This is a genomic window from Demequina phytophila (assembly GCF_000971135.1).
GTDB classification, from domain to species: Bacteria; Actinomycetota; Actinomycetes; order Actinomycetales; family Demequinaceae; genus Demequina; species Demequina phytophila.
Genome location: NZ_BBLW01000003.1, coordinates 225,385 through 282,276, shown reverse-complemented (window position 1 = coordinate 282,276; position 56,892 = coordinate 225,385). Strand labels below are relative to the sequence as shown.

Genomic DNA, 56,892 nt, shown 5'->3' with positions numbered 1-56,892 from the left:
ACGCCCGTCCCCTCGTCCTCGCCGCCTCCGCGGCCGCCGCCCTGCTGCTCGCCGGCTGCGCGCCCGACGCAGCGTCCGAGGACGCACCGCTCACCGTCACCGACCCGTGGGTGAAGACGGCCGTCCCGGAGGACATGATGTCCGCCGCGTTCGGCACGCTCACCAACACCACCGACGAGGACATCACCGTGGTCGCGGCGACGTCCGACGTGTTCCCGACCATCGAGCTTCACGAGGTGGTGGACGGCGCGATGGCGCCCGTCGAGGGCGGCTTCGACATCCCCGCCGGCGAGAGCCTCACCCTCGAGCCCGGCGGCTACCACCTCATGATCATGGAGTTGCCCGAGGCCATCGAGGCGGGCGACCAGGTCGACCTCACGCTCGAGCTCTCGACCGGCGCCACCGTGGACCTCACCGCGACGGCCAAGGACTTCGACGGCGGCAACGAGGAGTACCACGGGTCCGACATGGACATGGGGTCCTCCGAATGACGGGCCTGAGCCGGCGGCGGCTCCTCCTCGGAGGGGCCGCCGCCGGCGCGGGCGCCGCCGCGACGCTCGGCGCCGCGCGCGCCGGACTGATCCCCGTCGCCCTGCCCGATCCGGGCCCCGACGCCGCGGGCGTCAACGGCGAGCGCACCGTCCCGTTCCACGGCCCCCACCAGGCGGGCGTCACGTCCGCACCCGGCGCGCACGCCGTGTACCTGGCCTTCGACCTGCTCCGCGGGACCGATCGCGAGCGCCTCGCGGCCTGGCTGCGGCTCCTCAGCGACGACGCGGCGCGGCTCACGCAGGGCCGGGGCGCGCTGGCCGACCTCGAGCCGGAGCTCGCGGTGCGCCCCGCCGGCCTCACCGCGACGTTCGGGCTGGGGCGGGAGGCCGTGCGCCGCGCGGGCGCGGAGGCGCCGGCGTGGCTCGGGCCGCTGCCCGCGTTCCCGCAGATCGACGCGCTCGAGCAGCGCTGGTCCGGCGGCGACGCCGTGGTGCTTCTCCACGGGGACGATCCGACGTCGATCGCTCACCTCGCACGGATGATCGTGCGGGATTCGCGCTCCTTCGCGACGTTGCGCTGGCGCCAGGCCGGCTTCCGGCGGGCGTACGGCTCCGATCCCTCCGGCACCACCATGCGCAACCTCTTCGGCCAGGTCGACGGATCGACCACGCCCCGGCCGGGCGATGCGGCCTTCGACAGCGCCGTCTGGGCGGGGTCCGAGGCGCCCGCGTGGCTGCGCGGCGGGACCTCGCTGGTGCTGCGGCGCATCGCGATGGATCTCGAGGGCTGGGACGAGGTGGGCGTCGACGGCCGCGAGGCCTCCGTGGGGCGGAGGCTGTCCGACGGCGCCCCGCTCAGCGGGGGCGCGGAGAAGGATCCGATCGACCTCGAAGCGCGCGACGCCTCCGGGTTCACCGTCATCAACCCGGCCGCCCACGCCGCCCGCGCGCACGTCGCGGACCCGGCCCGGGGCATCGTCCGCATGGGCTTCACCTACGACGACCCGGTCGAGTCCGGCGCCACCGACTCCCGCGGACGGCCCGCGGTGTCCCACGTGGGACTCCTGTTCGGGTCGTGGCAGCGGGACGTGGACGCGCAGTTCGTGCCGATGCAGCGGAGGCTCGCCCAGGCGGACCTGCTCAACACGTGGACCACGCCCGTCGGGTCGGGGGTCTGGGCGATCCCGCCCGGCTGCGAGGAGGGCGGGTTCGTCGGGGAGACGCTGTTCGGGTGACCGCGGCGCTGCCAGGATGGTGCGCGTGACCGACACTCGCGTCCTGCTGCTCCACGGCTACGAGCACACCCGGCCCGCGCCGCACTGGCTCCGCTGGCTCGCGGCGTCGTTGCGCAAGTCTCGGGTCCCCGTCCAGTACCCGCAGCTGCCGGCGCCCGGCGCTCCCGAGCCCGAGGCGTGGGCGGACGTCGCGCGGACCGAGCTCGAGATGCTGGCGGAGGGGCGCGGCGAGCGGGTGGTGGTGACGCACTCGCTCGGCGGCATCCTGTGGCGACGCCTCGCGCCCACGCTCGATGCGGCGCTGCTGCCGTCGCGCGTGCTCATGGTCGCGCCTCCCTCGGCGTCCCGGCTGGCGGGGCCGCTGGCCGGCTTCGCCGCGGGGGACGATGCCCCGGCCGGGTCGGACGGCCCGCCCACCCTGGTCGTGGCGCGCGAGCGGGATCCGTACCGCGACGGAGAGGTGGCGACGCTGGCGCACGCGTGGGGGGCCGGCGCGGTCGAGCTGCCCGGCACCGGTCACCTCAACCCCGACGACGGGCACGGCCCGTGGGCGTCGGCGCTCGACTGGGTCCTCGACGGCGACGCCCGGTGGCGGCTCGGGGAGGGCGCCCGTAGCCTCGACGCATGAGCACAACGGGGTGGTCGACTCCTGCCGCCGGCATCGCCGTCGGTCCCGCGCTGATCCGCACTCTTCTCGAGCGCGACCATCCCGACCTCGCGACGCTGCCGCTGGGCGAGGCGTACGAGGGGTGGGACAACGTCACGGTCCGCCTCGGGGACGAGCTCGCGGTCCGCGTGCCACGGCGGGCCCTGGCCGGCGGAGTGGTCGAACGAGAGCACCTGTGGCTGCCGCGCCTCGCGGAGGCGTGGGACTTCCCCGCCCCGGTGCCGGTGCGCCTCGGCGAGCCGTCCGACGAGGTGCCGTGGGCATGGGCGGTGGTGCCGTGGCTCGACGGCGTGCGCGCGTACGACGCCCCGCTCAACGGTCGCGGAGCCGCGGACCTGGGGCGCGCGCTCGCGAGGCTCCACGCGCCGGCGCCCCCCGACGCGCCTCGCAACCCGTTCCGGTCGCCGCCGCTCGCCGAGCGGGCCGAACGCTTCGACGACCGCGTCGAACGCCTCCTCGATCTCGGGGTGGCGATCGACGCCGATCTGGCGCGCGAGCACTTCCATGCCGGCGCGGTGCAGCGCCGCCCGCTGGAGACGTGGACCCACCTCGACCTGCACGGGGCGAACGTGCTGACCGCCGGCGGCCGCCTCGCGGGCATCCTCGACTGGGGCGACATGGGCGTCGCGGACCCGGCGACGGACCTGGGGCAGGCATGGTGCCTCGTGGGAGGCGCGCACCTGCGCGACCTGCTCAAGGGCTACGACGACGCGATCACGCCGCTGGACGAGTCCGCGCTGCAGCGGATGCGCGCGGAGGCAGTCGCGTACGCCGTGACGCTGGCCTCGCTCGACGAGCAGCCGTACCGCGAGGCGGGCAGGCGGGCGCTCACGGACCTGGAGGTCCTGGCGGGGTGAGGCGCCGGGGCAGGCGCGCGGCGAGGCGCGCCGTCAGGCGCCCATGCTCTGGAGGAACGGCTCCAGCTCGACCCAGTTCTCCTCGTCGCTGCGGTCCTCGCGCCACAGCGCCATGTACTGCGCCTTGGTCTCCTCCGACGCCTCCTCCCACACCCGCACGGCGTGGGCGAGGTCGCGGTGCCAGTAGCCGACAATCCGGAAGTGGGTGAGCGGCAGGCCGTACTCGCGGCGCAGCAGCTGACGGATCGCGCGGGAGTCCTTGGACTCGCACGCGACCCAGATGTAGGCACGCGCGGCGGGCTCGAGCAGGGTCTCCGAGAACTCGACGAGCGCCTCCTTGAGGACCGAGCGGCGGGTGCCGTTGCCGCCGAGCCGCCAGTCGACGGTCACGGTCGCCGCGGACGGCAGCTCGCGCGCCTCGGCCATGTCGGCGAGCTCGATGATGACGTGGAAGCGCTCGTCGGGGCTCGCCTGGGCGAGCGCGCGGGCGATCGCGGGCAGCGCCGTGGCGTCGCCGACCATCAGGCGGACCCCGGCACCCTCGGGCACCTCGTAGTACGCCTTGGGCTCGGACACGTCGGTGCGGTCGCCCGGACGGGCGTGCCGTGCCCACGTGGCGCCCGGGCCGTCGCCGTGGACGAAGATCTCCATCTCGAAGCCGTCCTCGGTCAGCGCGCTCACGGTGTAGTGGCGCGCGCTGTGACCGTCGGCGTCCTGCGTCTCCGCGCCCACTTCGACGTGCACGAACTCGTCGGGACGGCCGGTCGACACCCACGAGCCGGGATCGTCGAGCCGCAGGCGCAGCCTCATCATGTGAGGCGTGACCTGCTCGGCAGCGGTGACGGTGGCGCCGTGCGTGGTCTCCAAGGGGACTCCGATCGTGGGGCTGTCGAGTGCCGGAACGTAGGTGAGGCTTGCCTCACCGGTCGAGTGTAGACCACATTCGAAACGTCGACGTTGCCTAATTCAAATGCGCGAAATGCCGGGGTGACGCCGTTATGTCTCGCTATCGTGTGCCCGTGGCATTCGCTCCCCTGCACACCGCGCGGCTCGTGCTCCGCCCCTTCACGGAGGCGGACGCCGAGGATTTCGCCGCGCGTCGCTCCGACCCCGAGACCGCGATGTATCAGGCGTGGCGGGTCCCCTACTCGGTCGAGAAGGCGCTCGAGCTCATCCGCGAGAGCGCGCGCCACGAGGGCCCGATGCCGGGCCACTGGTACCAGCTGGACGTGCAGCGCCTCGCGGACGATCGCACCGTGGGCGACGTCGCCGTCTACCTTCACGACCACGGTCACACCGCGGAGATCGGGTACACCCTCCACACGTGGGCGCGCCGCAAGGGTTACGCGACGGAGGCCGCGGCGGCGCTCATCGACCACCTGGTCGACGTCACCGGGGTGCATCGCATCGAGGCGGCGACCCACCCGGACAACCGGCGGTCCATCCAGGTGCTCGAGCGCCTCGGGTTCGTCGCCGAGGGCGTCAAGCGCGAGGCGTTCTGGGTCGAGGACGAGGTCTCGGACGACGCGATCTTCGGCCTGCTCGCACGGGACTGGACCGCGCACCGGGACACCCTGGGGATCTAGCTTCACGGAATCTTCACGCGGGCGATGCGCGCCCCTTCATGCGGGCCCGGTGGACTGGAGTCATCCGACGGAAGGGGACTCCGATGACCACGCGCACCACCCGATACGCGCTCGCCGCAGCGGCGGGAGCCGCCCTGATCGCCGCACCGGTGGGGGCGGCGTGGGCAGGGGCCGCGGGCGATGACGGCCCGCAGGACGGGTACGCCCGCGACACGGGCGGGATGATGGGCGGGATGATGGGCGGCGCCTGGGACCACGACGAGGACGACGATGCGCGAGGCCACGCGGGGATGATGGGCGACGACCGTTCCGGCGACCGGTCCGACGACGGCGGCTGCCTCGGTCTCGAGTACCTCGAGGACCTTGAGGTCGACGGCGACCCGACCGACGCCGATGCGGCGACGCTCGCGCGCATCGCGGAGGAGGAGCGCATGGCGCACGACCTGTACGTCGAGCTCGCCGACGCCTGGGACCTGCGCGTGTTCGCGATGGTCGCGCGCGCGGAGGACCACCACCTCGACGCGGTCCGCCACCTGCTCGACGCGTACGGCCTCGACGATCCGACCGCCGACGCACGCGACGGGGTGTACGCCGATGACGACCTCCAGGCCATGTACGACGAGCTGCTCGCCCAGGGAACCGCATCCGTGACCGGCGCGCTCGACGCCGGCGCGTTCGTCGAGGAGACCGACATCGCCGATCTTCGCGACCAGTCGGCCGACTCGGATGCGGCCGCCGCGCTCCTCGACCGTCTCGAGGAGGCGAGCGAGCACCACCTCGCGGCGTTCGTCCGCGCGCTCGACCGCGAAGGCGTCGCGTACGAGGCGTCCGTCCTGGATCCGGCCGAGGTGGAGGACCTCACCGGCGTGCCCGCTCCCTAGGATGGCAGGCGTGGGCGCACGCACCGTGCTGGTGGTCGACGACGAGCCTCACATCCGTGAGCTCGTGTGCGGCTACCTGCGCCGCGACGGCTTCGCGGCCGCCGAGGCCGGATCGGGTGAGGAGGCGCTCGCCACGCTCGCGCGCGATGCCGTCGACCTCGTGGTGCTCGACGTGCGGCTGCCCGGGATCGACGGCATGGAGACCCTGCGCCGCCTGAGGCGGACCTCCGACGTGCCCGTGCTCATGCTGACCGCGCGCGCGGAGGAGGCGGATCGCATCGTCGGCCTCGAGATCGGCGCCGACGACTACGTGACCAAGCCGTTCAGCCCGCGCGAGGTGGTGGCACGGGTGCGTGCGATCCTGCGACGCGGGGACACGTCGGAGCGCGGCGCGGACCGTGTCGACGTGGGCGACGTGCGCATCGACCTCACCGGGCGCGAGGTCTCGGTGGCGGGCGTGCCCGCGGTGCTCACCGCGCTCGAGTTCGATCTGCTCGCCGCGCTCGCCTCCGCGCCGGGTCGCGTCTTCACGCGTCGGCAGCTGATCGAACGCGTGTGGGGCTGGGACTTCTTCGGCGACGAGCGCATCGTCGACGTCCACATCCGGAAGGTGCGTCGCGCTCTCGGCGACGATGCGGAGGCACCTCGCCTGGTGCACACCGTCCGCGGCGTCGGCTACAAGCTGGCGGCCGCGACATGACCACCGTCCGCACGAGGCTGCTCGCGTCGCACCTCACGGTCGCGGCAGTCGGGGTGGCGGCGCTCGTAGTGGTGGGCGCGGTGGTGGCCAACGTCTCCGTCAACCGCCACATGGGCGCCGAGCACGGCGCGATGATGGGCGGGTCGAGCGCCCGCGACCTGCTCGCGGCCGCACTGCCCGCCGCGCTCGGCTGGGGCGCGGCGGCGGGCCTTGCCGCGGCCGCGGCGGCGGCGCTGGTGATGTCCCGGCGCATCGCGGTCCCGCTGACCGCGATCCGCGAGGCGACGCGCGCGATCGCGGGCGGGGACTACTCGCGCCGGGTGCCGCATCCCCCCGAGGAGGAGCTCGCCGCGCTCGCCGCGGACGTCGACGCGCTGGCGACGCGCCTCGCGGACGGGGAAGCACGGCGCACGCGGCTGATCGACGAGGTCGCGCACGAGATGCGGACGCCCCTCACCACCATCCGCGGCACCATGGAGGCGCTCATCGACGGCGTCGAGGAGCCCTCCGAGGAGGCCTACGAACGGGTCGCCGGCGAGGCGGCCCGGCTCGCGCGCCTCGCCGAGGACCTGTCGACGCTGTCGCGCGCGGAGGAGAGCACGCTGACGCTGCGGCGCGGCCCCGAGGACCTGGCCGCTCTCGCGCGCGCCGCAGCGGACCGGCTGCGCCCGCAGTTCGAGCACGCCGGCGTGACGCTCGACGTGCGGACCACGGTCGCGGTGCCCGTGCAGGCCGACCGCGACCGCATCATGCAGGTGCTGGTGAACCTGATCGGGAACGCGCTGGCGCACACGCCCGCGGGCGGGCGCGTCGTGGTCACCGCCGAGGCTCGGGGGGACGATGCCGTGGTCGAGGTCGCGGACGACGGCGCCGGCATCGAGGCGGCGGACCTCGAGCGCGTGTTCGACCGCTTCTACCGGCGACCGCGACCGGACGGCACGGCCGGCCGCGGCATCGGCCTCACCATCGCCCGGTCCCTCGCCCGCGCCCACGGCGGCGACGTTGTCGCGCGCTCGCCCGGGGCGGGCAGCGGCGCGACCTTCTCCGTCACATTGCCGAGCGTCATGCCTGCGTGATCGGGCATCGTCCCGGCGCTAGGGTGGCGAGCATGTTCCCGGGTGCGCGCACGATCGACCCCCTGGTGGTGGAGGACGCGACCGTGCGCGCCCTCATCGACGACCAGTTCCCGCACCTCGCGGATCTCGAGCTCGGGCGGCGGTACACGCTCGAGGACCACTTCGCCATCCGGATCGGCGACCACCACGGCGCGCTGTTCCCGCGCTTCGCGGAGGACGACGCTCTGTTCCGGCGCGCCGCCGACGTGATCGCGCCTCACATCGACCGGTGGGGTTTCCCCGTGAGCGCCCCGATCGAGACGGGCCTGCCCGGCCGCGGCTTCCCGTTCCATTGGGCGCTGGTGGACTGGGTCTCGGCCTCCACCGCCGCCTTCGTGCCGCTGCACGCCGCCTCCGCCAGGGATCTCGGCGCGGCGCTGCGCGCGATCCACGCGCCCGCGCCGCCCGACGCCCCCGCGAATCCGCGGACGTCGGCGGGGCTCGGGTCGCTCGTCGAGGAGTGGGAACGGCTGCTGGTGTTCGCGTCGCTGCGCGGCGCCCCCGAGAACCGCGTGCTCGACGTCGAGGCGACGGACGCGCTGTTCCGCACGGGCGTCGAGACGCGGGTCGACGTGCCGGCGGCGTGGACGCACGGCCGGCTCGAGCCGCGCTCGATCCAGTCCGACAGGGGCCGCTTCGCGGGCGTCCTGATCTGGCACAACTTCGGCGCGGGCGATCCCGCGGCGGACCTGGGCGGGGCCGCCACGGTGGTGCCGCTCGAGATGCGCGACGAGCTCTACGCCGGCTACGGCGACGTCACCGCGGCCACGGCGTGGCGCGCGCAGGCCTACCAGCTGTTCGCCTCGATGCGGCACATCGAGCTCGACGACCCGTTCCTCGCACGCATGGCGTGGGAGCGGCTCATCGAGCTGGGCCTGGCGCACGAGGCCTGAGCCCGGTCACGATTCGGCCACACCCCTCGACGGGGCGGCTGCCAGGCGCGATGCTCGGGGAATGAAGCGGGGGACGATGCGCGGGGCCGGGTCGGGCGCGGCGGTGTGCGCGGTCGCGGCGATGCTGGCAGGGTGCGCCGCGCCGGAGCGCGAGCCCGGCGGCGCGGCGGAGCCGTGGGACGAGCCCGCCGAGTACACGTACGAGGCGACCATCACCGTGTTCGGGCCCGCGGCCGGAGAATGGCGCGTCACGGTGCGGAACCGGGACGTCGTCGAGGTCGAGCCGCTCGACGAGGAGGCGGAGTACTCGGAGGGCTCGCACGGGGCGACCGCCGCCGACTTCCTCACCTTCTCCGAGGTCGAGGAGTGGCACGCGAGGCTGGCCGACGCCGCGGTCAACCGGCTCACCAGGGACTCCGACGGCGCCCTCGCGAGCTTCGAGGTCGACGGCTCGGAGGATGTGTTCGACGACGAGTTCACGATCGTGGTGTCCACGGTCACCGTCCCCTGATGCGGGCCGGTCGTAGCCGTCGGCCCACGTACGTGGGACAGTAGGCCGCATGGACATCTTCGAGACCCCGCTCCCCGGAGTCGGCGTCCGCTATGAGTTCACCGCGGAGGGCGGCGACCACATCGGCGTGGTGGTCCGTCGCGACGGCAAGCGCGACCTCGCCCTGTACGACCGCGAGGACCCCGACGCGTGCCGCGGCACGGTGGAGCTGTCCGAGGGAGACTCGGGCAAGCTCGCGGACCTGCTGGGCGGCACCAACATCATCGCCAGGCTCGAGGACCTCCGTCACACCATCGTGGGGCTCGCGATCGAGTGGGTCACCATGCCGCGGTCCGGCGGCCTGGTGGGCCGCTCGCTCGCGGAGGGCCGGATCCGCACCGTCACGTCCGCGTCGGTGGTCGCGGTGATCCGCGGGGACCAGGGCATCCCCGGCATCGAGCCGTCCTTCATCTTCGAGCCGGGGGACGTGGTCCTCGTGATGGGCTCCGACGAGGCCGTGGACCGCGCGGCCGCGATCCTGACGGGCTGACCGATGGACGCCGCGACCGCACCCTTCACGGGCCTGCGCGTCGCAGTCGAGGGCGCCCACGGGGGCGACACCGCGCTGGTGTTCATCGAGCTCGGGGTCGTGTTCCTGGTCCTCGCGCTGCTGGGCCGCCTCGCTGGACGCATCGGGATCCCCTCGATCCCGCTGTACCTGCTCGCGGGCCTGCTCATGGGCGACGGCGGCTTCATCCCCATCAGCGCGGGTGAGGAGTTCCTGTCGATCGGCGCGCAGATCGGGATCGTGCTGCTGCTCCTGCTGCTCGGGCTCGAGTACTCGCCCGACGACCTCCGTGTGGGCATGCGGACCACCTGGCAGGCCGGGCTGCTGGACCTCGCGCTCAACGCGACGCCAGGGCTGCTGGTCGGGCTGATGATGGGCTGGTCCGTCACCGCCTCGGTGCTGCTCGCGGGCGTCACCTACATCTCCAGCTCGGGCATCATCGCGCGGCTGCTCGACGACTTCGACCGGGTCGCCAACCGCGAGACCCCCGTGATCCTCAGCCTGCTGGTGATGGAGGACATCGCGATGGCGCTGTTCCTGCCGATCCTCGCGGTGATGCTGGTGGGCGCGACGCTGCTGCAGGGCGCGATCGCGGCGGCCATCGCGATCGCGATCGTCGCGGCGGCGTTCCTGTTCGCGATGCGCTTCTCCCGGCAGCTGTCGACCGTGGTGCACTCGCACTCGCGGGAGCTGCTGCTGCTGAGCGTGCTGGGCCTCGCGTTCCTGGTCGCGGGGCTCGCGGAGGCGGTCCAGGTGTCCGCCGCGGTGGGCGCGTTCCTCCTGGGTCTCACGCTGTCGGGCAACGTCGCCGACCAGCTGCGCAGCCTCATGCCGCCTCTGCGCGACGTGTTCGGCGGGATCTTCTTCGTGTTCTTCGGCATCAGCATCGACCCGCGCGACCTGTGGCCGGTGCTGCTGCCCGCGCTCGGGCTCGCGCTCGTGACCGCCGTCACCAAGATCGTGACCGGCGTGTGGGCCGCACGACGGGTGGGGATCGGCCCCAAGGGCCAGTGGCGCACCGGGCTGTCGCTGATCCCGCGCGGCGAGTTCTCGATCGTCATCGCCGGACTCGGCGTGGCGGCCGGGGCGCAGCCGCTCCTGGGCCCGTTCGCCGCGGCGTACGTCCTCACGCTCGCGATCGTCGGATCGATCCTCATGCGCTACGCGGACCACATCCCGTCGCCGCTCAAGCCCCCCGCCCCACGGTCACGGTCCCGCACGCCCGTGTGAGACGATGTCCCATCGTTCCGGCGGGCCTCACCCGGGGACGATGCGCCGGCCACGTCGCGCAGTAGGTGTGGCTTCCGCGCGAGGACGCGCGAGATGTCTTCTTCCCTGTGAGGTTCCGTCATGCTCTCCCCCTATCGGGGCATCCTCGCCCTGCCCGGCGCCCGCGCGTTCACCGCGTGGGGTCTGCTGGCACGCATCCAGATGGGGCTCACCGGTCTCGCCACCTTCCTGCTGGTGCAGATCGAGTACGGCCGCTACGAGTACGGCGGCATGGTGGTGGCCGCGATCGCCGTGTCGTACGCGATCGTCTCGCCCCAGGTGGGGCGGCTCGTGGACGCGTACGGCCAGTCGCGCGTGCTGCGCGTCGGGTACGCGATCGCGATCGTCGGGCGCCTGGCGATGATCGCGGCGGCGCTCACCCATCAGCCCATCTGGGTCCTGATCGCACTGACGCCGCTGTTCGCGGCGGGCGGCACGCAGTCCACGCATACCCGCGCCCGCTGGACGCACATCGTGCCCGACAAGGACTCGCTCAACACCGCCTTCTCGCTGGAGTCGTCGCTCGAGGAGGTGCTGTTCATCGCCGGGCCGGCCCTCGCGACGGTGCTCGCGACGCAGGTGTCGCCGTGGCTGCCGTCCGCCATCGCGGTGGTGTCGCTGGCCGTGGGCGGCTACGGCTTCCTCGCGCTCAAGGCCACGGAGCCGCCGGCCCGGAACGCCGATGCCCGCCGTTTCCAGGCGGACCACGACCACAGCACCGCGCTCGTCGTCGACGGCACGCTCGAGCGCGTGGGCCTGCCGCCGCGGCCCCGCGGCCTGCGCCGGTATCGCGGCGCGCTGCGCGGCCACCTGCTGGTGACCACCCCCGCGCTGGTCGTCACCACGGTGATCTTCGCGACGCAGGGCGCGATGTTCGCCTCGGTCGACGCGGCGACGGTCGCGTTCGCGGAGGAGCTGGGGCACAAGGACAAGGCGGGACTGGTGCTCGCGGTGTGGGCGGTCGGGTCGCTCGTCGGCGGTCTCGCGTACGGCTCGCGCGTCTGGGCGCGGACGCTCGCGTCGCGGCTGCTGTGGGGCGTGTCGGTGACCGGGGTGGGCGCGGTGTCGTTCATGTTCGCGCCCGGCCTGCTCGCGCTGGGAGCGCTGATGTTCCTCACGGGACTCGCGATCGCGCCGACCATGGCGGTGGGCGACGGCGTCACGCATGCCCTGGTGCCGCGCTCACGCCTCACCGAGGGGATGACGTGGACCCGCACCGGGATGGACGTCGGCATCGCGGCGGGCGCGTGGCTCGCAGGTGCGATCATCGACCGTCACGGCTCGCAGGGCGGCTTCCTCGTGACGGCGTGCGCCGGCGTCGCGGGCGTCGTGATCGCGGCGCTCTCGTGGCGGTACCTGCGCGCCCGTCGCGCGTACGAGGAGCAGATCACGCGCGACGCCGACCTCGTGGTCGCGGCCTGACCGGATAATGGTCGCGTGATCCGAGACGCCGTCCCCGCCCGCGATGCCGCCCGCATCGCCGAGATCTACGACCACTATGTCGCCACCGCGACGGCGACGTTCGAGACCGAGACAGTATCGGTCGACGAGATGTGGGCGAGGATCGCGCGCATCCAGGAGCGCGGGCTGCCGTGGATCGTCGCCGAGAGGGACGATGCGGTGGTCGGGTACGCGTACGCCGGCCCGTTCCGCGACCGCGCGGCCTACCGCCACACGCTCGAGTCGACGATCTACCTCGACGCGTCAGCGCGCCGGTCGGGCGTGGGCACGTCGCTGTACACGGCGCTCATCGCACGGCTGCGCGCCCTCGACACCCCGACGCACGCGCCCGTGCACTCCGTGATGGGCGTGATCGCGTTGCCGCATGAGGGCTCGGTGGCGCTGCACGAGCGGCTCGGCTTCGCTCACGTGGGCACCATCGCGGACGCGGGCTACAAGTTCGACCGCTGGATCGACGTGGGCTACTGGCAGCTCATGCTCTGACGCCGTACAACCGCGCATAGGCGCTCTTGCGTCGTTGCCCCGAGGCGGTGATCGCGACGTCGCGGACCGGCAGGTCCTGGATGAGCGCCTTGGCGATGTCGCGGGCGCTCTCCCCCACGCCCGAGCGCTCGGGGCTGTGGATGAGGTCGAGCGCGGTCTGGATCCGCGACGTGTACCGGACCGTGCAGAGGTCACCGGTCATCGTGTCGAGGACGGGCCCTGCGCGCGCTGGCCGTGCTGGCTCACGCGTCCAGGCCGGCCAACCGATGTGGGACTCGTCGCGCTGGTGGAAGCGCACCGTCGTGGCGATTCCTGGCAGGTTGCGGTCGCGCGTCTGACGCGGCACCGTGACGTGGACCTCGCTGGCCCACTGCTCGCAGACCCCGTGGAGCGCGGCCGCAGAGATGCCGGACACGTAGGGCCACACCGCTCCGAAGGTGCGGGCACCGAGGAGCCACGCGACCTCGACGGGATCCGGCGCCCAGTCGACCTCCGCGTCGCGCGGCGCGACGAGGTGGAGTCCGGGCGCAACGGTGCGGATCGCGCCGCTCACGCGGTGCCGCTCGAGCCACGCCTGCGGCGCGTCCGTCGCGCGCCACAGCTCCGCCGTCGTGAACAGGGGAAACCCCTTCGGCACCCGGGAACGCCAGCCGGCGAGCGTGGTCCATCGCGCCCGCGGCGAGTCCCGCAACGGCGGCCGGTTCACATGCATGTCTCGCCCCTCTCCCCACGGGCGAGCGCGGACCGCCTCTCGTGTGCCGCACCCCTCGCCGTTTTCATGCAGTCTCGCGGCGGCGCCGCGGCCGAGGCGCGGCTTCACGGCCGTTCTCGGGACAAGCGCGCCAGCCGCGGGGGCCGGGGACATCGGCACCTGCGCACGGTTTCACCTCGACATGCTCACATCAACCCTGGTAGACGAGCGCTGCCGACCATCCGCCCCGTGGGCGCGAGGCGCGGACCGCGATCCGGACCGCCGTGATCCGTCGCCTCCCGAGCCCGGGCCGCGCCCGCGAGAGTGCATGAAAACGGCGAGGAGCGTCGCACGACCCTCGGCATCCCCGGGCGGCGCTCAGGAATCGCGTACGCTGTCGCTGCGCTGACCAGGCCTCATGCTTATTGCGCTGAGCGGGCGCCACGGGTCACACTGAGGTTCGAGCCTTGAGGGGGGTTCATCATGCGGGGGAGATTCACGCGCCGGGACGGCGGGTACTCGATGGTCGAGCTGGTGGTGGTGATCGTCATCATCGGCGTGCTGGCGGCGGTCGCGATACCGCTGTACCTGAACCACCAGAACAAGGCCAACGACGCGGCCGCGCAGTCGGACGCCATGAACCTCGGCACGCTCATCCGCGCCGCCTACGACGAGAACGCCACGGTGGTCGACGTCGACATGGTGGACGGCGAGTACGTCATCGACGGCGACGCGGTGCTCGCCGCATCGCCTGGCGTGGAGTTCGTCACCTGGAAGCCGGGCGGCATCGACGGCTGGTGCGTCCAGCTCAAGCATCCTCACGGCGACGTCTCCGACGACCCCGGGGTCCGGTTCGACGCGAAGAACGGCTACGTCGAGAACGCCGAGTGCGCCTGACATAGCGCCGCGGCCCGACCCCCGTGACGGGGAGCCGGGCCGCGGACCAGGGAGGACGCTACGCGCGGACGGCGCGCGTCGCCTCCATCATGTGCTCGAGCGTGGCGGTGGTCTCCGCATACGCACGGGTCTTGAGACCGCAGTCCGGGTTGACCCACAGCTGCTTGCCGGGGATCGACTCCTTGGCGAGCGCAAGCAGCTCCGTGATCTCCTGGGTCGACGGCACGCGCGGCGAGTGGATGTCCCACACACCAGGGCCGATCTGGCGCTCGTAGCCGTGACCCTTGATCGCCGGCAGCACCTCCATACGGGAGCGAGCCGCCTCGATCGAGGTGACGTCGGCGTTGAGGCCGTCGATCGCGTCGATGATCTCGCCGAACTCCGAGTAGCACAGGTGCGTGTGCACCTGGGTGTCGTCGTGCGCGCCGGACGTGGCCAGGCGGAACGAGTTCACCGACCATTCGAGGTACGCGGCCTGGTCGCGCTTCTTCAGCGGGAGGAGCTCGCGCAGGGCCGGCTCGTCGACCTGGATGATGCCGATGCCGGCGGCCTCGAGGTCACGGATCTCGTCGCGCAGGGCGAGAGCGACCTGGTTCGCCGTGACTCCCAACGGCTGGTCGTCGCGCACGAACGACCACGCGAGGATCGTCACGGGGCCCGTGAGCATGCCCTTCATCGGCTTGTCCGTGAGCGACTGCGCAAAGGCGGTCCACGCGACGGTCATCGGCTCGGGACGGGTGACGTCGCCCCACAGGATCGACGGACGCGTGCAGCGCGAGCCGTACGACTGCACCCAGCCGTTGACGGTCACGTCGAAGCCGTCCAGCAGCTCCGCGAAGTACTGGACCATGTCGTTGCGCTCGGCCTCGCCGTGCACCAGGACGTCGAGACCCAGCTCCTCCTGCAGGGTGACCACGCGGGCGATCTCCGCCTTCATGGCCTCCTCGTAGGCAGCGTCGTCGATCTGCCCCTTGGCCCACGCGGCGCGCGCCTTGCGGATGTCCTGCGTCTGGGGGAACGAGCCGATCGTGGTGGTCGCGAGCTCCGGCAGGGCGAAGCGGGCGTCCTGAGCCGCCGCTCGCACCGCGTACGCGGGACGGTCAAGGTCCGCGGGCGTGACCGCCGCGAGGGCCGCGCGCACGTCCGCCTTGTTGGTGCCGGGGTGAGCCTTGCGCGAGGCGAGGGCGGCGCGGGCCGCTGCCAGCGCATCGTCCACCGCCTCCTCGCCCTGCGCGCGAGCCGTGGCGAGCGTGACGACCTCGGCGACCTTCTGGTCGGCGAAGGCGAGCCAGCTGAGCAGCTCGGCGCCCAAGTGCTCCTCACCCTCGAGGGTGTGAGGCACGTGGAACAGCGACGTGGAGGTCGAGACCGTGACGGTCGCGCCGAGCGCCTCGACCTCCGCCGCCTTGCGCAGCGCGGCGTCGAGGTCGGTGCGCCAGATGTTGTGGCCGTCGACCACACCGGCGACCACGGTCACGCCGGACAGGTCCGTGCCCGAGGGCACAGCGCCGCGCACCAGGTCGAGGCCGATCGCCTCGACGCCGGAGTCCTTGAGGACGGGGAGGGCGTCGTCGAGCGAGTTGTACGGCGCCGCGACGAACAGCGCGGGGCGGTTCGCGAGAGCGGCGAGCGAGCCGTAGACCTTGGCGGCGTTGGCGAGGACCTCGTCACGGTCGGCATCGATGTCGGCGACCAGGATGGGCTCGTCGATCTGGACCCACGGAGCACCCGCGGCCTTGAAGGCCTCGAGCAGGTTGCCGTAGACCTCGAGGACGTCCTCGAGACGCTCGATGGGGCGGAAGCCCTCAGGCGCCTCGTCGCTGGCCTTGGACAGGTAGAGGAACGTGAGCGGGCCGGTGATGACGGGACGCGTGACGTAGCCGGCGTCCTTCGCCTCGACGAACTGGTCGACCCAGCGGGTGCTCGACAGCGCGAACGCGGTCTCGGGGCCGATCTCGGGGACCAGGTAGTGGTAGTTCGAGTCGAACCACTTGGTCATCTCGAGCGGGGCCTTGTCGCCCACGCCGCGCGCGATGGTCGAGTAGCCGGCCAGGTCGACGGAGCCGTCGGCGGCACGGAGGTCCGCGAAGCGCGTGGGCACGGCGCCCAGGGTGACGGCGGCGTCGAGCACGTGGTCGTAGAACGAGAAGTTGGACGGGATCGCCGCGGCGTCCTTGTCGAGGCCCAGCTGCGCGAGGTTCGCGAGGTTCGCGAGGCGAAGCTCCTTCGCGGAGGCCTCGAGCTCGGACGCGGTGGTCGCGCCCTTCCAGAAGGACTCGAGCGCCTTCTTCAGCTCGCGCATGCGGCCGATGCGGGGGTAGCCCAGGATGGTGCCGCCCGGGAAGGTGTGCGCAGGGACAGAGACGTTGTTCTGCTCAGACATGATTCCTCATGGGGGTGGTGCGCGGCGGGCTCGCCATTGCGCTTGGTCGACGCGACACGCGCCGAGTTGCGCGGTCAGACTAACGCGTCGCGCCGCCTTCCGCCAGGGGCAATGTCCGCGACGTGGACGCGGCGTCCCACTTGGTGGACGCCTGTCGATCAGCCCTGAAGCGGCGCGGTGTCGGCCATCTCGACCACCGAGATGACCGCACCGGTGCGGCTGACGCGCTCGCTCCGACCCGTGATCCGCATGCCCCATGCCTGGTAGAGCGCGATGTTGGCGGACTCCGAGGCGCGCACCAGGCAGCTCAGGCCGGTCCGCCCCTGAGCGTGCGCGTGGGCGCGAAGGGCGCGCACGAGCGCGCCGGCGATCCCGCGCCCGCGCGCGCCGGGCACCACGCCGAGCCTTCCGAAGTACAGCGAGCCGTCCGCGGCCGGGTGGTGCTTCGCGGACGCCACCGCGTGTCCCTCGACCCGCACGATCGCGACGGACGTCCCGCCCGCGATCTCCTCGAGCAGGGTGGCGCGGGTCTCCGTCATCGCGCCCGAGGCGAGGCCGGTGGCGGCGTACTCCGCGAAGGCCGCGTGCATCACCGCGATCACCTCCGCGACGCCGTCGGGGCCCGCGTCGACCTCGATCGCGAGCGGCGCGCTCACGCGCCCGGGTCCGCACCCGCCTCGACGAGCGCGACCGGCACGCCCGCCTCGACGGTGCGGGAGACGGTGCAGTGCTTCTCGTGGGAGGCGCGCAGCGCCGCGCCGATGCGCTTGCGCGCGGCGTCGCCCTCGGCCCCGTCCGGGAAGGCCAGGTCGAAGGCCACGCGGATGTTCTCGAGGATGTTCGCGCCGTCGTCGCTGATCTTGTCCGCGGACGCGGTGACCTCGAAGCGGTCCGGCTCCGCGCGGCGCGAGGTCATCGCATCGACGTCGATCGACGAGCAGCCGGCGATGGCGGCGAGCATGAGCTCGACCGGGCTGAGCAGGCCCTCGCCCCGCCCGAAGCGCAGCTGGGAGCCGTCCGCGCCGGTGGCGACATAGACGCCCTCGGACTCGCGGGTGAGGGTGACGGAACGGGGCGTGGAGGTGCGGGTCATGCGTCGATGGTCGCATGCCCCGGGGGGTGCGCGGTTCGGCGTCGGCACGCGGTGCGCCGGGGCGCGAGCCTCAGCCGCGGACGAGCCCCATCGCACCGACCAGCTCCAGCGCCGCCGTGCTCTGGTTGAAGGTGATGATGTGGATGCCGGGGGCGCCCGCGTCGAGCAGGCCGCGCGCGAGGCGCGCCGCGTGCTCCACGCCCGCGGCGCGTGCCGCGGCGTCGTCCTCCGCGGCCTCGAGCGCGGCGCACAGCTCGGCGGGGGTGTCGACGCCCGTGAGCTCGGCGGCACGGACGGCACGGCGGGTGTTGACGATGGGCATGACCTCGGGGATGACGGGGATCCGGATGCCCTCCGCCGCGGCGTCCTCCACGAGCGAGGTGTACTGCCCGACCTCGTAGAACACCTGCGTGATGGCGAAGTCCGCGCCCGCGTCCTGCTTGGCGCGAAGCACGTCGAGGCTCAGCTGACGGAACCGATCGATCGCGTGCTGCGCCGGGAACGCCGCGACGCCGACGCTGAGGTTCGTCACGCCGTGGGCATGCGCGACCTCGCGGACCAGCGCGACCAGCTCGTGCGCGTAGAGCAGCCCGTCGGGGTGCGGCCGCCAGTCCGCCTGGCCGCGCGGCGGGTCGCCGCGCAGCGCGAGGAAGTCCTGGACGCCCTCCTCGAGGTAGGCCTCGACCACGTCGACGAGCTCCGCGCGCGACTGCCCGACGCACGTGAGGTGAGCGAGCGGGGGCACCGTGTGGTCGGCGGCGAGGCGCCGCACCACGTCGCGCGATGCGCCCTGCGTGGTGCCGGCGGCGCCGTAGGTGATCGACATGAAGTCGGGCCTCGTCGCCGCGAGCACGTCCATGGTCTGCTCGAGCGTCGACTGAGCGGCGGGCGTGCGCGGCGGGAACAGCTCGTACGAGAGCGTCGGCCGGCCGGCGGCGAGGAGGTCACGGATCGTCATGGCGCGCTCACGATACCCGGCCCCTCGGCGTGCGGCCAGACCCGATGTCCCCGGGACGTCGCCACGCCGGTCCCGTCCCCAGGTGCCGTCGTGCGCGGGGCGACCGTCGCATCGTCCCGTCACACTGGGGTCATGATCACGGAGACGAACGACCTGATCCGCTGCTTCGGCGCCGGCGACCCGCTGTACGAGAGGTACCACGACGAGGAGTGGGGCGTGCCGGTGCACGGCGACTCGGCGCTGCTCGAGAGGATCGTGCTCGAGGGGGCGCAGTCCGGGCTCGCGTGGATCACCATCCTGCGCAAGCGCGAGGGTTACCGCGAGGCGTTCGCGGGCTTCGATCCCGCCGCGATGGCGGCGTTCGGTGACGCTGATGTCGAGCGGCTGATGGCGGACCCCGGGATCGTGCGGAACCGCCGCAAGATCGAGTCGGCGATCGTGAACGCGCGCGCGACGGTCGCGCTGCGCGAGGAGGGCACGAGCCTCGACGAGCTGTTCTGGAGCTTCGCCCCGGAGGCGCGGACGTCGGCGCCGGCCTCGTGGGAGGACGTGCCGGCCTCGACCCCCGAGTCCGTCGCCCTGGCGAAGGCGCTCAAGCAGGCGGGGTTCGTGTTCGTCGGCCCCACGACCATGTACGCCGCGATGCAGGCGTGCGGGCTGGTGGACGACCACATCGCGGGGTGCGTCGCCGCCGCGCAGGGGTGAGCGGGACGTCGAGCCGTGAGCGTGCGAGCCGGGTCGCGGGCCTCCGGGACCAAGGTCCGTCGCGAGTTGTCCACATTTGTATCCACTTGATGTGGATATGTCCGGATTGACGCGACCGGGCGCGTGAATCGTGCGCGGCAGGGTCAGCAGTAGGCGCTGCGGTGCCGTTCGATCGCGTCGTCGAGGAGCGCCTCGACGATGCGCTTGTCGGCGGGCAGCCACGGCACGTCGCGCCAGCCGCCCGGCTCGAGCCAGCGGAGCTCGTCGTGGTCCTCGAGGGGCCTCGGCTCGACCGCCGCACCGTCGGCACCAGGGAGGATGCGGGCCCACCACACGCGCATGACCAGCCGCTCGAGGTCCGCGTCGCCGGGGCGGAGCATCCACACCGGGGCGTCACCGCACGAGTCCTCGATACCGTGGCCGTCGTCGGGCCCGATCACCTCGTCGCCGATCTCGACCTCGACGCCGAGCTCCTCGCGCAGCTCGCGCCGCAGCGCGTGCTCCGCGCTCTCGCCGCGCTCGACCTTCCCGCCGGCGAACTCCCACAGGCCGGCCAGCTGGGAGGGTGCGCTGCGGCGCGCGGCGAGCAGGCGGCGCGGCGCCTCGAGGGAGTCGGTGATGGCCGCGGCCACCACCAGGCGCGTGTTGACAGGCACGGGGACGGCCCGCCTGCTACTCGACCGTCGCGGCGTACGCCTCGGCATCGAGCAGGTCGGTCGCGGTCTCGGAGACCTCGACCTTGAAGATCCAGCCGTCGCCGTACGCGTCGGAGTTGATGGTCTCGGGCGCGGACTCGAGGCCCTCGTTGATCGCGGTGACCGTCCCGGAGACCGGGGAGTACAGCTCGCTCACGGCCTTGGTCGACTCGAGCTCGCCGCAGACCTCGCCCGCGATCACGGTGTCGCCCACCCGGGGCGCCTCGACGTACACGATGTCGCCGAGCGCCTGCGCGGCGTGCTCGGTGATGCCGACGGTCACCTCGGCGCCCGCGTCGGGCTCGCCGGAGACCCACTCGTGCTCGGCGGAGTACGCGAGCTCCTCGGGAACGTTCGACATGACTACCCCTCTCTGGGGACGGTTCTGCGGTGAAGCGCCGGCGGGCCGGCCCTGGGACGAGCCTACGAGGCCCGCGAGTAGAACGGTAGCGCCGTGACGGTCATGTCCTCGCGTCGCCCGCGCACGTCGATCCCGACCACCGTGCCGGGCTCCGCGAGCGTCGGCGGCACGTACGCCATGGCGATCGGGCGGCCGAGCGTCGGGGAGGGTGCGCCGGACGTCACCACGCCCACGGCGACACCGTCGGCGTCGAGCACCGGGTAGCCGGCGCGCGCGGCTCGACGCCCGTCGCCCACGAGGCCCACGAGCACCCGCGAGGGCCCCTCGACCTTCGCGCGCAGCAGCGCCTCGCGGCCCACGAACTCGCCGCGCGGCTTGGCGGCCGTGCCGAACGCGACGATGCGGCCCAGCCCGGCGTCGAAGGGCGTGGTCTCGCGCGTGAGCTCCTGGCCGTACAGCGGCATGCCCGCCTCGAGGCGGAGGGTGTCGCGCGAGGACAGGCCGCAGGGGACGATGCCGTCCGCGGCGCCGGTCGCGAGCGCGAGCGCCCACACGGCGGCGGCCTCGTCGGAGTCGACGAAGAGCTCGAATCCGTCCTCGCCGGTGTACCCGGTGCGCGCCACGAAGGCGTGGATGTCGCCGCTGAGCAGGACGTTCGCCGCCGAGTAGTAGCGCATCGCGCGGATGTCGTCGTCGCCGCGCGTGCACATGCGCGCCACGATGTCCTCCGCGCGGGGGCCCTGCACGGCGATGAGCGCGACCTCGGCGGAGATGTCCTCGAGGGTCGCCGCATAGCCCTCGAGGCGGGCGCCGAGCTCCGCGACCACGACGTCCTTGTTGGCGGCGTTCGCGACGATGATGAAGTGGTCCCAGTCGCGCCGGTACACGATGAGGTCGTCGATGACGCCGCCGTCGGGCGTGCAGAGCATCGTGTACTTGGCACCCCACAGCGCCACCGCGGACATGCGGCCCGCAAGCGCGTGGTCGAGGAACGCCTCCGCGTCGTCCCCGCGCACGGAGATCTCGCCCATGTGGGACAGGTCGAACAGCCCCGCGGCGGTGCGCACGGCCGTGTGCTCGGCGATGTCGCCCGTGTAGCGGACCGGCATCTCCCAGCCCGCGAACGGGACGAGCGTCGCGCCGAGCGCGACATGCTGGTCGTGGAGCGGGGAGCGCAGGGTGGCGTCGGACATGCGGTCAGCCTAGCGGCGGGCGCGGGTCCTACAGCAGCGCCAGCGCGATGCCGACGGCGGCCGCGAGCGCACCGGCACCACCGGCGACGGCGAGCACGCGCCGGCGGCGCCGGGCGCGCGCGTCCGCGACCCGACGCGCCTCGCGCGCCGGCTGGTCGAGCACCTGCGCGAGCGGCCCCGTGTCCCGCGGCGGCTCGGGCCACACGCCCGCCCCGGTCGCATCCTGGGTGTGCCGGATCCGCGGGTAGTAGTGCTGCGGCGCGCCGCCGAAGTCGCCGGCGCGGGCGGGGGCCGGCGGCGTGGCGTCGTCGTCGCGCGAGCCGAGGGAGGGCGGGGGACGCAGGACGCCGTCGTCGACGGGCGCCGGCGGCGGCGCGGGACGCGTGGTCGCGCCCGGGGGCTCCGCGGGCTCGGTGGCGCCTTCCGCGACGCGTCGGCGCGACAGGCGCGTGACGTCGGCGTCGCGGCGGGACGATGCGGCGGTCGCGTCGTCCGCCGCGGGCGCCTGGCGCGCGGCGCGGCGCCTGCCCGAGACGCGGGTCTCGTCCTCGCCGGTCACGCGTCCCCTCGCCTCCGCAGGCTCGGTGTCGTGTCCTCGCGAGGCGCGTCGCCCCACACCGGCCACGGCGCGGCGGCGGCGCCCGTGGGGGTGACGGAGGTGGCGTCGGCCACCACGACGGTGACGTTGTCGGTCGCACCGCGCTCGACTGCGAGGTCGACCAGCGCGGCGGCGGCGGTCTCCGGGTCGCCGATGAGACCGGCGATCTCGCCGATCTCGCGATCCTCGACCTCCTTGAGCAGGCCGTCGCTGGCCACCACGAGGCGGCGGCCGGGCACCTGCGGCACCAGCCACGCGTCCATCTCGGGGATGTCGTCGCCCACGGCCCGCGTGAGGATGTTCCTGTCCGGGTGCACGGCCGCCTGCGCCGGGGTGATGTGCCCGGCGTCGACCAGCTCCTGCACGTGAGAGTGATCCACGGTGATCTGGCGCAGCTCTCCGCCGTCGAGGGCGTAGGTGCGGGAGTCGCCGACGTTGACGACCATCCACCACGGGTGGCCGGCATGCGTGACGGCGACGGCGCCCGTGAGCGTGGTCCCGGAGGCGGCGCCCACCTCGATCTGCACCTTGGTCACGTTGCGGCGCGCCTCGAGGTGCGCGCGCGCGACGTCCTCGGGCGTCGCGGCGCCGCCGACGAGGCGCTGGAAGGCCTCCATCGCCGCCCACGCCGCCTCGGCTCCGGCGAGGTGGCCACCCATGCCGTCCGCGACCACGTACACCGGCGCCTGGGCGATGAACGCGTCCTCGTTGCGCGCGCGGCCGCCCACGGCGGTGACCCCCGCGCCGGCGACCTCCGGGGCGGCGGCGCTCACGCGAGGCTCCGGCGGCGGATCTCCACCTCGATGTCGCCGAGGATCAGCCGGCCCGCGACGGGCGTCGGCACGCCCTCGGGGACCTGCGCCTCGCGGCCGTCCGGATCCACCAGGTAGGTCCCGTTGGTGGAGCCCAGGTCCTCGACCCACCACGTGCCGCTCTGCAGCACCAGCCTCGCGTGCGCCTTCGACACGGTGCGGGTCGAGTCGGCAAGATCGAGCCTGCGCGTGCCGTCGACGGGCGGCAGCCCGCCCTGGCGGCCCAGCAGCACCGCCGACGCGTCGAACCGGTGCAGCCCGCCCTCGGACGTCAGCAGCTCCCAGGCTTCGCGCTGGCGGGTGGACACCTGCGTGCGGTCGTCGTGGTCGTGGTCGACATCGGGGGACGATGCGGCGGGCACCTCCTCCTGGGCCGTCGGCGCGGGCGGGGGAGGCGGCGGGATGATCGCGGCGTGATAGCCGGGCGGCACCGTGTCGGGCTCGGCCGCGGGCTCGACGGCGGGGGCGGGGGCGGGTGCCTGGGGCATCTCGAACGTCGGGACGGCGGCGGGCGCCTGCGGCGGCGCGGCCGCTCCGCCGCGCATGTAGGGGCTGATGGGGACCGTCGGGGTGGGCTCGACGTAGACGGGTGCGGCGACCACCGGGGTCGCGGGCTCGTCGGCGGGCTCGGGCGCCTGGTCACGCTCGGGCTCAGGCGCCGCCTCGGGCGTCGCGGCGGGGACGGCCTCGACCGCCGCCTCCCATGCGGACTCCTCGGACGGGATGCCCGGGTCTGCGTCGGGGAGGTCGCGCGGCGCGAGCTCGGCGTAGGGGGAGCGGCGCTCGGTCCGCAGGGAGTCCTCGATGCCGTGGCGCGCGAGGGACGCATAGGGCGACTCGCGCGTGACGATCCGCTCGGTGGTGGGCGCGGGCTCGGCGACGGGCTCGACGACCTCGTCGTCGCCGGTGAACGGCTCGATCGGGTGCATCTCCTCCGCCGCGGGGGCGGTGAATCCCCACGACGGGGTGGGAGCCGGCTCCTCGTCGACCGCCGTCTCGGGCGCGACGGCCGGCGCCGCCGGCGCGGTGAGGCTCGACGGCTCGGCGACCGGAGCATCGTCCCCCGGCGCGACCGCGCTCACGGGGACCGTGCCGGAGACGGGGCGCACCAGGCCGCTCCATCCCACCACGGCGGCCCACAGGCCCGGCGCGACGGCGGCGAGCACCGGCAGCCCGGCGGGAAGGGAGTGGTCGAGCCCGAACCGGTGGGTCTGGACGATCCACATGACCCATGCCGCGGTCCCGGCGACGGCGGCGAGGCCGAGGCCCGCGAGGGCGATCGTGCTGGAGGAGGCCAGCAGCGCCCCGAAGGCCCAGGTGGCGAGGCCCAGCCCGGCGACCGCGCGGGCGATCACGGTGCCGGCGACGGTGGACTGGGTGAGGTGTGCCAGGACGGCGTAGCGGACCACGGGGATCCATGCGAGCGCCGCGCGGGCGCCCACCTTGCGGTACACCGCGCCGAGCGCCAGGCCCATCCACACGAGCCCGACGACGAAGCCCCCGACCACGGCCCCGGCCAGGGCGAACCCGCCGGGCGCGCCGAGCGCGAGCTCGTCGGCCACCTCCGTGAGGACACCTGCCGTCATCGTCCTGCTCCTTCCCTCGAGCGCGTCATCGCCGCCCCTTCGACGTGGACGAGGCCGGCGACGGCACGTGACGCCACCGCTCGTCGACGCGCACCGCGTCGCGATCCGATGGCGACTCGTCGCCCCGACCGCCCAGCAGCGACCGGGTCGACAGACGCGAGGCGAGCCTACGCCACCGACCCTGGCGCGATCGGAGCTCCGCGCGGTCCTCCGCCAGCATCGCCCAGGCGCGCGCCGCATCGTCCCTCCCGACGCCCTCCCGGGTGAAGGTCGCCCGGTCGGCGAGCTCCGCGAGCGCGAGCCCGTTCGCGGTCCCGTACGCGGCCGCGAGCTCCCGGCGGGTCGCGAGAGGGAGCGGCGGCAGGCCCGCGTCGATCCCCAGGTCGACGTACTCGTCCCAGCCGCCCTCGGCGGAGGCGCGCGGGTCGCCGCGGCGACGGCGTGCGCGCCTCGCTCCCTTCGCCACCAGGATCGCGATCACGGGGCCCAGGAGCAGCAGCACGATGGCCCCGGCGCCGAGCGCGAGGAGCACGCCGTCGGTCAGCCAGCCGAGCCCCTCGTCGACCGTGGAGGCGGGCTCGCCGCTGCCGCTGCGGCCCTTGAGCGCGGCGACGGCGTCGATCGGCTCGGCCCGGTCGGGGTCGGTCGCGGTCGGCAGCTCCGGCTCGCTCTCGGTCGCGACGGACGGCGTCACCGGGGTCTCGTGCTGCGGGGTGACGTCGACGGCGATCCAGTCGCCCGCGCCCGACCGGACCTCGGTCCATACGCTCATGTTGCGTCCGCGGCACACGTCGACGCAGGCGGGCGGCGACCAGCCGTGCACGTCGGTGTCGGCGAGGCGGACCCCCACGACCACGCGGGCGGGGAAGCCGAGCTCCGCCGCGAGCAGGGCGACGGCGACGGAGAACTGCTCGTCGTCGCCGACCGCGGCGACCAGGGCCGCGTCGCCCGCGCCGTCGCCCGCCTCCGCCTCGCGCTCGAGGAGGGACGCGAACAGGCGGTCGATGCGGTCGAAGGAATGGCCGGCGGCGGACGGCTCGAACGAGTAGGCGCCCAGCTCGGCGACCCAGCGGGGCGAGCCGTCGGCGGCGAGCGCGTGGCTGAGATAGCCCCGCGCGCGCAGACGCTCGATGAGCTGTGCCAGCCCGGCGCCGTCGCGGGTCGCCCCCTGCAGCTCGACCCACTCGCGCAGCGACTCCGGCACCAGATCGGCCGCGATGCCGGAGGCGCCCGGCGAGGCCCCCGCCTCCGCGAGCGTGGTGGGCGCATCCGCCCCCGACGTGACCGTCAGGGAGTCGCCCGACGCCACCCCGCCGTCGATCGCGATCACCGCGGCCGTCGCCTCGGGCGCGTAGTAGAACGAGTCCGCGAGCGCCGCCGCGCGGGGACCGGCGAAGGTCGCGCCGCCCAGCGGACCCGGCACGGGTGCCCACGGGCCCTCGAGCGCGTCGATCGTGACGGTCGCCCGCAGCGTCTGCTCCGCGTCGAGCGCGAGCGAGGACGGCACGCGCTGGAAGCGCAGCGGCGTGTAGCCGTCAGGGGCGACCGCGGTGAAGGAGCTCCCGTCGAAGAACGGCAGCGTCGCCACGCGGATGCGCTCGACCGGCCCGGTCACGTCGGTCACCTCGAACAGCGGGGCGTCGTAGAGGTCGTCGGCGAAGTAGGCGCGGTACGTCGACAGCGGCGACACGGAGCGGTCCACCACCAGCCGCGGCTCGATCGCGGTGCGCGCCACCTCGCGCGGCTGCGACCGCGCGACGGGCACGGCGATGGTCACGCCGATCGCGAGCGCGAGCACCAGCACGCCCGCCCCGAGCGCGAGCCGCCCGACCGCCTGGCCGGGAGCGCGCTCGCCGCGGATGCCGCCGCCGGCGGCGCGGAGCGCGCGGCGCCGCTCGAACGCCATGCGCCACAGCATCCAGGCCAGGGTCGCCGCGAGGACGCCGAGCCCGATGAGGATCTCCCTGCTCAGCCCCCCGAACGCGCCGGGAAGGGCGTCGAGACCGGTGCGCGCCGCGGGCCCGATCGCGATCGCCGCCGCGAAGGCCGCGCCGCCGATCGCGGCGGCCGCCCCCCAGCGCCGCTCGCGCGTCCCGGCCCACACCACGCCTGCCGACGCCGCGACGATGAGCACGAGCGGCACGGCGAGCGTCGAGCCGTACGAGCCGAGGGGCGTCGGCAGCGTCACCACGTCCTTCCACCCGGTGACGGGCGCCTCGAGCGCCGCGACCACGGCGGCCGCGAGCCGCTCGGGGTCGGAGGTCGCGCCGGGGATCGCGACGAGCACGGCCGCCGCGAGATAGCCGGCGGCCGCCAGTGCGATCAGCACCGCGATGCCGCGGCGCAGCGCGATGGTGAGCACGGCGGCGAGCAGCCCGACGGCGAGGCCCGCGACCACGACGAGGCCGTACCGCGACACCACCGCGTCGACTGGAAGATAGACGTGGCGCAGGGTGAGCCAGATCGCCTCGCCGATCGTCAGCGCGTACAGGCATGCGGCGATCAGCACCGCGCCGGGGACGGCGCGTGCGACGTCGCGGTCGCGCCGTCTCATCCTCGGGCCGCCCCGCGGGCGAGGAGCTGGCGCAGGTCCTCGAGCACGCCCAGGCTCACGAGCTGGAGGCCCGCCAACGCGTGCGTGCGGGGCTCCGACGAGGGATCGCACACCACCGCGCCCACCGCGACGTCCGAGGGGAACCGCAGCGCGGCGGTGCGCAGCCGGTCGTGACCGAGCGCGGAGCCGGTCACGAGGACCGCGAGCGACGTGCCCTGGTCGTCCTCCGCCACCATGCGGGTGACGGTGGCGAGATCCATCGCGGCGTCCGTCGAGTCGACCGCGGTGAGGTCGTCCAGGAGCGCGCGCGGCGAGTCGACGCGGAGCGCCCGGAGCATGCGGACGGACGCCCGGGCGAACGCGGGCACCTCGCCGCTCGCGACCGCGCGGACCTCCCGGCCGTCGCGGATCGCGCGCGTGCCCAGCGACGCGAGCGCGCTGACGGCCATCTCGAACTCGTCCTCGTCCCGGTACGAGCCGGCGTCGACGTCGAGCACCAGCGTGAGCAGCGACCGTCGGGTCTCCTCGAACTGGCGGACCATGAGCGTGCCGGTCTTCGCGGTGGACCGCCAGTGGATGTGCCGGCGCGCGTCGCCGCGCTGGTAGTCGCGGATCGCGTGAAAGGAGATGTCCTCGCTGGTGAGGATCCGCACCGCCTGACCCTCGAGGTCTCTCACCCAGCCGAGCGACGTGCTCGGGACCTCGACCGTGCGGGGGTGGATGTACAGGGTGCGGACCTCGTCCCACGCGAGGTGGCGGCGCAGCAGCCGCAGCGGATCGGTGCGGGTCGACGCGGCGGGACCCACGGGCACGATCCCGCGCCGTCGAGGCGGGATGACGATGCGCTCGGACCAGCGCGCGCCGCCGCGCAGCAGCGGCACGTGGAGCTCGACCAGCGCGTCACCCACGGGCAGCTCGACGAGCCCGGGCAGCGCCGCGTGGCGGCCCTCGTTCTCGACGACGATGTCTCCCGCGGCCTCGTCGCCGGCGACCACGGCGTCGCGCTCGAGCGCGAAGTCGACCCGGTAGCGCACCTCCCCGAGCAGGAAGGGCACGGCCGCGACGAGGAGCACCACCGCGACGATGCCGCCGACGAGGGCCTCCTCCCAGCCCCACCCGAGACCGAGCGCGAGACCGCCCGCCGCCCAGGCGGCGACCGCCCAGCCGGCCGGGGTGACGACGGCGCGCGCGGCGGTCCACCCGGCGCCGAGCACGTCGGCCGCGGCGCGCGCCGCCCGCTGGGCCTGCAGGCGCGCCCCGACCGCCCTCGCGCGCGGCACGTCGGCGACCTCGGTGCGCGTCGAGTACGTCCCGGTCGCGCCGCTGCGCGTCCGGGTCGCGGTGCGGTCGGGGCGCTCGCTCACGCGAGGTCCCGCTGGCTGGGCGGCGCGGTGTCGAGCAGGATCTGCCCGATGACGGCGCCCTGGCTGACGCCGTCGAACTCGGCCTCGGGGTCGAGGATGAGCCGGTGCGCGAGCACCACCTCGGCGAGGGCCTTCACGTCGTCGGGGACCACGTAGTGGCGTCCGTGCGCGAGGGCCCACGTGCGGCTCGCGCGCGCGAGCGCGATCCCCCCGCGCATCGACGCCCCCAGCCTCACCTGCGTCGCGGTGCGGGTCGCCGCGACCAGCCGGGCGATGTAGTCGGAGATGAGGGGGTGCTGCTGGACGTCGTGCGTGAGCGCCGCCATCGCCGTGATCGCGTCGAGCTCCGCGATCGCCGGGACGGTGACGCGCTGCGGGCGCCCGGGCTCGAGGATCCGCAGGGTCGCGGCGTGGTCGGGGTAGCCGAGCGACGTGCGCATGAGGAAGCGGTCGAGCTGCGCCTCCGGGAGCGCGTACGTGCCGGCCTGCTCGACCGGGTTCTGGGTCGCGATCACCATGAACGGCGCACCCACCTCGCGCGTGACGCCGTCGACGGTGACCTGGCGCTCCTCCATGACCTCGAGCAGCGCGGACTGGGTCTTGGGCGAGGCCCGGTTGACCTCGTCCGCGAGCACCACGTTCGCGAACACGGGACCGTGGTGGAACTCGAAGCGGCCCTGGTCGTACACGGTGACTCCCGTGACGTCGCCCGGCAGCAGGTCGGGGGTGAACTGGATGCGGGTGCTGGTGCCTCGCACTGTCTCCGCCATCGCCCGCGCCAGGGACGTCTTGCCGGTGCCGGGCACGTCCTGGAGGAGCAGGTGCCCCTCCGCGATCATCGCGGTGAACGCGAGCTCGACCACATGCCGCTTGCCCACGATCGCGCGCTCGACGTTGTCGGCGAGCTTGCCGAAGGTGGTCTCGAACCACTGGGTGTGCTCGGAGGTCAGGGCCACAGCGGCCTCCTTTCGTGAGGGCTGGCGGGGGGACGATGCGGGACGCGGCCGGTCATGGCGCCTCCGTCGGGTCGGGATCGGGTGGGGCGCCGCCGCACGTGACGGTGGCGGAGGTCCAGTCGGAGATGCCCGCGAGGGCGCCCTGGAAGCCGACCGTCACGCTCGCGGCGCGCATCGCCGAGGGATCGGTGGTGGGCGCGCCGTCGCCGTCGAGCATGGTGACCTGCGGGGCGAAGTGGGACGCAGTGCCGCCGAGCGTCGCCGTGGGCGCGGTGCCCACCTCGCACGACGGGAAGGCGACAGTGGGCCGGTAGAGGGCGCCGCCGTCCGCGGTGACGTCGGTGGTCTGGTTCGAGCACGTGCTCTGGCCGCCCCCGAAGTCGACGCAGTAGTAGGCGACCACGGAGACCGCACGCCCGGGGACCATGACGTCGGAGAAGGTGCGCGACGTGGTGCCGTCGGAGCCGCGGTACCAGAGCGTGAGGCCCTGGCGCGGCTGCCACTGCGGGTCGCGCTCGAGCGCCGTGGTGCAGGAGGTCCCGCCTCCGGCGCACGTCGACGCGACCCGGTATCCGCGCTGCAGGACGGGTGCTCCGGGGTCCGCGAACGCGGCGAAGGTGACATCGACCGTCGCGGCCTGCCCGAACGTGCGGGAGTCGACGCGGCTCTCCGCGCACACCGTGACGGTGTTGGTCGCGTTGGCGTCGACTGGCACGGTGAGCTGTGCGGTGCCTCCCGATGCCTGGACGGCCGCGTCGCAGCGGCCGCCGACGATGCGCCCCACCCAGGTGGTCGAGCCGGCGCCGCCGGAGGTCACCGTGGCGGTGATGGTGGCCTCGCCCGCGCCCGTGCTGTACGTGTGGGTGGCGGCGGTGATGGTGGGACGTCCGACGCCGTTCGCCGTCAGGGTGACCGAGGTTCCCGCCGCCGCGGCGCCGTCGACGGGTGGCAGATCGAACGCCGTCAGCGGCGTGAGCACCACCTCGACGGGCGTGTTGGAGCCGATCGCGATCCCGTCGAGCCGCTGCGTGCCGGGTCCGATCGCGACGGTCTGCTCGGTGCCGCCCGCCGCGACAAGGATCCCGCTGGTCGACGCGTCGGACACGTCGAGCACCAGGTCGATCCGCTTGCCCTCGCCGGACGTCACGGTCGGCTGCCACGAGACCACCCGCGGCGTGGCCGGGGGCGCGTACGCCCACGCCGTGGTCGAGGCCGCCGCGCGCGACCGGCCCACGGCGTTGACCGCGTACGCGGTGTAGGTGACCTTGGTGCCGTTGCTCAGGCCCTCGATGGGCGTGCACACGCCGCGCGCGGTGCACGTCGCGACGGTGCTGCCGCCCGCGGTGATGTCGAAGCCCGTGAGGGCGGGGTAGGCGCCCGCCGCCGCTCCCGGCGTGACCGCGAGGGTCACGGAGCCGTCGCCGTAGTCCACCTGGGAGACGCCGCCGGGGGCGCGGGGGTAGCCCAGCAGGTCGAGGCTGATGCTCCCCGCGCGATCCGCGGCGCTCACGCGCCCCTGGGCGTCGCGCACCCGGAACACGGCGTCGCACACGCCGCCGGTCGCGTCATCCGACCAGGTGGCCCGCACCTGGCTGGCGCCGACCACGGAGAACCGGACGTCGGGGCAGTCGCCCCCACTGACGCCGACCACCTCGAGCGGGGTGCCCGGCAGCGGGTTGACCTCGCCCGCGGCGCCGACCACCGTGAGGGTGCAGCCGTCGCCGTCGGCCTGCGAGCACTGCGCGACGACGGCGCCGCCCTTGGGCAGCTCGGACGGCGCGGGCCCGACCACGAGCGACAGCACGCGCGGCTGCACCTCCGGATGGTCCGCGAGGGAGACGGTGACGGACTCCGCCCGCCCTGGTGCCGCATCGTCCCGCGCGGCGATGCGGAGCCGCGACCCGTCGCGGGTCACGTCGAAGAGCTGGCCCGAGTAGGTCGCGACCACGTCGACGTCGTGCGCGGCCGCGCCGTCGGGCCAGCGCACCATGCGGCCCAGATCGAACGTCGCGGCGGATCCGGGCGAGAGCTCGAGCGAGGCGCTCACCAGCGTGGGCACGGGGTCGGCGGGCACCACCGTGACCGGGATCGGGAGGGTGGTCCACGCGTCCTGACCGTCGAGCCGCACCGCGACCATGCAGGTGTCGGCGTAGGGGGCGCCGTCCCCGGCCGTGTACCGGACCGTGGACGGGCCCCGCGCCTCGCAGCGCGCCTCCTCGCGCGCCCCGCCGGCACGCACCTGGGACGCGTCGAGATCGATCGGGGTGCCGGCGGGCATCGCGAGCAGCGCGGCCACGTTGACGGACGCGGCGTCGCCCTCGTCGACGGCGATGCGGGCGTCCTCGCGCAGCGCGAGCCGCAGGTCCTGGCCTCCGAGGACGCGCAGGAAGCCGTAGCCGACCGTGGTGTCGCCCGTGAAGTCGGCGCCCTCGACGCGGAACGGGACGATGCGGGTCTCGTCGGGGAGGGGGCCGGAGATCCGGGAGCCGTCGAGGGTGAGGTCCTCGGGCTCGCCCCACAGCGACAGCGTCAACCCGGACGTGTCGCCGCTCGCCCATGCGACGGAGTCCGCGAGGACGTCGACGCCGGTGGTGAACGTGTCACGGTTCTCGAGGGTGAGCACCGTGTCCGCGACGATCGGCACGTCGGCAACCGGCTCGCGGACCGCCTTGAGGACGATGCGTCCCTGGGCGATCGACCCGGTGGCGTTGCGCGCGGTGTAGAGGAACGCGGAGGTGCCGACCTCGTCGCCGACCGTGAAGGTGACGAGGCCGTCGGCGAGGGCGGCCTCCCGGTTGTCGGCGGCGGGCATGAGCGCGGCCAGCGCCGCGTACTCGTCGGTGCCCTCGGCGGCGTCGGGGCGCACCTCGACGAGCTCGAGCGTGCCGCCGGTGAGGTCGACGTCGTTGGCCAGCGGCTGGACCACCACCTTGCGTCCCGACGCGGCCTGCGCCTGCACGAAGTCCGTGTAGGTGACGGGGGCCGGGTCCGCCTCCACCGCGACCACGCCCACGCGGGCGATCGCCGTCGCTGCGCGGCCGCGCGCGTCGACCACGCGGAACTCGAACTCGTCCTGACCGGCGAAGCCCGGGGTCGACGAGTAGACCAGGGCGGCGCCGTCCACGCTCACCCGCGCCGCTCCGGAGGCGGGCTGCGAGGTGACCGCGTCGAGGCGGACCTCGTCGCCGTCGGGGTCGAGCCCCGTGCCGTCGAACTCGAGCCGCACCTCCTCGCCGGAGGACGCCCGGCCGGCGAGATCGTGGGGGGTGGGCGCGGCGTTGTCGGTCCCGTCGGTGACGGTGAGCACCACCGCGGCGGCGGCTCGCTGGGCGGGGAATCCGAGCACGTACGACGAGTAGGGGATCCGGTACGTGCCGGGCCTGTCGGGTGCGAGGATCCGCACCAGCGGGCCCGCGGCGAACGCGAGCCCGCCCTCGTCGGGAGCCTCGACCGAACCCGCGTCGAGCGCGACCACGGCTCCGGCGGCGGCGACGTCGTTGTCGAGGACACGCACGTCGACCTGCCCGCCGGCCCGCACGGTGATCGGATCGTCGGCTGCGAGCGGCGCGGTCGGCACCGCCGCGTCCAGCAGGATGACCGTGATCTCCCCGCGGACCGTCATGGCCGCTCGCCCCGAGCCGTCGGACACCGTGTAGGACACCACGCCGAGCTCGCCCGGTTGCCCGTCGCCGGTGGTGCCCGATAGCCGCAGCGCGCCGTGGCCCACCACCGATGCGGCCACCCGGGCGCCGTCGCTCGCCTCGACGGACGCGTCAGAGAGGAGGAGGACGCGTCCGCCCGGGTTCGTGACGGCGTCGAGGACGTCGACCGTCACGTCCTCGTGTGGACGGACGAACGCGGTGAGCGGGACGGTCCCCAGCGCCTCGTCCTGCGGTGCGAGGACGGTGACGCGGGCGGTGCCCCGCGCCTGCAGCGACCCGTCCACCACGGTGACGTCGACCGCGTAGGTGCCCGGCGCATCGGCGCGGAAGAGGACGCCCGCGGCGTCGGGCGAGACCTCGACGGCCGCCCCGTCCGCGGGGTCCACGCTCGCCTCGGTGACGCGCGCGGCGCCGGCGCCTCCGACGACACGGTCCGCGAAGTCGATCGCCGTGCGCACGCCCTCGAGCGCGGTGACGGCCAGCGGCTCGACGCTGAGGCGCGCCGCGCTTGCGACGGAGATCCGCAGGCGCTTGGTCGCGGTGGCGCCCGCGGCGTCCGCGACGGTCACGGCGACGTCGATCTCGCCCGCGTCGCCGCCGTGGCGCACCACCACCTCGCCCTCGGGCGACGCCGCCACGGCGACCTCGGGATCCTGAGCGACGGCGTCCCGCACGTACACGGGGTCACCCTCGGGGTCGACCCACCCGTCGAGCACGTCGACCGTGACCGAGCCCCCCGACGCGATCTGCGGCGCGGGCCACTCCGTCACGCAGCCGTCGACGCCGCACCACTCCGGCGCGGAGTTGCCGCGCGCGACCGTGAGGGTCACCGTCGCGGGCTCCGACAGACCCTGGTCGCCGGTGCCGTCCGTGACCGCGTACCGGAAGGTCGCGACGCCGGTCGCCCCGGGCGCCACCGTGGCGACCAGGGACTGGCCGTCGTCGCCGATCGTGATGGCCGCGAAGTCGCGGGGCGGCTGGGTGAGGCTCGCCGCGTCGATGGTGAGCAGGTCGCCGTTGGCGTCGTGGTCGTTGAGCAGCACGGGCAGGCGGACCTGCCGTCCGGCGCGCACGCCGAGGTCGTCGTCCTCGGCGACCGGCGGCCGCGGGTCGCGGATCTCGGTGGTGACGTCCTCCTGCGGCGTGTCCGTGGTGGTCTGCTCGTCGGGCACCCAGTCCTGGGACGACCGGACGAGCGTCCCGGTCGGCACCTCCCACACCCATCCCGAGCGTGACTCGTTGAGCACCATGCGCGAGCCGTTGGAACGCAGCACGGGCTCGCGGCGCTCGCCGAGCGTGGCGCCCGCGTAGTCGAGCGGCACGGTGGGTCCGGCCGAGCTCCACAGCGTCCCGCCGGACTCGCCCTCGGGCAACCACGCGGCGTACACGACGCCCGCGAGCTCGGTGGGCGCGGCCGGGACGCCGGCGCTCGCGTCCGAGCCGAACACGCGCATCGCGGCGGAGCCGTCGCCCGGCATGATGACGAGCCCGCGTCCGTCCGCGATCCGTACCGCCGCGTCGGTCGTCGCGCTCTGCAGACGCGCGTCCGGGTCGGTCTCGGTCGCCACCGCGCCCTCGACGCCCTCGCGCCACAGCGCCCCGGTCTCCGCCTCGAACAGCACCCACTCACCTGCGGCGAAGGACACCTGGTAGGTGCCGTCGTCGGGGACGTCGGACACCGGGTCGACACCGAGGACGCCCGCCGTCGCGTCGGCCCGCACCACCCCGCCGAGACCGGGCGAGTAGGCGGCGACGTCGCCGTCCTGCGTCACGGCGACCGCGACGGCGCGCATCCCGTCGCCGCCGTCGAGGGCGAGCTCGTGCGGGTCCAGCGCGGTGCCCTCGGAGAACGATCCGACCAGCACGTCGCCGTCCTCCGCGAGGTACGCGACCACGTCGCCAGCGGCCGCGATCGCGGTGGTGCCGGGGGGAGTCTCGACGGTCCCGGAGGCGCCGAGGGCGAGGTCGACGGGCTGGCCCGCGTCCAGCTCCGTGGCGGTGGTGTAGCCGGCCGAGAGCACCAGCAGGCGGTCGTCGTGCTGCAGGATCTCCGACGGCGACTCCACGTCCTTCACCGTGTCGACCTCGGCGAGCTCGGTGTTGACCCGCGCGTACCGCTCCCCCGCGCCCGTCTGCAGCGCCCACACGGTCGGGTCGACGGCGACGGCCTCACGCTCGTCGAAGCCGGGTGCGAGCACCGCGGCCACCGCGGCGCCCGCGAGCACCACGCCCGTGACGATACGCGCCGCTCGGCGGCGCCGTGCGGCCGTGGCTCGGCCGACGTCCGTCACCCGCCGCCCCACAGCGTGACGATCAGCAGCGTGGTCACCGTCGCCGCGGCCGCGGCGCCGAGCGCCCACGCGACCACCGTGCGGGGCGTCGCGTGCGGCGGGCGCGCGAGCGTGCCGGTCGCGGTGGCGCGGCGGCGCGCCGCGATCGGGACGTGCGAGCGCACGGGGCCGCGCGGCGCATCGTCCACCGTCACCCGTGAGGCCTGGGCCCACGCGTCGGTGGGCACCTCGAGCGGCGTGACGGGCAGGCCCAGCTCACGCTGGACGTCCTGGAGCGCCTGCCCCAGCGCGAGGGCGTGGGGGTAGCGGTCGCCGGGATCGCGGCGCATGCCTCCCGCGAGCGCGGCCTCGAGGGACGCCGGGACGTCGTCGCGGCCCGTGGGCCGGTAGCGCGCCTTGAGGATCCGCGCCTTGAGCTGCTCGGGCGGGAGCCGCCTGTCGGCGTCGTCGAACGGGCTGTGCTGCGCGAGCAGCGTGTAGACGGTCGCCGCGAGGGACCAGACGTCGGACGCGACCGTGCCCGAGCTCATGCGGTCGATCACCTCGGGGGCGGACCACGGGGGGCTCATCGCGACGTCGTCGGCGTCGCCCGCCATGACCGCTGTCGCCACGCCGAAGTCGGACAGGACGGGGTGGCCGAACTGCGTCACGAGGATGTTCGACGGCTTGATGTCGCGGTGCAGCATGCCGATGCGGTGCGCCGCCTCGACGGCGGATGCGATCTGCACGCCGACGCTCAGCACGTCCTCGACGGGGATCCGCTCCGAGCGGTAGCGGTTCGCGAGCGACCCGGGGCAGTACTCGACCACCATGAACGGGCGTCCGTCGCCCGACACCGAGGCCTCGTGCACCGTGAGGATCGACGGGTGCGCGCTGAGCGCGGCCATCACGTCCGCCTCGACGCCGAGCGCGCGTGCCGAGGACGCCTCGACCCTGGCGTGCAGCACCTTGACCGCCACCTGCCGCCTCGGCATGTCCTGCTGGAACAGGAACACGTCGGCGAACCCGCCCTGACCGAGCGGGCGCACGTACGTGTACCCGGGCAGCACCGGCGGCTGGAGGGCCTGACGTGTCATGGCCCGCCGAGCCCGGGGTGGCGACGGCAGGTCAGCGGGCTCATGCCGACAGCGTAGCCATGCGGGAGGCGGGGGCGGCGGTGCGCGCGGGCGTGCCTCAGGCCTCGTACTCGTCGAGCGGGGGGCACGCGCACACGAGGTTGCGGTCCCCGTGCGCGTTGTCGATGCGTCGCACCGGCGACCAGTACTTGTCGGTGCGCAGCGACGCCACCGGGAATGCGGCCTGCTCGCGCGGGTAGGCCTGCGTCCACTCGTCGGCGACGACCATCGCGAGCGTGTGCGGAGCGTGCCGCAGCGGCGAGTCCGCGGCCGCGATCTCGCCCGCCTCGACCGCGGCGATCTCCTCGCGGATGGTGATCATCGCGTCGATGAAGCGGTCGATCTCGCCCAGGTCCTCGGACTCGGTCGGCTCGACCATGAGGGTGCCCGCGACGGGGAAGGACATGGTGGGCGCGTGGATGCCGAAGTCGATGAGGCGCTTGGCGATGTCCTCCGCGGTGATGCCGGTGTCCTTGGTGAGCGGGCGCACGTCGAGGATGCACTCGTGGGCGACCAGGCCGCCGGGGCCGCGGAACAGCACGGGGTAGTGCGGCTCGAGGCGCGCCGCGACGTAGTTCGCGGCGAGCACCGCGGTCTCGGTCGCGCGGCGCAAGCCGGTGTGGCCCATGAGCGCGATGTAGGCCCACGAGATCGGCAGGACGCCGGCGGAGCCGTACGGGGCGGAGGACACGGGCGCGCCCTCGCGCGCAAGCTCGGCGGGCGACTGCACCGGGGCGAGCGACCGGGGCAGGAACGGCACCAGGTGCTTGGCGACCGCGACCGGGCCCACGCCCGGACCGCCGCCGCCGTGCGGGATGGCGAACGTCTTGTGCAGGTTGAGGTGCGACACGTCGCCGCCGAAGTGGCCGGGCTTGGCGACCCCCACCAGGGCGTTGAGGTTGGCGCCGTCGATGTAGACCTGGCCGCCCGCGTCGTGGACCGCGGCGCACACCTCGCCCACGTGCTCCTCGTACACGCCGTGCGTGGACGGGTAGGTGATCATGATGCAGCTGACGCGGCCCGCGTGCGCCGCGATCTTCGCGTGGAGGTCCTCGAGGTCGACCTCGCCGTCGGGCGCGGTCGCGACCACGACCACGCGCATGCCGGCGAGCACGGCGGAGGCGGCGTTGGTGCCGTGGGCCGATGCCGGGATGAGGCACACGTCGCGCTCGCCCTCGCCGTTCGCCAGGTGGTACGAGCGGATCGCGAGCAGGCCCGCGTACTCGCCGCGCGAGCCGGCGTTGGGCTGCACGGACACGGCCGCGTAGCCGGTGATCTGGGCGAGCCAGCCCTCGAGCTGCCCGATCATCTCGCGGTAGCCGGCGGTCTGGTCGGCCGGCGCGAACGGGTGGATCTGCGCGAAGCCGGGCCAGCTCACCGCGGCCATCTCGACGGCCGAGTTGAGCTTCATGGTGCACGAGCCGAGCGGGATCATCGTGCGGTCCAGCGCGAGGTCGCGATCGGCGAGGCGACGCATGTAGCGCATGAGCGCGGTCTCGGACCGGTAGCTGGTGAAGTGCGGGTGGGTGAGGTACTCGGACGAGCGCCGCAGGCCCACCGGGATCGCGACGGTCGGTCCGGTGTACACGGGCCGCTCCGCGCGGCGGTCGAGGATCGCCTCGAGCAGCGCGGTGAGGATCTCGGGCGTGGTGCGCTCGTCGCACGCGATCGCCACGGCGTCCGCGTCGAGGCGGCGCACGTTGATGCCGCGCGCCGCGGCGCGCGCGACCACGGAGTCCGCGCCACGCGGCGCCTCGACCACGATCGTGTCGAAGAAGTGGTCGTGACGGATGCTCACGCCGCGCGCGCGGAGCGCGTCCGCCAGCGTCGAGGCCATGCGGTGGACGCGCAGCGCGATCTCGCGCAGGCCGTCGGCGCCGTGGTAGACCGCGTAGAAGCTGGCGACCACGGCCAGCAGCGCCTGCGCGGTGCAGATGTTCGACGTCGCCTTGTCGCGGCGGATGTGCTGCTCACGGGTCTGCAGTGCGAGGCGGTAGGCGCGGTCGCCGTCGACGTCGACGGACACGCCCACCAGGCGGCCGGGGAGCTGGCGCTCGAGGCCCTCGCGGACCGCGATGTAGCCGGCGTGGGGTCCGCCGAAGAACAGGGGGACGCCGAAGCGCTGGGTCGAGCCGACCGCGATGTCCGCGCCGAGCTCGCCGGGCGCCTTGATGACGCACAGGGACAGGATGTCGGCGGCGACGGTCACGAGCGCGCCCGCCTCGTGCGCGAGGTCGATCAGCGTGGAGACGTCGCGCACCAGGCCGGTCTGGCCGGGCTGCTGGATGACGAGCCCGACGAGGTCCTCGGGGGCCTCCCAGTCCTCGCCCAGCTCCTGGACCTCGAGCGGCAGCCCGATCGCCTCGGCCTGCGCGCTCACCACCGCGATGGTCTGGGGCAGGCACTCGGCGTCGAGGACGATGCGTCCGCCGTCCTTGCCGCGGACCGCGCGGCGCATGAGCAGCACGGCCTCGGACACGGCGGTGGACTCGTCGAGCAGCGACGCGCCCGCGACGGGCAGCGCGGTGAGGTCCGCCACCATCGTCTGGAAGTTCAGCATGGCCTCGAGGCGGCCCTGGGAGATCTCCGCCTGGTAGGGCGTGTAGGCGGTGTACCAGGCGGGATTCTCGAGAACATTGCGCTGGATCGCCATCGGGGTGATGGTGTCGTGGAAGCCCTGGCCGATCATCGACACGTTCACCGTGTTGCGTGCGGCGAGGCCCTGCAGCGCGGCGAGCACCTCGGCCTCCGAGCGCGCCTCGGGAAGCACCAGCACGTCGTCGCCGCGGATCGACGCGGGCACCGCGGCGTCGACCAGCGAGTCGAGCGACCCGTGGCCGACGGCGGCCAGCATGGTCTCGAGGGCAGGGGCGTCGGGTCCGATGTGGCGGTCGGCGAAGGAGGTCACCGGCCCATTCTTGCGCATCGTGCCGCGTACCTCGGCGGGGTGTGGCGCACTCCACGCGTCGCGACGCGGCCGCGAGCGCACCGTGGACCGCGCGAGCGCGCACTAGCCTGGAGGGCGTGAAGGTGGTCATCCAGGTCCCGTGCCTCAACGAGGAGACGACGCTGCCGCTCGTCCTCGCGTCCATCCCCGCCGCGATCGACGGGGTCGACGAGGTCGAGGTGCTCGTCATCGACGACGGCTCGACCGATCGCACGGCCGAGGTCGCGCGGGCGTACGGGGCGACCGTGATCCGTCACGCGCGGACCATGGGCCTCGCGCGGTCCTTCCGCGACGGCGTGGATCACGCCCTGCGGTCGGGTGCGGACATCGTGGTGAACACCGACGGCGACAACCAGTACCCGCAGGAGCGGATCGGCGACCTCGTCCAGCCGATCCTGGCGGGCGAGGCCGAGATCGTCATCGGCGACCGCCAGACCCACACGATCGCGCACTTCTCGCCGTTCAAGAAGGCGATGCAGCGGTTCGGGTCGTGGGTGGTGAACAAGGCCGCGGGCACGGACCTGCCCGACGCCGCCTCGGGCTTCCGCGCGTACTCGAGGTTCGCGCTGTACCGGCTCAACATCGTCACCCAGTTCAGCTACACGATGGAGACCATCATCCAGGCGGGCAACAAGCGCCTCGCGATCGCCTCGGTGCCCATCGACACCAACCCCAAGACGCGCGAGTCGCGCCTGTTCTCCAACATGTTCGAGCACATGGCGAAGTCGGGAATGGCGATCCTGCGGTCGTCGATCATGTTCCGCCCGTGGGCCGTGTTCACCGCGCTGGCGACGCTGTTCGGGGTGGGCGGGCTGATCCCGTTCGTGCGCTTCGCGGTGCTGCGCCTCACCGGGGACACGGGAGACCACGTCCAGTCGCTCATCCTGGGCGGCGCGCTGGTCTCCGCGGCGCTGCTCGCCATCGCGCTGGGGGTGCTGTCGGACCTGCTGCGCACCAACCGCGTGCTCGCGGAGGATCAGCTGGAACGTCTCAAGGAGCAGCAGTACGGCCCGGTGCACCGCATCGAGCCGGCGGTCACCCCCGAGGAGGAGCTGCTCCAGGGTCCCGAGGCGCTGCTGCGGGATCCGGACGTGCCCCGCCCGGACGCCGCGCACCGATGAGGATCCCCGCCCCCAGGCCGATCGCGTCCGCGGCGGTCATGAGGAAGCGGCTCACGAGCGCGAGGCTGAGCGCCTGCGCGGGGGTCGCGACGGGCCCGAGCGCGAGCACCAGCGCGGCCTCCCGCGCGCCCACCCCGGCGGGTGCGATCACCACGAGGAATCCGACCAGCCACGCGAACGCGAACGCGCCGGTCGCGACCAGGAGGCCCGCGCCCGGCGCCAGCTCGCGCAGCAGGAGCCAGGCGTGGAGGCCGAGGATCAGCCACATGAGCGTCGACCACGCCGCGGAGGCGAGCAACGCGCGGCCCCCGATCCGGGCGGGCTCCTCGTCGCGTCGGGTGAGACGGAACGCGAGCGCGACCACGCGCGCGAGCACCGGCGGCACCAGCAGGGCCGCCAACGCGGCCGCGACCACCAGCACCCACCAGTAGGTGGCGAGCGCGCCCGGCACCGACAGCAGCAGCCCCAGGGATCCGACCACCCCGGCGGTCACCACGCCCACCACCATCGCGACGATCGACCCCGTCATCGCGCGCGGCCTGCTCACGCCGTGGTCCCGCGCGAACTCCGCCTGCGCGAGGACGGGCCACACGGATCCGGGCACGTACTTGCCCACCTGCGACAGGAGGAACACGCGCAGCGCCTCGGGCACGGTCGCGGTGAGCCCGATCGCCCTCATCACCGCGCGCCAGGACAGCGCGTTGACTCCCAGCGCGAGCACGCACGCGAGCAGCGAGCCCGCGATCGCTCCCCACGTGAGGTCCCGCAGCGCCGCGGAGACCTCCGGCCAGCTGGACGCGACCGCCCACGCGAGCAACGCCACCGCGACCGCGAGGAAGCCCCACCTCAGCGCCCGCTTCATCGCGCCTGCCGGTTCCACATGTCGCAGATGCCCTCGGCCAGGGGCACGCGCGGCTTCCAGCCGAGCGTCTCGCGGGCGAGGCTCACGTCGAGCCATGTCGAGTCGGGGTCGACGCCGCGCGAGGGGAGACGATCGACGCGCATCGCGTCCGGGCCCACCGCGGCGCCGAGCAGCTCGACCAGCTGGGCGAGCGACGTGGGCGTGCCCGAGCCGACGTTGACCACGGCGGGCGGCTCATCGGCCGCGATCACCCGCGCGACCGCGGCGACCACGTCGTCGGCGTGGACGTAGTCGCGCGCGACGGCGCCGTCCCCGTGGAGCGTGACGGCCTCGCCGGCGCGTAGCTCCCGCATCCAGATCGCGAGCACGCCCTGGCCGTGGGCGCCGCGCTGACCGGGCCCGTACGCGTTCGCGATGCGGACCGCGGTCGACCGCAGCCCGGCCTCCGCGAGGATGCGCTCCTGCGCGAGCTTGTACGCGCCGTAGGCGTTGGGCGGGGCGGGCGCGTCCGCCTCGCGGTAGGGCGGCCGGGCCGGCGGGCCGTAGACCGCGCCGCCCGAGGACAGCAGGACGATGCGCGGCGCGGCGGGGGCCCCGGCCGCGGCTCGGGCGAAGGTCCGGAAGGCGTCGAGCTCGGCCTCGACCGCGGCGGGGTCCTCGGCCGCGACGGTCGGCGTGATGCCCCCGGCCGCCCACACGATCACGGGGACGTCGGCCGCGCGCGGGGCCAGGGCATCGTCCACCACGACCGGATCATCCCTGGTGAACCCCGTGATGCGGAGGCCGCGGGCGCCGAGCCCGGCGGCGATGGCGGAGCCGAGGAAGCCGCGGGAACCGACCACCGCAGCGTCATACACTGTGCTCACCCACCAGCCCCTTCAGGTATCGGATGTCATCCTATGGCTCTGCCGCGCGTGCTCGTCCTGACGTCGACGCTGCCGGCACGGGCGGGCGACGGGACCCCGGCGTTCGTCGAGGATCTGGCGCGCGAGCTGGGTGAGGAGTTCGAGGTTCGGGTGCTCGCGCCCGCGGTTCCCGGCGGCGCGGCGAGGGAGCGGCTCACGGAGACCGTCGAGGTGGTGAGGTACCGCTACTTCCCGTCGCGGTGGGAGGACCTCGCGGACGGCGCGATCCTCGAGAACGTGCGCGCGCGCCGGTCGCGGCTGGCGCAGGTGCCGTTCCTCCTGGGCGGCCTCGCGACCGCGCTGCGGCGCGAGATCCGTGACTTCCGGCCGGATGCGATGCACGCGTTCTGGATCATCCCGCAGGGCATGATCGCGCGCCGCGCGATGGCGGGCGTCCCGACGGTGGTGACCACGCTCGGCGGCGACCTGTACGCGCTCGACAACGGTCCCGCGCGCGCGGCGAAGTCACGCGTGGTGCGCGCCGCCGCGGCGGTCACGGTGATGAACGCGGACATGCGCGAGCGCGTGCTGGCGTTGGGGGCGGACCCGGAGACCACGCACGTGATCCCCATGGGCGCGCGGTTCGTGCAGGTCGCTCACGACGACCGCCAGGTGTCCAAGCCCGCCACGTGGAAGCACCCCGTGCACCTGCTCGCGGTAGGGCGCCTGGTGGAGAAGAAGGGCTTCGACGTGCTGCTCGAGGCGCTGCGGCTGTCGCGCGCGCGGCTGGACCTCACCATCGTGGGCGACGGGCCCGAGCGGGCGCGCCTCGAGGCGCTCGCCCAGGGGCTGCCCGTGACGTTCCGGGGACAGCTGAGCCGGGTCGAGCTCGACGAGGTGCTGTCCCGCGCGGGCATCGCGGTGTTCCCCTCGCGACGCGCGTCGACGGGCGACCAGGACGGTCTGCCGGTCGCGATGCTCGAGGCGATGGGTGCGGGCTGCGCCGTGATCGCGTCCGACCTGCCGGGCCTCAACGAGGCGATCGAGGCGGGTCGCTCCGGCGTGCTGGTGCCCGAGGGCGACGCGGCCGCGCTGGCGCGCTCGCTCGAGGTGCTCGCCGAGGATCAGGAGCTGCGCGCGTCGCTGGGCGCGGCCGCGCGGATGCGGTCCCGCGCGTACTCCGTGGAGGCCGTGGGCGAGGGCTATCGCGAGCTTTTCCGCCGGATCCTGGGCTGAGGCGCGACGCCGCCCGGCCGGCCCTGACCACTCTCCACACGCCGACCCGCCTGGGAGCGCTCCCGCGATGCCACTCGCGTCGCATCGCCCGACCAGCACACGTGAAGTTGCAGAATCCGTGTGGAGAGCGGTCGACGGGGAGGCGCTACCGCCCCAACCGCTGGTACCTGAGCTCGGTCTCGAGCTTCTGGGGCCGCCACCAGGCCTCGTGCTCGCGGTACCAGTCGATGGTCGTGGCGAGGCCGGCGCGGAAGTCGCCGTAGACGGGCTCCCAGCCGAGCTCCTCGCGCAGCCGGGTGGCATCGATCGCGTAGCGGAGGTCGTGACCGGGGCGGTCGGCGACGTGCTCGAAGTCGTCGGGCGCATGGCCCATGAGCTCGAGCACGGTCGCGATGACGTCCTTGTTGGACGTCTCGCCATCCGCGCCGATGAGATAGGTCTCCCCGATCCGACCCGACTCGAGGATGGTCCACACGGCCCGGTTGTGGTCGTCCACGTGGATCCAGTCGCGCACGTTCAGCCCCGCGCCGTAGAGCTTGGGACGGACGCCGTCGATGAGGTTGGTGATCTGGCGTGGGATGAACTTCTCCACGTGCTGGAAGGGTCCGTAGTTGTTGGAGCAGTTCGACAGGGTCGCCTCGAGCCCGAAGGACCGCACCCAGGCCCGCACCAGCAGATCCGAGCCGGCCTTGGACGCCGAGTACGGCGACGACGGGTGGTACGGCGTGTCCGGCGTGAACCTCTCCGGGGTGTCCAGCGGCAGGTCGCCGTAGACCTCGTCCGTGGAGACGTGGTGGAAGCGCACGCCGTGACGGCGAGCCGCCTCGAGCAGCTGGAACGTGCCCACCAGGTTGGTGTGGATGAACGGCGACGGGTCGTCCAGCGAGTTGTCGTTGTGAGACTCCGCCGCGAAGTGCACCACCGCGTCCGCCTCGCGCACCAGCGCGTCGACCATCTCGGGATCCGCGATGTCGCCCTTGACCAGCGTCACCCGCGGATCCTCGGGCACCGAGGCCGCGTTGCCCGCGTACGTGAGCAGGTCCAGCACGGTGACCTCGACGTCCGGCCTGGTCGACAACGTCAGCCGCACGAAGTTCGCGCCGATGAACCCCGCCCCGCCCGTGACCAGCAGCCTCATCGGGCGGCCCCCGAGGCCTGGGCGGCGCCGGCACGCTCGCGCGCGAGCAGGTCCAGGAGGTACTGGCCGTATCCCGACTTGACCAGCCCCTCGGCCCGAGCGCGCAGCTCGTCATCGGACAGGAACCCCCGGCGCCACGCGATCTCCTCGGGCGCGCCGATCTTGAGACCCTGCCGGCGTTCGACGGCCTGCACGAACTGGCTGGCCTCGAGCAACGAATCGAACGTGCCGGTGTCGAGCCATGCGGTGCCGCGCGGCAGCACCTCGACGTGGAGGGACCCGCGCGCGAGGTACTCGCGGTTGACGTCGGTGATCTCGTACTCGCCCCGCGCGGACGGGCGGACGGCTCGCGCGATCTCCACCACGTCGTTGTCGTAGAAGTAGAGGCCGGGCACCGCGAACTCGGACCGCGGACGCTCGGGCTTCTCCTCGAGCGACAGCGCCCGCCCGGTCGAGTCGAACTCCACCACGCCGTACGCGCGCGGGTCCGCCACCCGGTAGGCGAAGATCGCGCCGCCGTCGACCTCCGCGAACCGCTGCAGGTGCAGGCCCAGCCCGGGACCGTAGAACACGTTGTCCCCGAGCACCAGCGCGACCTTCTCATCGCCGATGAAGTCCGCGCCGATGGTGAACGCCTGTGCCAGCCCGCCCGGGGTGGGCTGCTCCGCGTACTCGAGCCGGATCCCGAACTGCGAGCCGTCGCCGAGCAGCCGGCGGAACTGCGGGAGGTCGTGCGGCGTGGAGATCACGAGGATCTCGCGGATGCCCGCGAGCAGCAGCGTCGACAGCGGATAGTAGACGAGCGGCTTGTCGTACACCGGCACCAGCTGCTTGGAGATGCCCTGCGTGATGGGGTGCAGGCGCGTCCCTGAGCCGCCCGCGAGGATGATGCCGCGCATGGGCGCCAGTCTGCCGTGCCGGGACTGTGCGGCGCCACCGGCCGTACGCGACCCGGCCCGGGCATCGTCCCCGGGTTTCGGGCGGATGCCCGAATGTTAAATGTGTGCGACGGGCCCGCCACCCGGGACCGTTAACGCTTACATTGGCGGGTGTGAACGACTTCCCGCCTCCCATGGCCGCCCCCGATCACTCCGTCGAGGCCTTCACGTGGCACTTCCTCCACGAGATCAACTTCGGGCAGGGCGTGGACCTGTACCGCGCCTCGACCAACGACAAGTACCTCGCGCTCGCCCGCACCGTGCGGCACTACCTGGCGGCGCGGTGGCTGGTGAACCTGCGCCAGCAGTTCAACGAGCAGAACAAGTCCGTCGCGTACCTGTCCGCGGAGTTCCTGCTGGGCCCGCAGCTGGAGAACAACCTGCTCGCCGCGGGGCTCGAGGACATCGCGGCGCAGTCGCTGAGCCAGCTCGGGATCGACCTGGACGAGCTGCGCGACCTCGAGGTCGAGCCCGGCCTGGGCAACGGTGGCCTGGGGCGCCTCGCGGCGTGCTTCATCGACTCGCTCGCGACGCTCAACGTCACCTCGGTGGGCTACGGCATCCGCTACGAGTACGGGATCTTCCGCCAGACGTTCGTCGACGGCAAGCAGGTGGAGAAGCCCGACAACTGGCTGGGCCTGGGCTCACCGTGGGAGATCGCGCACCCCGAGAACGCCGTCGAGGTCAGCTTCGGCGGCCACGTCGAGGACGAGGACGGCGACCGCACCTGGGTGCCCGCCTGGTCCGTGCTCGGCGTGCCCTACAACTACATGGTGCCCGGCTACCTCAACGGCCGCGTCAACACGCTGCGCCTGTGGAGCGCGGAGGCGACCAAGGCGTTCGACCTCAAGATCTTCAACGCGGGCGACTACGCGGAGGCGGTCCGCGCGCAGACGTTCGCGGAGAACATCTCCAAGGTGCTCTACCCCGAGGACTCGACGCCGCAGGGCAAGGAGCTGCGCCTGCAGCAGCAGTACTTCTTCGTGGCCTGCTCGCTGCGCGACTTCATCGAGAACGTCCTGCCCGACGACTTCGACCTCACGCGCCTGCCCGAGCGGATCATCTTCCAGCTCAACGACACGCACCCGGTCATCGCGGTGCCGGAGCTCATGCGGCTCCTGGTCGACGAGCGCGGCTGGGACTGGGACGCCGCATGGGCCGTGACGCAGAAGGTGTTCGCGTACACGTGCCACACGCTGCTGCCCGAGGCGCTCGAGGTGTGGTCCGTGGACCTGCTGGGCCGCCTGCTGCCCCGTCACCTCGAGATCATCTACCGGATCAACGAGGAGTTCCTCGAGGAGGTCCGCGAGGCGTACCCGGGGGACGAGCTGCGCGTGCGCCGCATGTCGATCGTGGCGGAGCAGCCCGAGCGGGCGATCCGCATGGCGCACCTCGCGACCGTGGCCGGCTCGAAGGTCAACGGCGTCGCGGAGCTGCACTCGCAGCTGCTTGCGGACAAGGTCCTCCACGACTTCGCCGAGCTGTGGCCGGAGAAGTTCACCAACGTCACCAACGGCGTCACGCCCCGCCGGTTCGTGCGGCTCGCCAACCCGAGCCTGTCGGGTCTCATCACCGAGGCGATCGGCGACGGCTGGGTGACGGACCTCGAGCAGCTCCGCGGCCTCGAGCCGCTCGCGGAGGACCCGGAGTTCCGCCGCCGCTTCCGCGAGGTCAAGGGCCACAACAAGGCCCGGTTCGCGGAGACCCTGTGGGCCCGCGACGGCCTCGAGCTCGCCGGCGACGCCATGGTCGACGCGATGGTCAAGCGCCTCCACGAGTACAAGCGCCAGTCGCTCAAGCTGCTCCACATCGTGTCGCTGTACGAGGGCATCACCTCGGGGCGCGTGCCGCTCGAGTCGGTCACGCCGAGGACCTTCGTGTTCGGCGCGAAGGCGGCGCCCGGCTACGTGCGCGCCAAGGAGACCATCGAGCTCATCAACGCGGTGGGCCGCACCATCAACGAGGACAAGGCGCTCGAGGGCCGCCTCAAGGTGGTGTTCCCGCCCAACTACAACGTCACCCTCGCGGAACGGCTCATCCCCGCCGCGGACCTGTCGGAGCAGATCTCGCTCGCCGGCAAGGAGGCGTCCGGCACGGGCAACATGAAGTTCGCGCTCAACGGCGCCCTCACCATCGGCACGGACGACGGCGCGAACGTCGAGATCCGCCAGCTGGTGGGCGACGACAACTTCTTCCTGTTCGGCATGACCGAGCCGGAGGCGGCCGCGCTCCAGGCGAAGGGGTACGACCCGGGCGCGTACTACGAGGCGGACCCGCAGCTCAAGGCCGCGCTCGACATGATCGTGTCCGGTGCGTTCACGGGCGGCGACCGCGGCGGCGCGGCGGGGTCGATCTTCTCGTCCCTGACGGAGCGCGACCGCTTCATGGCCCTCGCGGACTTCCGCGCCTACATGGACGCGCAGGCGCGCGTCGAGGAGGCCTACGCGGACCCCGAGGCGTGGAGCCGCTCCGCGGTCCTCAACGTGGCCCGCTCCGGCTTCTTCTCCTCGGACCGGTCCATCCGCGACTACCTCGACCGCATCTGGGGCGCGCACCCCGGGCAGGCGGGCTGAACCCGCCCGGCTGAACCCGCGCATCGTCCCTCCGGATCGTCGAGCACCGTACGCCCCGTCCTGCATGCGCGACGGCGCCGGGTCCGGTCCTGCATACGGGTCGCCGCGACCCGTATGCAGGACCGGGCCGGGGATGAGCCTGCATGCGGGTCGCCCTCGACGGCGGAGGGACGATGCGCGGGCCGGGTGCTGCACCCGGCCCGCCTCCTACTCCCCTCCGGGAAGGCCGGCGGCGGCCCCGAACGGGCCCGCGTCGAACGGCACGCCGGCGATGCGGATGATGGATGCGAGCGTCCAGGGGTGCTCGGGGGTGTCGGCGCGGCCGTCGCGGTTGTCGCGCGGCTTGAGGAGCGGGTCGTCGTCGGGCGTCCATGCGGCGTTCACCGTGAGCCACGAGCCGGGGTCGCCCTTGAGGAGCCCCGCGATGGTCGCGGCGACGATGGTCGAGCCGACCGTCCCCAGCCGTCGCCCGCGCGCCGTGGTCTCCGCCTCCGTGAGGATGTAGAGCCACAGCGCGTCGTGGTCCGGGTCGATCGCGACCGGGGCGACCCCCAGCGCCCGCGCCACGTCGCTGCCGGACGGCAGCCCGAACCGCCAGCCGCGCTTGAGGTTGCGCTGCGGCAGGGGCGCGTTGCCGTCGGGGAGCGCGGCGAGCGAGTTCGACACCTTGGTGTCGATCCGGTGGGCGCGCTGCGGGAAGCCCGCCGCCCCGGCGGACGTCTCCATCGGCAGGAACCAGTCCCACTCGATCGCGTTCTCGAGCGGGACGGGGCCGCCGCCGCGGAGGTCGTCGGCGCGGGCGCCGGGGGCGAAGACGGGCAGGTGCCTGTCGATGCCCCGCGCGAGGTTGGTGCGGTACTCGGTGCGGATCATCGAGTGGCCGAACCGGTACGCCGCGACGGAGAACTCGACCGGCATGAACGGCTGCTGCTTCCACGCGTAGAGATCCTTGAAGCCGAGCGTGACGGGCCGGCGTCCCGTCGCGTCGGGCGCCCCGATCTGCAGGGCGCTCGCCCACACCGCGGGCTCGCAGATGCGGCGCAGGTAGTCGTGCCACACGATCCACTGGTACAGCCACCGCAGGGTCCGGCGCGCCTGCTCGAACGCCGCACGCTGGCTCGCGCCGGCGTCGACCGCGCGGTCCACCAGGGCGTTGTGCGCGAGCAGGAACGCGGCCTGCAGCTGGCTGACGATCACGTTCTCGTCGTTGCGCGGGTCGCCGATGATCGCGCGCCCGTGCGGGTTGCGGGGCAGGTCCGCGAAGAACACGGGATCCTTCGCGGTCCCGAGCCCCGGCACGCGGATGGGCCTGCCCTTGGCGTTCACGATCGCGCCCGTGATGAACCGGCCCTGGTGGAACAGGTACGGCTGATCGACGGGCCCGCGTCCGTAGAGGTTGTCGAGGTCCAGGCGCGGGGTGCGGAAGTTCAGCAGCCCGTTCGGGTCGTTGGCACGGACCAGGCTCGACGCCGGATCGAACGTGATGTCGTGATCCACGAACTGCCCGAAGTACGTGTAGCCCGCGGGGAGCGTCCCGTCGAACGAGTCGCGGTCCTTCGCGGCGTTCGCGATCGCTGCGGGACTCCTGCCGGGCCGTTCGACCATGGTGCGAGCGAGCGCGGAGAACCGGACGTCGGCCTCGGCGTCCGTCATCGCGACGGGCGGCCACGGCGGCAGGTCGGGGAACAGCCGCCCGAACGGCCCCTGGTACATCCGCGAGCGCGGGGCGAGCGCCTCGATCGGGTGGTCGCCGTGAGCCATGTCCGCCCCCTCCCTCGCGGCACGCGTGCGGCGCCGCCTCCAGCGGTCCGGACTACACCCGGCGCGGGGGCGTCACCACCGGAGCGCACCGATGGCCGCGTTGCGAGGGACGATGCGCGGCTCGGGTCGGGCGCTCAGCGCGCCGCGAGCACGCGGCGCACCTCGTCGATCACGCCGTCCGCGCCCGCCTCGACCTGCGCGAGCGTGACGCGGAAGTCCTCCATCCCGCCGTACCAGGGGTCGTCGATGTCGAGCCGGTGCTCGTCGGCGAGGCCCGCCGTGGACGGGGCGTCGGGGTCGAAGGCCCGGTACATGCGGACCACCGGGCGGTCCGTGAGATCGCGCAGGCGACGCGCGTGCGCGGCCGTCATGGCGAGCACCAGGTCGGCGCTGCCCAGGTCCGCGGCGGTGACGCGACGGGCGGCCCGGCGCGGCACGATGTACCCCGCATCGTGCAGCACCGCCGCCGCGCGGCGGTCGATCGGGTTGCCGTGCTCCTCCGAGCTCACGCCGGTGGACCACACCTCGACCGAGTCGCCCAGGCCGGCGTCTGCGAGCCGCGCCTTGAGCACCACCTCCGCCATGGGCGAGCGGCAGATGTTGCCCGTGCAGACGGTCATGATCCGGTACGGGGAGCTCATGCGCTCATCATCCCGCCGCGGTGCCGCCGACCGCGACCGTGGTGGCCCGAGGTCAGCGCGACGGGCGTCCGCGCAGCTTGTCGATCTCACGCCGCTCGCGCTTGGTGGGCCGGCCGGCTCCGCGGTCGCGGACGCCGAACGCGGAGGCGAGCTCCTTGGGGGGCGGCGGCGGGCTGTGGTCCAGGTAGGCGGCCTGCGCGACGGGGGCGCCGACGCGTTTCGTGAGCAGCTGCCGCACCTCGACGATGCGCACCCGCTCGCCTCCACGGACCTCGACCGTGCTGCCCACCCCCACCTTCTGCGCGGGCTTGGCCCGCTCGCCGTCGATGCGCACGTGGCCGGCGCGGCACGCGGCGGTCGCCTGCGACCGCGTCTTGTACAGGCGCACCGCCCACACCCACGCGTCCACCCGCACCGACTCGGCCATCCAGCGAGGGTACGCCCGCGCCGTCGCAACCGGCGCATCGTCCCTGGAAGGCGCCTAGGCTGAGGGGCATGGACACCGTGCTCGAGGTCATCGGCTGGGCGGGCACCATCCTGGTGGTGGTGTCGCTCACGCAGTCGCGCGTGATGCGCTTCCGGTGGATGAACCTCATCGGCTCGCTGCTCGCGACGGTCTACAACGGCGTGATCGGGATCTGGCCGTTCTTCGCGATGAACCTCGCGATCAGCCTGATCAACACGTACTGGATCATCCGGCTCAACCGCGAGCGCCACGATCCGGGCGTGTACAAGGTCATCCCGATGGACCCGGAGGACCCGTTCCTCCAGCACGTCCTCGCGGTGCACGCGAAGGACATCGCGGCCCACCAGCCCGATTTCACGGCGCGGGCCCTGGGGGCGGCGCGGCGCGCGACGTTCCTGGTGACCCGCGGCGACGAGGCCGTGGGCGTGGTCGCCGTGCGCGACGAGGGCGGCGGCACCGGGCTGGTCGAGCTCGACTGGGTGAAGCCTCGCTTCCGCGACTTCACGCCGGGGGAGTTCGTGTACCGCGACTCGGGCGTGCTCACCGCAGCCGGCTTCCGGCGCGTGGAGATCGACACCCACGAGGCGCTCGACCGCGAGTACATCCGCAAGGTGGGCTTCCGCACGCAGGGGAAGCGCTGGGTGCGGGACCTCTGACCGCCTCCGCCCCGTGCGCCTATCCACACAGTTTCGTCGCTGATCCACCAGAACCGCCGGATTGCGGCCTCAGATGATCGCAACGGGACGATGCGACGGTCGCCCGTGTGGATAGGCGTCCGGCCGCAGGACGCGACCCCGTCGTGACAGACTTCAGAGGTGAACCGCACCGTCCATTTCGCGTCCGACAACTACGCCTCCGTCCACCCCGAGATCATGGCGGCCCTGGCCGAGGCCAACGCCGGCCATGACGTGGCCTACGGCGCCGACGCCGCCACCGCGGCCTTCGACGCGGCCATCGCCTCCACCTTCGGCGATCACGCGCTCGGCTTCCCGGTGTTCAACGGCACCGGCGCGAACATCGTGTCCCTCATGGCGCTCAGCCCCCGCTGGGGCGGGATCGTCGCGTCGGAGCACGCCCACATCAACGTCGACGAGAACGGCGCCCCCGAGCGTGTCGGCGGGCTCAAGATCCTGCCGCTGCCCTCGACGGACGGCCGCATCTCCGCGGACCAGCTCGCGCGCTACGCCGGCGACCTGGGCGACGAGCACCGCGCCCAGCCCGTGGTGCTCTCCGTCACCCAGTCCACGGAGCTCGGCACGGTCTACTCGCTCGAGCAGATGGCGGAGCTCACCTACGCCGCTCACGAGCTCGGCATGCGCGTCCACCTCGACGGCGCGCGCATCGCGAACGCCGCCGCCGCGCTGGGCGTGAGCCTGCGCGAGGCCACCGCGGGCGCGGACGTGCTGTCCTTCGGCGGCACCAAGAACGGCGCCATGCTCGGCGAGGCCGTCGTGGTGCTCGCGGAGGACCTGCGCGACTCCCTCGCGCACGACCTGCCGTACCTGCGCAAGCAGACCATGCAGCTCGGCTCGAAGATGCGCTACGTCTCCACGCAGCTCACCACCCTGCTCGCCGCCACGGACCTCGCGGGCGACGCGCTGTGGCTGCGCAACGCGCGCCACGCCAACGCGATGGCGACCCGCCTGCGGGCCGCGCTCGCGCCGCTCGAGGCCGCGGGCGCGCTGCGCTTCACGCAGGACACCGAGTCCAACGCGGTGTTCGTCGAGCTGCCGCAGGCCTCGGCCGACGCCGTGCGCGCCGACTTCCGCTTCTACGACTGGCAGCCCGGCGCCACGCCCGGCACCGTCGAGGCGCGCTGGATGTGCGCGTGGGACACCACCGCCGAGGACGTCGACGGCTTCACCGCGGCGGTCAGCCGCGCGCTCGAGGGCGTGCCGGCGGGGTCCCGCTGATGGCCGCCGCCTGCCCGTGCGGCTCGGGCGCGCCGTACGCCGAGTGCTGCCGCCCGTACCTGCGCGGGGAGGCGGACGCCCCCACCGCGGAGGCGCTCATGCGCTCGCGCTACACGGCCTACGTGCGCCGCGACGCGGACTACCTCACACGGACGTGGCACCCGTCGACCCGACCGCTCGACCTCGCCGCCGGGCTCGAGGACGTCGAGTGGCGCGGCCTGGAGGTTCTCGCCACCACGGGCGGCCTCGCGGGGGACGATGCCGGGACCGTCACCTTCGTCGCGCACCACGCGGCGGGCGTGCTCGCGATGGACGCGCTGCGCGAGACCAGCCGTTTCATCCGTCTGGACGGACGCTGGACGTATCTTGAGGGAGATCTCGGTTAACTCTCGGTGAACAACAACTTACCTGGTAGTGAACCGAACGAACGCGGCACGGGGTGCCGCGACAAGCCTCACAGGGTGCCCCCAGGGGCACCCTGTGACGATGTGCCCACACACCACCCCTGAGAAACCGTCACAATGGAGCCCGTGACCGAGTCCCTTCTCCTCGTCGTGGTCGTCGCGACCGCCCTCGCGTTCGACTTCACCAACGGCTTTCACGACACCGGAAACGCGATGGCGACGTCCATCGCGACCCGTGCGCTCAAGCCCAAGCAGGCCGTCCTCCTGTCCGCCTCGCTCAACCTCGTGGGCGCGTTCCTGTCGCTCACGGTGGCGGCGACCATCGCGACCGGGATCGTCGACGCCGACGTGGTGACGCTCGGCGTGGTCCTCGCCGGACTCGCGGGCGGCATCATCTGGAACCTCGTGACATGGCTGCTCGGTCTGCCATCGAGCTCCTCCCATGCGCTGATCGGCGGTGTCGTGGGCGCGGTGCTCGCCGCCGCGGGCAGCCAGGGCGTGCTGTGGGACGGCCTCATCTCGAAGGTCCTCATCCCCGCCCTGATCGCCCCGATCGTCGCGATCGCGGTCGCCTCGGTGGGCACGCGACTGGTGACCCGCTTCACGCAGGATGTCGAGCAGGACGACAACGACCGCCTGTTCCGCTGGGGTCAGATCGGTTCCGCCTCGCTGGTCTCGCTCGCGCACGGCACCAACGACGCCCAGAAGTCGATGGGCATCATCCTGCTCGCGCTGATCGCCGCGGGCGCCGTCCCCGAGGACTCGGGCGTCCCGTTCTGGGTGATCCTGTCGTGCGCCCTCGCGATGGCGCTCGGCACGTACCTGGGCGGCTGGCGCGTGATCCGCACGCTCGGCAAGGGCCTGGTCGAGCTGGAGTCCCGCCAGGGCATGGCCGCGGAGACGTCCTCCGCCGCCGTCATCCTGCTGTCGAGCCACTTCGGCTACTCGCTGTCGACCACCCACGTCGCGACCGGGTCGATCCTCGGCTCGGGCGTGGGCATGAAGGGCGCCTCGGTGCGCTGGTCCGTCGCGGGCCGCATGTTCCTCGCGTGGCTCATCACGGTCCCGTGCGCGGGCCTGGTGGGCGCCGCGGCGTACGGCCTGGGCGCCGTGGTCGGCGGGGGCGTCGGGTCGTTCGTGGTGTTCGGCGCGCTCATCGCGGTGTCCGGCGCCATCTGGTACCTGTCCAAGCGGGAGCCGGTGGGGCACCACAACGTCAACGACGAGTGGAAGCCGAAGGCCGACAACGAGTCGATCCTCGCGGAGTCCGTGGTCGACCACAACATGAAGCTCATGCGCGTGTCCAAGAAGGGCAAGCGCCGCAAGGTGGAGGGCATGCGATGAGCCAGTACATCGAATGGGACGCGCTGGGCAACATCGTCCTGTGGGGCCTGATCGTGGGCGCCGGCCTGCCGACGCTGTTCGCGCTGGGCGTCCGCGCCGTCGAGGGCCCGGGCGCCCGCGACGAGGAGGGGCACATCCCCACCTTCCGCAAGATCCTGGGCGGACTGTGCTTCGGGATCGCGGCGCTCGCCGTGGTGGGCGCGATCGCGTACATCGCCGCCGGCGGGCACTGAGCCCTTGGGCGCGGTCCTGACCGCCCGCGAGGCCACCGCCGCGGACGTGCCCGCGCTGGTCGCCGTCGCCGCCGAGACCTTCCCGCTGGCCTGCCCGCCTGATACCGACCCGGAGGCCATCCGCATCCATGTGCGCGACCGGCTGGGCGTGCCCGCGTTCGCGGGCTGGGTCGCGGACCCCGCGGCCACCGCGGTGGTCGCGGAGGACGATGCCGGGGTCCAGGGCTACGCACTGATCCTCACGGGACGATGCGACGACGCCGGGGCCTCCGAGACGCTGGCGGGGGTCGGGGTGGACACCGCGCGCGTCCACGAGCTGTCGAAGATCTACGTGCGCGCCGCCGCCCAGGGAGGCGGCGGGGCCCGCACGCTGCTCGAGGCCGCCCTGGCCCGCGCATCGTCCACCCACGGCGACCTGCCCACGTGGCTGGGCACGAATGTCGCGAACGCGCGGGCGCAGGCCTTCTACGCGAAGGCCGGGTTCGAGGTGGTCGGGCAGCGCACCTACCTGGTGGGTGGGCAGGAGCACTTCGACGTGGTGATGCTGCGACGGTGACGCCGGCGCGCCTCAGATCACCAGGTAGAGGGCCCCGATGACGGTGAGGACGATGACCACACGGTCGAACAGCGCCTGATCGATCCGTTCGGCGAGCATCCTGCCGCAGACCGCGCCCACGAGCACTGCGGGGACGAGCACCAGGTCCAGCAGCACCCCCGCCGACGTGAGCAGGCCGAGCGAGATCGAGAACGGCAGCTTCACGATGTTCACGATCGCGAAGAACCACGCAGCGGTGCCCAGGAAGGTCTTGACCGGCAGCCGAGCCGCGAGGAAGTACATCGACATGACGGGACCGCCGGCGTTCGCGACCATCGTGGTGAAGCCGCCCAGCGTGCCGTAGAGGATCCGCCCTCCGTGAGGCGTGCTCTGCGCGCCGGCTCGGCGCCTCCACAGCGTGAACGCGATGAGCAGCAGAAGGATCACGCCGATCACGCGGCGGACCGCGCCATCGTTCGCGAGCGCCAGGAATCCCGCACCCGCCACGACGCCGGCGATCACCGCGGGCGCCAGGCGGACCAGCGCGTGCCAGTCGGCGTGGCGGCGGTACGCCCACAGCGCGAACATGTCGCCAACGATGAGCAGCACCAGCAGGGTGCCCGTCGACTGACGCGCGGGCAGCACCGCCGCGAACGCGGCGATCGCCAGGGTGGACGCGCCCGGCAGCGCGGTCTTGGAGATGCCGACCACCGCCGCCGCGACGGCGAGCAGCACCCATGCCGCTGCGGAGAGCTCGGGAAGCACCTACTCGCCCCTCACGTGGGCCGGCGATTGGGCACGCGCGCGGAATCGGCCTTCGCCGGTCGGATGCATCGCCCCTCCTCGTACTCACCGATCGCAAGGTACAGCACCGGCGGGCAGCGCGGCCCGCACGCTCAGGAGAAGACGCGCACCACCTCGGGGACGATGTCCGTGTAGCGGTCCAGCGCGTGGATCGACCGGGCCTGGGTGGTGTTGCTGGTGGTCGACATGTCGACCATGCGGCCGCCGCCCAGATAGATGCCCATGTGGATGATCCCGGACGCGGTGCCGCCGTTCGACGTGAAGAAGATGAGGTCGCCACGCTTGGCCCGCGACAGCGGCACATGCTCGTAGTTCGCACCGTAGAGCGCACGCGTGGTGCGGAAGCCCGGATCGGTGTGCCGCACCACGTCCGTGCCGCCGGTGGGCATGCCCGCCGCGTACATCGCCTGCATGACGAGCCCCGAGCAGTCGGCGCCCTCGCGCGGCGTGCCGGAGCCGCCCCACACGTACTCGGATCCCACGTAGGTCATGGCCGTCGAGATCATGATCTCGATGCGCTC

General features: G+C 73.5%; 52 protein-coding genes (2 of these 52 cut by a window edge). 25 read left to right on the top strand and 27 right to left on the bottom strand.

Features of this window, described 5'->3' with window-relative positions:
- The 4 genes in view from AOM01_RS06350 to AOM01_RS06335 are tightly spaced (at most 25 nt apart) and all read left to right on the top strand, a layout consistent with a single transcriptional unit that may run on beyond the window.
- On the top strand, window positions 1–491 hold the 3' portion of the coding sequence (locus AOM01_RS06350) for a copper chaperone PCu(A)C (protein WP_062290647.1). 4 nt of this gene lie to the left of the window's left edge; 491 of the gene's 495 nt are visible here — the last part of the coding sequence; its start codon lies off the left edge, out of view; the stop codon is at window positions 489–491.
- Window positions 488–1,726: a Dyp-type peroxidase gene (locus tag AOM01_RS06345; RefSeq protein WP_062290644.1), complete on the top strand. Its 1,239-nt coding sequence runs from the start codon at window positions 488–490 to the stop codon at window positions 1,724–1,726. The genes AOM01_RS06350 and AOM01_RS06345 overlap by 4 nt, the downstream gene beginning before the upstream one ends.
- 25 nt (window positions 1,727–1,751) lie before the next feature.
- Complete coding sequence (locus tag AOM01_RS06340) at window positions 1,752–2,354, top strand: RBBP9/YdeN family alpha/beta hydrolase (RefSeq protein ID WP_169746525.1); 603 nt, start codon at window positions 1,752–1,754, stop codon at window positions 2,352–2,354.
- Window positions 2,351–3,250, top strand: a complete 900-nt coding sequence (locus AOM01_RS06335) for a phosphotransferase (RefSeq protein ID WP_062290638.1) — start codon at window positions 2,351–2,353, stop codon at window positions 3,248–3,250. Before AOM01_RS06340 ends, AOM01_RS06335 begins: the two co-directional genes overlap by 4 nt.
- A gap of 33 nt (window positions 3,251–3,283) precedes the next feature.
- On the opposite strand, the gene AOM01_RS06330 is transcribed toward AOM01_RS06335, so the two are convergent.
- Window positions 3,284–4,117, bottom strand: a complete 834-nt coding sequence (locus AOM01_RS06330; RefSeq protein ID WP_062290635.1) for a siderophore-interacting protein — start codon at window positions 4,115–4,117, stop codon at window positions 3,284–3,286.
- A gap of 152 nt (window positions 4,118–4,269) precedes the next feature.
- Between AOM01_RS06330 and AOM01_RS06325 the strand changes: the two genes are divergently transcribed.
- From AOM01_RS06325 to AOM01_RS06280, 10 genes are all read left to right on the top strand, one after another.
- Window positions 4,270–4,836 (top strand): GNAT family N-acetyltransferase, encoded by a 567-nt coding sequence (locus AOM01_RS06325; protein ID WP_062290633.1) that lies wholly within the window; start codon window positions 4,270–4,272, stop codon window positions 4,834–4,836.
- 83 nt (window positions 4,837–4,919) lie between these two features.
- A complete protein-coding gene (locus AOM01_RS06320) occupies window positions 4,920–5,717 on the top strand; it encodes a DUF2202 domain-containing protein (protein WP_062290630.1) in 798 nt (265 codons plus the stop codon).
- A 1-nt stretch (window position 5,718) separates the two neighbouring features.
- On the top strand, window positions 5,719–6,417 hold the full coding sequence (locus tag AOM01_RS06315; RefSeq protein WP_062290627.1) for a response regulator: 699 nt from the start codon (window positions 5,719–5,721) through the stop codon (window positions 6,415–6,417).
- Window positions 6,414–7,493 carry a sensor histidine kinase gene (locus AOM01_RS06310; protein ID WP_062290624.1) on the top strand — a complete coding sequence of 360 codons (1,080 nt, stop codon included), beginning with the start codon at window positions 6,414–6,416 and terminating at the stop codon, window positions 7,491–7,493. The genes AOM01_RS06315 and AOM01_RS06310 overlap by 4 nt, the downstream gene beginning before the upstream one ends.
- Window positions 7,494–7,525: 32 nt before the next feature.
- Complete coding sequence (locus tag AOM01_RS06305) at window positions 7,526–8,425, top strand: phosphotransferase (protein WP_062290621.1); 900 nt, start codon at window positions 7,526–7,528, stop codon at window positions 8,423–8,425.
- Window positions 8,426–8,486: 61 nt separating this feature from the next.
- Complete coding sequence (locus tag AOM01_RS06300) at window positions 8,487–8,936, top strand: DUF6174 domain-containing protein (protein WP_156155864.1); 450 nt, start codon at window positions 8,487–8,489, stop codon at window positions 8,934–8,936.
- A gap of 49 nt (window positions 8,937–8,985) precedes the next feature.
- Window positions 8,986–9,465, top strand: coding sequence for a cation:proton antiporter regulatory subunit (locus tag AOM01_RS06295; protein ID WP_062290616.1), 480 nt, complete (start codon window positions 8,986–8,988; stop codon window positions 9,463–9,465).
- 3 nt (window positions 9,466–9,468) lie between these two features.
- Window positions 9,469–10,713: a cation:proton antiporter gene (locus AOM01_RS06290; RefSeq protein WP_082110042.1), complete on the top strand. Its 1,245-nt coding sequence runs from the start codon at window positions 9,469–9,471 to the stop codon at window positions 10,711–10,713.
- 120 nt (window positions 10,714–10,833) lie between these two features.
- Window positions 10,834–12,174 carry an MFS transporter gene (locus AOM01_RS06285; RefSeq protein ID WP_062290613.1) on the top strand — a complete coding sequence of 447 codons (1,341 nt, stop codon included), beginning with the start codon at window positions 10,834–10,836 and terminating at the stop codon, window positions 12,172–12,174.
- 15 nt (window positions 12,175–12,189) lie between these two features.
- A complete protein-coding gene (locus AOM01_RS06280; RefSeq protein WP_062290610.1) occupies window positions 12,190–12,696 on the top strand; it encodes a GNAT family N-acetyltransferase in 507 nt (168 codons plus the stop codon).
- On the opposite strand, the gene AOM01_RS06275 is transcribed toward AOM01_RS06280, so the two are convergent.
- Complete coding sequence (locus AOM01_RS06275) at window positions 12,686–13,408, bottom strand: type IV toxin-antitoxin system AbiEi family antitoxin domain-containing protein (RefSeq protein ID WP_169746524.1); 723 nt, start codon at window positions 13,406–13,408, stop codon at window positions 12,686–12,688. The two genes, AOM01_RS06280 and AOM01_RS06275, sit on opposite strands and share 11 nt — an antisense overlap.
- 462 nt (window positions 13,409–13,870) lie before the next feature.
- Here AOM01_RS06275 and AOM01_RS06270 point away from each other — a divergent pair, with 462 nt between their 5' ends.
- A complete protein-coding gene (locus tag AOM01_RS06270; RefSeq protein WP_082110041.1) occupies window positions 13,871–14,284 on the top strand; it encodes a type IV pilin protein in 414 nt (137 codons plus the stop codon).
- 58 nt (window positions 14,285–14,342) lie between these two features.
- On the opposite strand, the gene metE is transcribed toward AOM01_RS06270, so the two are convergent.
- The 4 genes from metE to AOM01_RS06250 form a co-directional block, all read right to left on the bottom strand.
- Window positions 14,343–16,667, bottom strand: coding sequence for a 5-methyltetrahydropteroyltriglutamate--homocysteine S-methyltransferase (gene metE, locus AOM01_RS06265; RefSeq protein ID WP_062290600.1), 2,325 nt, complete (start codon window positions 16,665–16,667; stop codon window positions 14,343–14,345).
- Window positions 16,668–16,825: 158 nt separating this feature from the next.
- Window positions 16,826–17,323, bottom strand: a complete 498-nt coding sequence (locus AOM01_RS06260; RefSeq protein ID WP_062290598.1) for a GNAT family N-acetyltransferase — start codon at window positions 17,321–17,323, stop codon at window positions 16,826–16,828.
- The gene (locus tag AOM01_RS06255; RefSeq protein ID WP_062290595.1) at window positions 17,320–17,760 is read right to left on the bottom strand and encodes an OsmC family protein; all 441 of its coding nucleotides are present in this window, start codon (window positions 17,758–17,760) and stop codon (window positions 17,320–17,322) included. Before AOM01_RS06255 ends, AOM01_RS06260 begins: the two co-directional genes overlap by 4 nt.
- A gap of 70 nt (window positions 17,761–17,830) precedes the next feature.
- On the bottom strand, window positions 17,831–18,718 hold the full coding sequence (locus AOM01_RS06250; protein ID WP_062290592.1) for a methylenetetrahydrofolate reductase: 888 nt from the start codon (window positions 18,716–18,718) through the stop codon (window positions 17,831–17,833).
- Window positions 18,719–18,850: 132 nt separating this feature from the next.
- Here AOM01_RS06250 and AOM01_RS06245 point away from each other — a divergent pair, with 132 nt between their 5' ends.
- Entirely contained in the window at window positions 18,851–19,423 is a 573-nt protein-coding gene (locus AOM01_RS06245) for a DNA-3-methyladenine glycosylase I (protein ID WP_062290992.1), read from the top strand.
- A gap of 143 nt (window positions 19,424–19,566) precedes the next feature.
- Here AOM01_RS06245 and AOM01_RS06240 read toward each other — a convergent pair whose 3' ends face one another.
- The 12 genes from AOM01_RS06240 to gcvP form a co-directional block, all read right to left on the bottom strand.
- Window positions 19,567–20,079, bottom strand: coding sequence for a (deoxy)nucleoside triphosphate pyrophosphohydrolase (locus AOM01_RS06240; protein ID WP_304524051.1), 513 nt, complete (start codon window positions 20,077–20,079; stop codon window positions 19,567–19,569).
- 16 nt (window positions 20,080–20,095) lie between these two features.
- Entirely contained in the window at window positions 20,096–20,479 is a 384-nt protein-coding gene (gcvH, locus tag AOM01_RS06235) for a glycine cleavage system protein GcvH (RefSeq protein WP_062290586.1), read from the bottom strand.
- Between the two features lie 62 nt (window positions 20,480–20,541).
- Window positions 20,542–21,672 (bottom strand): glycine cleavage system aminomethyltransferase GcvT, encoded by a 1,131-nt coding sequence (gene gcvT, locus AOM01_RS06230; protein WP_062290583.1) that lies wholly within the window; start codon window positions 21,670–21,672, stop codon window positions 20,542–20,544.
- Window positions 21,673–21,700: 28 nt separating this feature from the next.
- Window positions 21,701–22,231 (bottom strand): hypothetical protein, encoded by a 531-nt coding sequence (locus tag AOM01_RS06225; protein ID WP_062290580.1) that lies wholly within the window; start codon window positions 22,229–22,231, stop codon window positions 21,701–21,703.
- The gene (locus AOM01_RS06220) at window positions 22,228–23,043 is read right to left on the bottom strand and encodes a PP2C family protein-serine/threonine phosphatase (protein ID WP_062290577.1); all 816 of its coding nucleotides are present in this window, start codon (window positions 23,041–23,043) and stop codon (window positions 22,228–22,230) included. Before AOM01_RS06220 ends, AOM01_RS06225 begins: the two co-directional genes overlap by 4 nt.
- Window positions 23,040–24,668: an FHA domain-containing protein gene (locus AOM01_RS06215; RefSeq protein WP_062290575.1), complete on the bottom strand. Its 1,629-nt coding sequence runs from the start codon at window positions 24,666–24,668 to the stop codon at window positions 23,040–23,042. The genes AOM01_RS06220 and AOM01_RS06215 overlap by 4 nt, the downstream gene beginning before the upstream one ends.
- A 25-nt stretch (window positions 24,669–24,693) precedes the next feature.
- Window positions 24,694–27,222 (bottom strand): transglutaminase-like domain-containing protein, encoded by a 2,529-nt coding sequence (locus tag AOM01_RS06210; protein WP_062290572.1) that lies wholly within the window; start codon window positions 27,220–27,222, stop codon window positions 24,694–24,696.
- Window positions 27,219–28,586 carry a DUF58 domain-containing protein gene (locus AOM01_RS06205; protein ID WP_062290570.1) on the bottom strand — a complete coding sequence of 456 codons (1,368 nt, stop codon included), beginning with the start codon at window positions 28,584–28,586 and terminating at the stop codon, window positions 27,219–27,221. Before AOM01_RS06205 ends, AOM01_RS06210 begins: the two co-directional genes overlap by 4 nt.
- Window positions 28,583–29,542 carry an AAA family ATPase gene (locus AOM01_RS06200; protein WP_062290567.1) on the bottom strand — a complete coding sequence of 320 codons (960 nt, stop codon included), beginning with the start codon at window positions 29,540–29,542 and terminating at the stop codon, window positions 28,583–28,585. The genes AOM01_RS06205 and AOM01_RS06200 overlap by 4 nt, the downstream gene beginning before the upstream one ends.
- 52 nt (window positions 29,543–29,594) lie before the next feature.
- Window positions 29,595–35,432, bottom strand: a complete 5,838-nt coding sequence (locus AOM01_RS06195; RefSeq protein WP_156155862.1) for an Ig-like domain-containing protein — start codon at window positions 35,430–35,432, stop codon at window positions 29,595–29,597.
- A 59-nt stretch (window positions 35,433–35,491) separates the two neighbouring features.
- Window positions 35,492–36,571, bottom strand: coding sequence for a serine/threonine-protein kinase (locus AOM01_RS06190; protein WP_082110040.1), 1,080 nt, complete (start codon window positions 36,569–36,571; stop codon window positions 35,492–35,494).
- A 97-nt stretch (window positions 36,572–36,668) separates the two neighbouring features.
- Window positions 36,669–39,536 (bottom strand): aminomethyl-transferring glycine dehydrogenase, encoded by a 2,868-nt coding sequence (gcvP, locus tag AOM01_RS06185; RefSeq protein ID WP_082110039.1) that lies wholly within the window; start codon window positions 39,534–39,536, stop codon window positions 36,669–36,671.
- A 98-nt stretch (window positions 39,537–39,634) separates the two neighbouring features.
- On the opposite strand from gcvP, the gene AOM01_RS06180 reads away from it, so the two are divergent.
- Window positions 39,635–40,678 carry a glycosyltransferase family 2 protein gene (locus AOM01_RS06180; protein WP_062290555.1) on the top strand — a complete coding sequence of 348 codons (1,044 nt, stop codon included), beginning with the start codon at window positions 39,635–39,637 and terminating at the stop codon, window positions 40,676–40,678.
- On the opposite strand, the gene AOM01_RS06175 is transcribed toward AOM01_RS06180, so the two are convergent.
- Window positions 40,593–41,540, bottom strand: a complete 948-nt coding sequence (locus AOM01_RS06175) for a lysylphosphatidylglycerol synthase transmembrane domain-containing protein (protein WP_062290552.1) — start codon at window positions 41,538–41,540, stop codon at window positions 40,593–40,595. The genes AOM01_RS06180 and AOM01_RS06175 overlap by 86 nt on opposite strands.
- On the bottom strand, window positions 41,537–42,406 hold the full coding sequence (locus AOM01_RS06170; protein WP_062290549.1) for an NAD-dependent epimerase/dehydratase family protein: 870 nt from the start codon (window positions 42,404–42,406) through the stop codon (window positions 41,537–41,539). Before AOM01_RS06170 ends, AOM01_RS06175 begins: the two co-directional genes overlap by 4 nt.
- Before the next feature lie 33 nt (window positions 42,407–42,439).
- On the opposite strand from AOM01_RS06170, the gene AOM01_RS06165 reads away from it, so the two are divergent.
- Window positions 42,440–43,621, top strand: coding sequence for a glycosyltransferase (locus AOM01_RS06165; protein WP_062290546.1), 1,182 nt, complete (start codon window positions 42,440–42,442; stop codon window positions 43,619–43,621).
- A gap of 145 nt (window positions 43,622–43,766) precedes the next feature.
- Here the strand turns inward: AOM01_RS06165 and rfbB are convergent, their stop codons facing one another.
- Window positions 43,767–44,759, bottom strand: coding sequence for a dTDP-glucose 4,6-dehydratase (rfbB, locus tag AOM01_RS06160; protein ID WP_062290543.1), 993 nt, complete (start codon window positions 44,757–44,759; stop codon window positions 43,767–43,769).
- Window positions 44,756–45,658, bottom strand: a complete 903-nt coding sequence (gene rfbA / locus AOM01_RS06155) for a glucose-1-phosphate thymidylyltransferase RfbA (RefSeq protein WP_062290540.1) — start codon at window positions 45,656–45,658, stop codon at window positions 44,756–44,758. Before rfbA ends, rfbB begins: the two co-directional genes overlap by 4 nt.
- Before the next feature lie 173 nt (window positions 45,659–45,831).
- Between rfbA and AOM01_RS06150 the strand changes: the two genes are divergently transcribed.
- On the top strand, window positions 45,832–48,270 hold the full coding sequence (locus AOM01_RS06150) for a glycogen/starch/alpha-glucan phosphorylase (RefSeq protein WP_082110038.1): 2,439 nt from the start codon (window positions 45,832–45,834) through the stop codon (window positions 48,268–48,270).
- A gap of 207 nt (window positions 48,271–48,477) precedes the next feature.
- Here the strand turns inward: AOM01_RS06150 and AOM01_RS06145 are convergent, their stop codons facing one another.
- The 3 genes from AOM01_RS06145 to AOM01_RS06135 all read right to left on the bottom strand — a co-directional run bounded on the left by AOM01_RS06145 (window position 48,478) and on the right by AOM01_RS06135 (window position 51,099).
- The gene (locus AOM01_RS06145) at window positions 48,478–50,031 is read right to left on the bottom strand and encodes a peroxidase family protein (RefSeq protein WP_062290528.1); all 1,554 of its coding nucleotides are present in this window, start codon (window positions 50,029–50,031) and stop codon (window positions 48,478–48,480) included.
- 134 nt (window positions 50,032–50,165) lie between these two features.
- Window positions 50,166–50,672 (bottom strand): low molecular weight protein-tyrosine-phosphatase, encoded by a 507-nt coding sequence (locus AOM01_RS06140; RefSeq protein WP_062290525.1) that lies wholly within the window; start codon window positions 50,670–50,672, stop codon window positions 50,166–50,168.
- Window positions 50,673–50,724: 52 nt separating this feature from the next.
- Window positions 50,725–51,099: an RNA-binding S4 domain-containing protein gene (locus AOM01_RS06135; protein WP_062290520.1), complete on the bottom strand. Its 375-nt coding sequence runs from the start codon at window positions 51,097–51,099 to the stop codon at window positions 50,725–50,727.
- Window positions 51,100–51,167: 68 nt separating this feature from the next.
- On the opposite strand from AOM01_RS06135, the gene AOM01_RS06130 reads away from it, so the two are divergent.
- From AOM01_RS06130 to AOM01_RS06105, 6 genes are all read left to right on the top strand, one after another.
- Window positions 51,168–51,794, top strand: coding sequence for a hypothetical protein (locus AOM01_RS06130; RefSeq protein WP_062290518.1), 627 nt, complete (start codon window positions 51,168–51,170; stop codon window positions 51,792–51,794).
- A gap of 159 nt (window positions 51,795–51,953) precedes the next feature.
- The gene (locus AOM01_RS06125; RefSeq protein ID WP_062290516.1) at window positions 51,954–53,051 is read left to right on the top strand and encodes a threonine aldolase family protein; all 1,098 of its coding nucleotides are present in this window, start codon (window positions 51,954–51,956) and stop codon (window positions 53,049–53,051) included.
- Window positions 53,051–53,437: a YchJ family protein gene (locus AOM01_RS06120; RefSeq protein ID WP_062290513.1), complete on the top strand. Its 387-nt coding sequence runs from the start codon at window positions 53,051–53,053 to the stop codon at window positions 53,435–53,437. The genes AOM01_RS06125 and AOM01_RS06120 overlap by 1 nt, the downstream gene beginning before the upstream one ends.
- Window positions 53,438–53,572: 135 nt before the next feature.
- Window positions 53,573–54,799, top strand: coding sequence for an inorganic phosphate transporter (locus AOM01_RS06115; RefSeq protein ID WP_082110037.1), 1,227 nt, complete (start codon window positions 53,573–53,575; stop codon window positions 54,797–54,799).
- Window positions 54,796–55,032 carry a hypothetical protein gene (locus tag AOM01_RS06110; RefSeq protein WP_062290510.1) on the top strand — a complete coding sequence of 79 codons (237 nt, stop codon included), beginning with the start codon at window positions 54,796–54,798 and terminating at the stop codon, window positions 55,030–55,032. The genes AOM01_RS06115 and AOM01_RS06110 overlap by 4 nt, the downstream gene beginning before the upstream one ends.
- Window positions 55,033–55,036: 4 nt before the next feature.
- A complete protein-coding gene (locus tag AOM01_RS06105) occupies window positions 55,037–55,588 on the top strand; it encodes a GNAT family N-acetyltransferase (protein WP_062290506.1) in 552 nt (183 codons plus the stop codon).
- A 12-nt stretch (window positions 55,589–55,600) separates the two neighbouring features.
- Here AOM01_RS06105 and AOM01_RS06100 read toward each other — a convergent pair whose 3' ends face one another.
- Together AOM01_RS06100 and AOM01_RS06095 are read right to left on the bottom strand one after the other, a co-directional pair.
- Window positions 55,601–56,332: a sulfite exporter TauE/SafE family protein gene (locus AOM01_RS06100; protein WP_062290503.1), complete on the bottom strand. Its 732-nt coding sequence runs from the start codon at window positions 56,330–56,332 to the stop codon at window positions 55,601–55,603.
- 131 nt (window positions 56,333–56,463) lie between these two features.
- A protein-coding gene (locus AOM01_RS06095) for a C40 family peptidase (protein ID WP_062290500.1) crosses the window boundary here: on the bottom strand, window positions 56,464–56,892 show its final stretch. The gene runs 1,020 nt beyond the window's last position; the window shows 429 of its 1,449 coding nt (coding positions 1,021–1,449); the start codon falls outside the window, past its right edge — the gene reads right to left on this strand; the stop codon is at window positions 56,464–56,466.

Bases quoted from the DNA above. Each gene is read 5' to 3' on its own strand.
- AOM01_RS06345 (WP_062290644.1), top strand. From the start codon at position 488: ATGACGGGCCTGAGCCGGCGGCGGCTCCTCCTCGGAGGGGCCGCCGCC.
- AOM01_RS06335 (WP_062290638.1), top strand. From the start codon at position 2,351: ATGAGCACAACGGGGTGGTCGACTCCTGCCGCCGGCATCGCCGTCGGT.
- AOM01_RS06320 (WP_062290630.1), top strand. From the start codon at position 4,920: ATGACCACGCGCACCACCCGATACGCGCTCGCCGCAGCGGCGGGAGCC.
- AOM01_RS06315 (WP_062290627.1), top strand. From the start codon at position 5,719: ATGGCAGGCGTGGGCGCACGCACCGTGCTGGTGGTCGACGACGAGCCT.
- AOM01_RS06310 (WP_062290624.1), top strand. From the start codon at position 6,414: ATGACCACCGTCCGCACGAGGCTGCTCGCGTCGCACCTCACGGTCGCG.
- AOM01_RS06305 (WP_062290621.1), top strand. From the start codon at position 7,526: ATGTTCCCGGGTGCGCGCACGATCGACCCCCTGGTGGTGGAGGACGCG.
- AOM01_RS06300 (WP_156155864.1), top strand. From the start codon at position 8,487: ATGAAGCGGGGGACGATGCGCGGGGCCGGGTCGGGCGCGGCGGTGTGC.
- AOM01_RS06295 (WP_062290616.1), top strand. From the start codon at position 8,986: ATGGACATCTTCGAGACCCCGCTCCCCGGAGTCGGCGTCCGCTATGAG.
- AOM01_RS06290 (WP_082110042.1), top strand. From the start codon at position 9,469: ATGGACGCCGCGACCGCACCCTTCACGGGCCTGCGCGTCGCAGTCGAG.
- AOM01_RS06285 (WP_062290613.1), top strand. From the start codon at position 10,834: ATGCTCTCCCCCTATCGGGGCATCCTCGCCCTGCCCGGCGCCCGCGCG.
- AOM01_RS06275 (WP_169746524.1), bottom strand. From the start codon at position 13,408: ATGCATGTGAACCGGCCGCCGTTGCGGGACTCGCCGCGGGCGCGATGG.
- AOM01_RS06270 (WP_082110041.1), top strand. From the start codon at position 13,871: ATGCGGGGGAGATTCACGCGCCGGGACGGCGGGTACTCGATGGTCGAG.
- metE (WP_062290600.1), bottom strand. From the start codon at position 16,667: ATGTCTGAGCAGAACAACGTCTCTGTCCCTGCGCACACCTTCCCGGGC.
- AOM01_RS06255 (WP_062290595.1), bottom strand. From the start codon at position 17,760: ATGACCCGCACCTCCACGCCCCGTTCCGTCACCCTCACCCGCGAGTCC.
- AOM01_RS06250 (WP_062290592.1), bottom strand. From the start codon at position 18,718: ATGACGATCCGTGACCTCCTCGCCGCCGGCCGGCCGACGCTCTCGTAC.
- AOM01_RS06245 (WP_062290992.1), top strand. From the start codon at position 18,851: ATGATCACGGAGACGAACGACCTGATCCGCTGCTTCGGCGCCGGCGAC.
- gcvH (WP_062290586.1), bottom strand. From the start codon at position 20,479: ATGTCGAACGTTCCCGAGGAGCTCGCGTACTCCGCCGAGCACGAGTGG.
- gcvT (WP_062290583.1), bottom strand. From the start codon at position 21,672: ATGTCCGACGCCACCCTGCGCTCCCCGCTCCACGACCAGCATGTCGCG.
- AOM01_RS06215 (WP_062290575.1), bottom strand. From the start codon at position 24,668: ATGACGGCAGGTGTCCTCACGGAGGTGGCCGACGAGCTCGCGCTCGGC.
- AOM01_RS06210 (WP_062290572.1), bottom strand. From the start codon at position 27,222: ATGAGACGGCGCGACCGCGACGTCGCACGCGCCGTCCCCGGCGCGGTG.
- AOM01_RS06190 (WP_082110040.1), bottom strand. From the start codon at position 36,571: ATGACACGTCAGGCCCTCCAGCCGCCGGTGCTGCCCGGGTACACGTAC.
- gcvP (WP_082110039.1), bottom strand. From the start codon at position 39,536: ATGCGCAAGAATGGGCCGGTGACCTCCTTCGCCGACCGCCACATCGGA.
- AOM01_RS06175 (WP_062290552.1), bottom strand. From the start codon at position 41,540: ATGAAGCGGGCGCTGAGGTGGGGCTTCCTCGCGGTCGCGGTGGCGTTG.
- AOM01_RS06165 (WP_062290546.1), top strand. From the start codon at position 42,440: ATGGCTCTGCCGCGCGTGCTCGTCCTGACGTCGACGCTGCCGGCACGG.
- rfbB (WP_062290543.1), bottom strand. From the start codon at position 44,759: ATGAGGCTGCTGGTCACGGGCGGGGCGGGGTTCATCGGCGCGAACTTC.
- rfbA (WP_062290540.1), bottom strand. From the start codon at position 45,658: ATGCGCGGCATCATCCTCGCGGGCGGCTCAGGGACGCGCCTGCACCCC.
- AOM01_RS06150 (WP_082110038.1), top strand. From the start codon at position 45,832: ATGGCCGCCCCCGATCACTCCGTCGAGGCCTTCACGTGGCACTTCCTC.
- AOM01_RS06145 (WP_062290528.1), bottom strand. From the start codon at position 50,031: ATGGCTCACGGCGACCACCCGATCGAGGCGCTCGCCCCGCGCTCGCGG.
- AOM01_RS06140 (WP_062290525.1), bottom strand. From the start codon at position 50,672: ATGAGCTCCCCGTACCGGATCATGACCGTCTGCACGGGCAACATCTGC.
- AOM01_RS06135 (WP_062290520.1), bottom strand. From the start codon at position 51,099: ATGGCCGAGTCGGTGCGGGTGGACGCGTGGGTGTGGGCGGTGCGCCTG.
- AOM01_RS06130 (WP_062290518.1), top strand. From the start codon at position 51,168: ATGGACACCGTGCTCGAGGTCATCGGCTGGGCGGGCACCATCCTGGTG.
- AOM01_RS06120 (WP_062290513.1), top strand. From the start codon at position 53,051: ATGGCCGCCGCCTGCCCGTGCGGCTCGGGCGCGCCGTACGCCGAGTGC.
- AOM01_RS06115 (WP_082110037.1), top strand. From the start codon at position 53,573: ATGGAGCCCGTGACCGAGTCCCTTCTCCTCGTCGTGGTCGTCGCGACC.
- AOM01_RS06110 (WP_062290510.1), top strand. From the start codon at position 54,796: ATGAGCCAGTACATCGAATGGGACGCGCTGGGCAACATCGTCCTGTGG.